This window comes from Pseudomaricurvus alcaniphilus (assembly GCF_011440395.1).
Lineage (GTDB): Bacteria > Pseudomonadota > Gammaproteobacteria > Pseudomonadales > Cellvibrionaceae > Pseudomaricurvus > Pseudomaricurvus alcaniphilus.
The window spans coordinates 403700-461370 of the sequence record NZ_JAAOIX010000002.1; the positions used below are offsets into that span (position 1 = coordinate 403700).

The window sequence follows — 57671 nt, forward strand, 5'->3', positions numbered from 1 at the left end:
TATTGAATATGTGCCGTATAAGATTGACACTATTGCCATGAGCAAGATGAATGGCCAAGTCTTTTCTGAGAAAAGCTCAAGTTTTACGACAAGCCTTTTCAATTTTGGGGCTTCCTGAATTCGAGGAGCAATGCTATTCAGAAGGATGATTATTACAAAAACTAGAAATACAATTGACCCAAGACCCCATAGCTCCTCTTCATTTGGTGAGCAACCCTGTAAAAGAAAGCATGAGCAAAATAAGAGACCGGTGGCGTATTCGTTTCTATTTTTCTTCATCTAAGAGATATCTTAATTTTCGTTTCAATTCTCTGACCCAAGCATATCTGTTTGGCAAAAATGGAATTGCTAGAACAACTATCACCAAGACCAGAACGAACAAAATCGCTGCAGTGCCTTCTTTTGTGACGAAAAATGTAACTAAACCGCCAAGAACGCCGATGGCGGCGGCAGCACCAATTATCCAAAGTATTCCGATGGGTACAACAGGCAGGGGCATATTCAACCTCCATGGGTGATTTCAATTATATAGCAGCTTAGCGTTTATTCGGCTTGCATCATCAGGACGTATAAGCGTCTGTTGATCTGAGTCGCTTGTCGGTAACTGCATTTATTAAGGGGATTGTTTTGGACAATGCAGGGGAACCAGGTTCGTTCACGGTCAAAGTCGTCCTTTTATCATCCTGTATCTGCTCACGCTTTCCTGTTCCCCCTGTGGCAGTATCGGCTGGTTCATTGTATCTAAGCGCATTTCACGGAAATTGTCCACGGTGGTTTCGCAGCTCGCCTCGGATTGGAAAGCCACATGCTCGGGACACACATGCTCAAGGACAGGCACGCCCCAGCCATACCAACGCATGAATTCTAGCATTTCCCTGCCGCTTTTTGGTTAAGCTCCGCGAAAAATGGCTTGAAAAACCATCAAGGAGCGTAGTTTTATTAATCCTCTCATTACCGCCCAGAACCAAAGTCTATGACTCGACCAAGAAAGCAGCTTGTATCACCTGTGGATACACCTTACTACCACTGCGTGTCCCGCTGTGTAAGGCGAGCATATCTCTGTGGTAGAGATGCGGTCACCGGCCAGTGCTACGAGCACCGTAGGCAGTGGATTGAAAACCGAATTCGCTTATTGAGCTCCTTGTTTGCCATCGACATCTGCAGCTATGCGGTTTTGAGTAATCACTACCATGTAGTAGTCAAGCTCGGCAGTTCTGAGGACTGGTCGGAACAGGATGTGATAAATCGCTGGCTGACGCTGTATAAAGGCCCCCTGCTGATTCAACGCCATCACCAAGGCGAAGCTCTGACACCTGCAGAAAGAGATACCGTTTCGAGCATTATCGAAATCTGGCGCCAGCGTTTGCAGAGTTTGAGTTGGTTCATGAAGTTGTTAAATGAACCAATCGCAAGGATGGCCAATGCCGAGGATAACTGCACCGGGCACTTTTGGGAATCCCGCTTTAAATCCCAGGCGCTGCTCACCGAAGAGGCCCTGATTTCCTGCATGGCCTATGTGGATCTTAATCCCATTCGGGCCGGTATGGCCAGAACTCCGGAATCCTCCGATCACACCAGCATCAAGGAGCGCATCCAACCCGCCTTTAGCTTGGCGGAGGCAATCAAGGATCAGAACCTGGCCACTGAGCTCAACCTTCCCATTAAACCACTCCTATACTTCGAAGATACGGTTAAACCTGAAATACAAAAAGGTATTCCTTTCTCGTTAAGCGATTATCTGCAACTGGTCGACTGGACCGGTCGAGCGATTCGGAATGATAAAACAGGCTTTATTCCAAACGGACTACCACCGATTCTTACCCGGCTGAATATTCCCATAGAGCAATGGCTGATCAACAGTCAGCATTTTGAAAAGATCGTGCACCGACGATTTCGGAAATCCGCCTGATTGGATTCTTGCAATGCTCTTTCCCTGATTTCGTGTATCTGAAATTCAGGATATGGCGTAATAATTTATGTTAATTGCTTTTAGCTTAATCACCCAACACCCATAACTCCGCAGTCTATTTTGTAATTCAGCTTTTTAAGGGCCATCGTTGTTCGGTGCCTGTCCTTGTTATTTTAACCCAACACCCATAACTCCGCAGTCTATTTTGTAATTCAGCTTTTTAAGGGCCATCGTTGTTCGGTGCCTGTCCTTGTTATTTTACTGCTATTTAATTAGGCTCTGCGAAAAATGGCTTGAAAAACCATCAAGGAGCGTAGTTTTATTAATCCTCTCATTGCCGCCCAGAACCAAAGTCTATGACTCGACCAAGAAAGCAGCTTGTATCACCTGTGGATACACCTTACTACCACTGCGTGTCCCGCTGTGTAAGGCGGGCGTATCTCTGTGGTAGAGATACGGTCACCGGCCAGTGCTTCGAACACCGAAGGCAGTGGATTGAAAACCGAATTCGCTTATTGAGCTCCTTGTTTGCCATCGACATCTGCAGCTATGCGGTTTTGAGTAATCACTACCATGTAGTCGTCAAGCTCGGCAGTTCTGAGGACTGGTCGGAACAGGACGTGATGGATCGCTGGCTGACACTGTATAAAGGCCCCCTGCTGATTCAACGTCATCACCAAGGCGAAGCTCTGACACCCGCAGAAAGAGATACCGTTTCGAGCGTTATCGAAATCTGGCGCCAGCGTTTGCAGAGTTTGAGCTGGTTCATGAAGCTGTTAAATGAACCCATCGCAAGGATCGCCAATGCCGAGGACAACTGCACCGGGCACTTTTGGGAATCCCGCTTTAAATCCCAGGCACTGCTCACCGAAGAGGCCCTGATTTCCTGCATGGCTTATGTGGATCTTAATCCCATTCGGGCCGGTATGGCCAGAACTCCGGAGTCTTCCGATCACACCAGCGTCAAGGAGCGCATCCAACCCGCCTTTAACCTGGCGGAGGCAATCAAGGATCAGAACCTGACCGCCAAATTCAACCTTCCCATTAAACCACTCCTGGGCTTCGAAGATACAGTTAAGCCTGAACCACAAACAGAAATCCCCTACTCGTTAAGCGACTATCTGCAACTGGTCGACTGGACCGGTCGAGCGATTCGGGATGATAAAACAGGCTTTATTCCAAACAGACTTCCACCGATTCTCGCCCGGCTGAATATTCCCATAGAGCAATGGCTGGTCAATAGTCAGTATTTTGAAAAGATCGTGCACCGACAATTTCGGAAATCCGCCTGATTTGATTCTTGCTATGCTCTTTCCCTGATTTGCTGTATCTGAAATTCAGTATTTGGCGTAATAATTTATGCAAATTGATTTCAGCTTAATCATCCAACACCCATAACTCCGTAGCCCATCTTGCAAATCAGCCTTTTAAGGGTCGTGGTTGTTCGGTGCCTGTCCTTGTTATTTCCTTGTTATTTAGCGAGAGCAAGACGGACATAACGCCAATGTCAGCCGCGCGCCTTTCTGTGTCGGCTGCACAGTTTTGTTAGCTTAAATACTCTTTTAAAAATACCTGCACTTGAACCACAGATGTAGCTCGGATCAAGTTCATCTATTTTTTCTATAATGCGATTCTCCGCAGCTTTTGAATGAAGAGACGACTGCCCGCTGTAGTACTCTCCCAACGTGAAGACGGTGAGTGTAAGCGCTGTTCCCACTTCGAACGCTACCACGATTCTAGTGAATCCGCCCTCGGCAACAATGTTAGAATCTCCTAGCGTAGCCATCACAACAATTGAATAGTACAAGCTGTTTAAGTATGTGTGAATTAAGTCTTGAAAGTAGGTGAAACAGCCATCAAGTGTATATATCTGATACTGCTCAATCGGTCCGATTTCCCGCAAGCCTGAGATCATCTTCTCGCCTGGATCTATGATCCCTATATAGAAGTATCCGCTAGCACATGTGGTAGCCAGAGTGATGACCAAAAACTTTAGCTCATGCATCGACGATTTCGGCTTACCCAAAACCGAGACGATGCTCATAAGAAGCTTCCCAATATAGCCGTACAGAGCTAACACTAGGACAACCAGCAGATATGCGGCTAGTGAGGTATTTTCCGTGTAGGGGGATATGAAGCCAATACAGATTACGCACCCAGTAAAAAACAGGTTCTTTGCGTAAATCCTACGTAGTTCATCCATAGCAATCCTGAGCTAACATTTATATCTGCGCTGCCAAGTCACAGATTTCCAATATACCGACGATATCACCAGAATGATGCAAGTAACTAAAAAATCAGCCCTCCCACCAATACTGTCGATTATTCAATTGACAGGCTTCAATCTGCAGTCACAAATCATCACCCCGTCCATACGACTTACGCAGGTTTTGCAGGAGCAAAAACCTGCCCTGGGGTTGCCGTCTTTAGGAACTGGTCTACTTTGTCAAAAGCCTTGTCCAGGGTTTTAATGGTTTGCTTCGAGCGCCTGATGCGATCTTCATTGTCAGGGTTGGCCTTATTGATCCTCCTGTGTTCTTTCAGGCAATAACGGATCTGGCGTTTTAACTTGTCGCGCTTTTGGCCCAACTCCTTCAGTGTGCCGGACCACTCCTTGGCAGCATTGGAGGACATCTTACATCGGGGCGGACATCCGTCATCGATAGCGAAGAGCACCTTGCCGAATAAGCCCTGTTGATCGTACACCAGCAGAATCCGTTCGAACAATTCTTCAATGGCTTTTGGATAGCTGCTGACAAAACTGGCTATGATTGTGAAGTGAGGTACGGTATCGCAAGACAGCGCCTTAAAGATAATATTGCTCTCACAGCACCACTCAATCTCACGGCTTGATGTAATCCCTCTGGAATAGGCGAACAGGACAATCTTAAGAAGAATGGCCGGATCGTACGCGGGGCGACCGGTATCGTCGTTCTGGTAGTGAGGGTAGAAAATGGAGAGGTCGAGCTTCTTGTCTATCAGGTGGTGTATTGCGTGTTCGAAAGTGCCAGGCTGCAACTGATCTTCATAATTGATGACAACCATGGAGGTTTGGCTGTAGTCGTAGGGCTTGAACTTTGGCATTGCACAGCTCCTTATGCGATGGCCCTATTCTAACAAAAATTACCTGATTACAGAGGTTTTTCTACAGCCTCAACGCCCCAAAGCAGCGGCGCGCGGTACGCCCGTCCAGTCACGAAGTGTCGTTACTGCTTTGACTTGTTAGCACTTGTCGAGACTAACAAACCTAAGGACATCAGAGTGATGAAAAAATACATCTTTCATGTTTTTCTTAATCTCTTTTTCATACAGATCACAGTTGAATATGATTATATCTGCCTCCTTAATGATAGGCGCCTCCTTTAACGCTAACCTGTCCGCAAGGGTTACGATTAAGTCATTAACCACGAAGTCATATTCATCTTTTGATGTTTCAGAATCAGTGATTGAAATTATTCTTAATTCGTACAACATTTAATTCTCCGGTGTCCAATGAGCGACGAGCTGCTTTACTTCCGCAAGCATAGTTTCCATATCTCGGGCCTGTAAAGATTCATTTCGGCCTCCTTTTTTGTAAAACCTACATCTATCAATTGCGTCGTAACAACTCTTTACTTCTACACCAAGCAAGGGTATCAGCGATTGTAGCTCAGAAATACTTAGTTGGTTGAGCTCTCGTCTAAGTGATTCGATATTAAGATGGCCAACCCTGCGGTACCGAATTCTTTCAAAAAAATCTCTAGCATTTGCAATGTTTTTTGATGCTGTGCGCTTATTTCCCTGCCAATATTTTTTTTGAATATGTTTTTTCTTTACCACGAATTTTTGCCCGTCCGGCGCCCTGGTAATTATTTCTCCAGGGTTTCTTCTGCACCAAGCTATAGCTTCTTCCCAAGTCTCGAATACTTGTGATTTATCACCAGCTTCTAAATAATCTTCCGAAAACCCAGATTCGCTCATAAAATTGGGCAAACCAACTTCATCATGACCACCCATATGCTCATTGATATAATCCCAGTCACTTCCGTCTCTGCTCATAGATGGACCTCAGTTTGTAGTGCAAACGTCCCGCGCAGGGCCGAAGGCCCGGAGTGAACTTGACCTACTTGTTAGCTGCTTTGTGGCTCGACCAGGTTGAATTCATAATAATGGACCTCATCGTCAGCATCTTCCTTCATGTGGATTAGCCAGAAACCATCGAACCCGACAAGACGAACGGTGTGGCAGTTCAACAGAGCGACAATCTTGGCGCGCCAATCAGGAAATGCGTTTTCATAGTACTTGTAGCTGCTTTGACAGCCCAGAGGGTTGTCTGCGTGAAGCATTGCGCCGCACTTTTTATAAACCTTGATGAAGTCTTTTTTATTAAGAAACCCCTCTTTCAAATCTTCTTGCTCTGTTTTGACTACGGGATTGTTGGAGGGAGCCTCTTTGATCGGGTTTGGGTAAAACTTGGGGTTCACCCTTTCAAGGTCTCTTAGAAGGAGTTCGGCATTCCAGTGCCGTTGAAAGTTCTTATGCACCCTTGCATATTCCTTCTTATTCGCGACCAAAGAAGCCATTGCGATTAGCTCTAGGATCTTCCTGAACTGAAGGCATAGGGACTCTATAGTGGTCGGCTGATAGAGGGCATGACCCTTGCGAGACAGAAAAAAGTCGACGACCTCCATTCGGCGCTTAATTTCGCGCATTACTAGAGAATATTGGTAGATTGGCGGGCGTTTCATTTATGCAGCTAACTCAGCGCTCACCGGCTTGTCCGGTGCAACGCCTTGTTAGAAATCACCACCTCTGAATCCTCGCTGGATTTCTCTTGCTTCTTAATTACCGATGCCATCATTTTTACAGCTGTGGATCTTACGTAATCGGCCTTGCCTTGCTTTTTAAATTCTCCTTTCTCACTCATCAATATCTTTCTCATGCGGCTTTTCCTCCTTTTTCACGATACTGCTTTAATGAATGTAGGTAGAGCTCTAGCTCAACGCGATCAGCGATTTCATCTAATATCTTTTCACATGCGCGACACTCTTCTTCATCGTACGGCGCACACACATTTTGGCCAAATACTGCAATAGTAAAAATATAGACGTATTCTTGACTATTGACAGTAATTCTGACAGGTTTACAAAAGATTGATCCTACTCCGGCTTTCGAGGACCTATCTGACTGAAAAAATACACCCTCTTTAATGCCCTTCCGAATATCAGGTATGAAAATGCTGTCACCACTTTCAAAACAATAAGACGCAGTTGATTTTCCAGCCATAAGATCTCGTGCTTTGGTATGTTGTTTTTGGGTGTCACACTTTAATTCATACCACCATTTATTAGTTGTTATGTCACCCTGTATAATCGTGATACCGATATTTTTTGGATCTATGGCTAGACCGTTAATTAGAAAACTTTTTGTGCCATCGAGTACGTGCTCTAGTTGATCTTTGGGTTGAGTAATCAACCTAAATACATCACTGTTTGGCTTCAAGTGCTTTGCTTTATTGAAAAATCGATCTCTTTTCTTTTTAACTAATGTGTTAAAGAAAAGCAGCATGGCTTCCATCAGTTTAGCGTATTGCTTGTCAATCTCGCCTTTGGCTGCTTCTGATATAGCCTTCAAAAATAAGACCAATATAGTAAATGTTGCAAATACGGAAAATATTAATTCATGAAGGCCTTTCTTTTCGCTTATCCACGCCCAATCATCTCCCCATATATCAAGGGTTCCGTAATAAAGACCTATCAGAGGTGGTATAAATATACCCAAAAAATGGTGATTGAGAGCTTTTACAACTCGATTGTTCACGAACACCGTATATAAAAACTTCTTCAAATTTGGCTCCTATGCCACTTCTGATTTCTAACAGCTCGAACAGCTCGCTTATGAGGCCCGCGGCCTCAATAGCCCGAACTCCATTAAGCCGGCCAGAAGCCCTGAATATTTGCACCAAAAACTCAACCAAAGGAAATTATACAAACAAAAGACCACCTCTCCGTGGCTCATCAAAGCAACAGATACCCCAATGACGATGCCACACCGGCACCACTATTTCCCCCAACCCCGGAATTAAACTCTAATCCCCTTCCCAAGGCAACATTCCGTCACCACAAACGCCACCACAAACCACCCTGTCACTCCTGCCCCACCCTAACCACAACCGTACCCGCCAACTTGTCATGCCAGCCCTGCTTGCGCTTGTCGAAGGCCACCCAAAAGATGCCGAGCAACAGGGGAATGGTAGAAACGTAATATCCAAAGTACCGCCCAACAAACTGCCCGTTGCTGGGCCTGGCGCCGGTATCCGCATCTACAATACGCAGCTTCAAAATCATCTTGCCGGGCGTCGCCGACTTGTACACCCAGAACAGAATGACCACCGCCGCCGGCACTATATAGTTCAGCATCAAATCCCAGAAGCCAAAGAACATCGATTCATCCACCCAGTAGTCCTGGCCGTAGATCATCGACAGGGCTGGCACTACCACCAGCAGCATCAACAGCGTATCGATCAACGCCGCCCCTGTTCGCACCCAAAAGCCTGCGTATTCCATGTTGTTCATAAAAACTCCTTGCCGTTGCTGCTTACCTTATAGCCGGTTTTTGCCACCGCCACCAGCGCCGCGAAGTGGCTGCGGATTGAGTTGGCCGGAGGCCGGCCACAGCCACACTTCACCCCAAGTCAAACCACCTCTAGTTGACGTTAACGTAAACGTCAGTTAAAGTTGACTCAAATATAGCCAACCGGCGCCCCTAATAAATGCCCGAGAGTCACGCCCCATGAGCAAGACATTCACTATCTCCGAGCTGGCCAAGGAGTTCGCGGTCACCACCCGCACCATTCGCCACTACGAAGAGATCGGCCTGCTGAGCCCCCGGCGCAGCGGCCAGAACCGCATCTACAGTGCCGCCGACCGCACCCGCCTGAAGCTGATCCTGCGCGGCAAGCGCCTGGGCTTCACCCTGGAGGAGAGCCGCGCCATCGTCGAGATGTACGACCCGGAGCACGGCAACGTGGAGCAGTTGCAGCGCCTGCTGGACCGCATCCACGCCCAGCGGGCCAAGCTGAAAGCGCAACTGGACGATATCCGCAAATTAATGCGCGACCTCGATGAAGCCGAACAGGGCTGCCTTGAGGCGCTCGACAAAGCCAAAGCCAGTACCGATTGATCCGCCCCCTAATCTGACTACTTACAATAAACAGCAGGAGATACCCCCGATGAGCCTGAGCTACGCATCCCTCAACTTTAACCTCGGCGAAGACATGGACATGCTGCGCGACTCCGTGCGCCAGTTTGCCGAGGCGGAAATCGCCCCCCGCGCCGCCGAGATCGACAAGAACAACGAGTTCCCCATGGACCTGTGGCGCAAGTTTGGCGACATGGGCCTGCTGGGTGTCACCGTGGACGAGCAGTACGGCGGCAGCGCCATGGGTTACCTGGCCCACGTGATTGCCATGGAAGAGATCTCCCGCGCCTCCGCCTCGGTGGGCCTGTCGTACGGCGCCCACTCCAACCTGTGCGTCAACCAGATCTTCAAGAACGGCAACGATGCCCAGCGCGCCAAGTACCTGCCCAAGCTGTGCTCCGGTGAACACGTGGGTGCGCTGGCCATGTCCGAGCCCAACGCCGGCTCCGATGTGGTGAGCATGAAGTTGCGCGCCGACAAGCAGGGCGACCACTACGTGCTCAACGGCAACAAGATGTGGATCACCAACGGCCCCGACGCCCACACCTACGTGATCTACGCCAAGACCGACGTCAAGGGCGGCTCCAAGGGCATCACTGCGTTTATCGTGGAGCGGGACTTCCCCGGTTTCAGCCGCCAGCAGAAGCTCGACAAGCTGGGCATGCGCGGCTCCAACACCTGCGAACTGGTGTTCCAGGACTGCAAGGTACCGGCGGAAAACATCCTCGGCGGTGAAGGCCGCGGCGTGGCGGTATTGATGTCCGGCCTCGACTTTGAGCGCACCGTGCTCTCCGGCGGCCCGGTGGGCATTATGCAGAGCTGCCTCGATATCGTGATCCCCTACATTCACGATCGCCAGCAGTTCGGCAAGTCCATCGGCGAGTTCCAGCTGGTGCAGGGCAAGGTGGCGGATATGTACACCGGCCTCAACGCCAGCCGCGCTTACCTCTACGCAGTGGCCGCCGCCTGCGACCGCGGCGAGGAGTCGCGCAAGGACGCCGCCGCAGTGATTCTCTACACCGCCGAGCTGGCCACCAAGATGGCGCTGGATGCGATCCAGTTGCTGGGCGGCAACGGCTATATCAACGAGTTCCCCACCGGGCGCCTGCTGCGCGATGCCAAGCTCTATGAGATCGGCGCCGGCACGTCGGAGATCCGCCGCATGCTGATCGGCCGCGAACTGTTTAACGCCACCGCCTAACGACTGGCCCCGACCCGATTTTGGAGAACAACTTATGGCGATTTTGAAATCTTCGCTCAACCCGCGCTCGGCCGAGTTCGAAGCCAACAGCGCGCGCTTACAACAGATGGTCGATGACCTCAACGACAAGGTTGCCGGCATTCGCGCCGGTGGCGGTGCCGCCGCCTGTGAGCGCCACACCGCGCGCGGCAAGCTGCTGCCCCGGGAGCGCATCAACCAGCTGCTCGACCCGGGCTCGCCGTTTTTGGAGCTGTCGCAACTGGCGGCGCTGGACGTCTACGACGATCACGTGCCCGCCGCCGGCATTATCACCGGCATCGGTCGCGTTAACGGCCAGGAGTGCATGGTGGTGGCCAACGACGCCACGGTCAAAGGCGGCAGCTACTTCCCGCTGACGGTGAAAAAGCACCTGCGCGCCCAGCGCATCGCCGAAGAAAACCACCTGCCCTGTGTCTACCTGGTGGACTCCGGCGGCGCCAACCTGCCGCGCCAGGACGAAGTATTCCCCGATCGCGAGCACTTCGGCCGCATCTTTTTCAACCAGGCCAATATGTCGGCCCGCAATATTCCCCAGATCGCGGTGGTGATGGGTTCCTGTACCGCCGGCGGCGCCTATGTGCCGGCCATGGCGGATGAGTCCATTATCGTGCGCAACCAGGGCACCATCTTTCTCGGCGGCCCACCGCTGGTGAAGGCGGCCACCGGTGAGGTGGTGACCGCGGAAGAACTGGGCGGTGCCGATGTGCACTGTCGCCAGTCCGGTGTGGCCGATCACTACGCCCTCAACGACCAGCACGCTTTGCAGCTGGCACGCCAGTCGGTGGCCAACCTCAACCGCCGCAAGCCCATGTCGGTCACCCTCGGCGACGGCGCACCGCCGCTGTACGACGCCCGCGAACTGTACGGTGTGATTCCCACCGATTCAAAGCAGCCCTACGACGTGCACGACATCATCGCCCGGGTGGTGGACGGCTCCGAATTCGATGAGTTCAAGGCCCTGTTTGGCACTACCCTGGTGTGCGGCTTCGCCCACATTCACGGCTACCCGGTGGGCATTGTCGCCAACAACGGCATCCTGTTTGGCGAGTCGGCCCAGAAGGGCGCGCACTTTATCGAGCTCTGCGCCCAGCGCAAGATTCCGCTGGTGTTCCTGCAGAACATCACCGGCTTTATGGTGGGCCGCAAATACGAAGCCGAGGGCATCGCCCGCCACGGCGCCAAGATGGTCACCGCGGTGGCCTGCGCCCAGGTGCCAAAACTGACCGTGGTTATCGGCGGCTCCTTTGGCGCCGGCAACTACGGCATGTGCGGCCGCGCCTACGACCCGCGCTTTATGTTTATGTGGCCCAACGCCCGCATTTCAGTGATGGGTGGCGAGCAGGCCGCCGGGGTGCTGGTGCAGGTGAAGAAAGACCAGCTGGAAAAACAGGGCGCGACGCTCTCCGCCGCCGACGAGGCCGCCATTCGCGACCCGATCATGACCAAGTACGAAGAGGAGGGGCACCCCTACTACGCCTCGGCCCGGCTCTGGGACGACGGCGTGATCGACCCCGCCGATACCCGCGACGTGCTCGGCCTGTCTCTCTCCGCCTGCCTGAACCGGGAAATCGACGATACCCGGTTCGGCGTGTTCCGCATGTAAAGGACCACTGCCATGACCACTCACAGTGTAACCACAGCCTTCGAGGCCAACGGCATTGCCCGGGTCACCCTCAACAACCCGGAGCGCCACAACGCCTTCGACGACCGCATCATCGCCGAGCTCAGCGCCGCCTTCACCGCGGTGTCGGGCCAGCCCGGCGTGCGGGTGATGGTATTAGGCTCCAACGGTAAAAGCTTTTCCGCCGGTGCCGACCTCGGCTGGATGCAGCGTATGGCTGACTACAGCCACGCCGAGAACAAGCGCGACGCCGGCTTGATGGCGGCCATGTTCCAGCAACTGCAGGCCCTGCCCATGCCCACCATTGCCCGGGTGCAGGGTGCGGCCTTCGGCGGCGCGGTGGGCCTGGTGAGCTGCTGCGATATGGCGGTGGCCAGTGATCGCGCCAGTTTCAGTCTGTCGGAAGTGCGCATCGGCCTGATCCCGGCCACCATTTCCCCCTACGTGATCCAGGCCATCGGCGCCCGGGCCGCCAGTCGCTACTTCACCACCGCCGAGCGCTTTTCCGCCGAGCGGGCGCGGGAACTGGGGCTCGTCAGTGAAGTGGTAACGGCGGAACAACTGGATGTGAAGGTCGACGAACTGGTCAAGGCGCTGCTGCACAACAGCCCCGCCGCCGTGCGCGCCGCCAAGCAACTGGTAACCGACATCGCCGGGCGCCCCGTGGATGAGCAGTTGATCGCCGACACCAGCGAGCGCATCGCCAGCATCCGCACCTCCGCGGAAGGCCAGGAAGGGCTGCGCGCGTTTTTGGAAAAGCGCCCGCCGGGCTGGTTGGGCGAAGGCGAATAACTATTTAGTGTCCGTCCAAAAATAATCCTTATTGTCATCCCCGCGCAGGCGGGGATCCAGTAAGTCCGGGACACCGGAATGACAGTAAATTAGCAGTTTCGTAATTGCCAAATGGACGCTACAGAGAACAACGAAAGCACAGCAACAACAGAACAGCACCGAATAACAACCGAAGAGCATCTGCCTTATGTTTAGCAAAATCCTGATAGCCAATCGCGGCGAAATCGCTTGCCGGGTCATTAAAACTGCACAGCGCATGGGCGTTCGCACCGTGGCCGTGTTTTCCGACGCCGACCGCGACGCCCTGCACGTGCAGATGGCGGACGAGGCCATCCACATCGGCCCGGCGCCGGCGCGGGAATCCTACCTGCGCACCGACAAAATCATGGCCGCCGCCCTCGCCAGCGGCGCCCAGGCCATTCACCCCGGTTACGGTTTTCTCTCAGAAAACGCCGGCTTTAGTCGCCTCTGTGAAGAGAACGGCATCGCCTTTATCGGCCCCCCCGCCTCCGCCATCGAGGCCATGGGTTCCAAGTCGGCGGCGAAGCAGATTATGGAAGAGGCCGGCGTGCCGCTGGTACCCGGCTACCACGGCGACGACCAGGATACCGAGCTGCTGCGCCAGGCGGCCCAGCGCATCGGCTACCCGGTGCTGTTGAAAGCGGCGGCCGGCGGCGGCGGCAAGGGCATGCGCCAGGTGTGGGAGCCCTCCGAGTTTGACGCCGCCCTGGCCGCGGCCAAGCGCGAGGCCATGTCCAGCTTTAACGACGACATCATGCTGGTGGAGAAGTACCTGACCCGGCCCCGCCACGTGGAGATCCAGGTGTTTTGCGACAGTCACGGCAACGGTGTCTACCTGTTCGAGCGAGATTGCTCGCTGCAGCGCCGGCACCAGAAGGTGGTGGAGGAAGCCCCCGCCCCCGGCCTGCCCGACGAAATTCGGGAAGCCATGGGCAAGGCCGCCCTGCGCGCCGCCCAGGCCATCGATTACGTCGGCGCCGGTACGGTGGAGTTCCTGTTCGACGAGGACGGCTCTTTCTACTTTATGGAGATGAACACCCGCCTGCAGGTGGAGCACCCGGTTACCGAAATGATCACCCGCCAGGACCTGGTGGAGTGGCAGCTGCGGGTCGCCTACGGTGAAACCCTGCCGCTGCAGCAGGCCGATTTGCGCATCCACGGCCACGCCCTGGAAGTGCGCATCTACGCCGAAGACCCGAACAACGATTTCCTCCCCGCCACCGGCACCCTGCGCTACCTGCAGCCGCCGGGGGAGAGCCAGCACGTGCGAGTGGACACCGGCGTGCAGCAGGGCGACGAGGTCAGCATCTACTACGACCCCATGATCGCCAAGCTGATCGTCTGGGACGAGAACCGCTACCGCGCCCTCAATCGCCTCGCCGATGCCCTCACCAACTACCACATCAGCGGTGTCACCACCAACCTGGAGCTGCTCTACAACATCGCCGCCAGCGACGCCTTCCGCAGCGCCGAGCTGGACACCGGCTTTATCGAGAAGAACCGGGAGGTGCTGTTCCCGGCCGCGTCTGCCGACAAGAGCCGGCACCTGCCCGCCATCGCCCTCTACCTGATGCTGCGCCAGCAGCAACAGGCCCGCGCCGCCAGCAACCCGGACGACCCGCTGTCGCCCTGGAACCGCGCCAACAGCTGGCGCCTGAACGAGCCCCACGGCCAGTCGCTGGAGATCAATATCGAGGGCGAGGCCTTTGAGGTACGCTGCGAAGAACAGCGCCAGGGGGATCATAGCTACAGCGTGCGCTTCGGCGAGCAGCAATCCCGTGCTACAGGAGAGTTGCAAGGCAATGTGCTCAATGCCACCATTGACGGTCACCGCCAGCGTTACACCGTAGTGCCCCACGACAGCAGCTTTACCCTGTTTACCGGCCGTGAAGCCCTGCATTTCGAGCCGGTGGTGGCCAACTTCGATACCGAAGACAGCGGCTCCGCCGGCAACCTCACCGCGCCCATGAACGGCACGCTGGTGGAATTGTCGGTGCAACCCGGCCAGACCGTGAAAAAGGGTGATACCCTGCTGATCATGGAAGCCATGAAAATGGAGTACCGTATCAAGGCCCCGGCCGACGGCGCAGTGAGCGAGTTTTTCTACGCCGCCGGTGACCTGATCGACGGCGGTGCCGAGCTGCTGGTGTTCAAGGCGGCGGAATAAATCAGTAATAAGTGAGCAAATCTATGACCAACCAAACGGAATCCATGCCGCGCCAGGTGCGCGTTGTGGAGGTGGGCCCGCGGGACGGCCTGCAAAATGAGAAGCAGGCCATCAGCACCGAGCTGAAACTGGAGCTGATCCAGCGGCTAGGCGACTCGGGCCTGCGCTATATCGAGGCCGGCAGCTTCGTCAACCCCAAGTGGGTGCCGCAGATGGCCGGCAGCGAAGAGGTGTTCCAACGGCTGCAGCGCCAGCCCGGGGTTACCTATGCCGCCCTGACCCCGAACCTGAAAGGCTTCGAGCGCGCACTCAGCGCCGGCGTCGAAGAGGTGGCGGTGTTCGCCGCGGCGTCGGAGGGCTTCAGCCAGAAAAACATCAACTGCAGCATCGCCGAGAGCATCCAGCGCTTTGAGCCGCTGATGCTGGCCGCCAAGGACGCCGGCATTGCCGTGCGCGGCTACGTCTCCTGCGTGGTGGGTTGCCCCTACGACGGCGAGATCGACCCGGCGGTGGTGCGCGATGTCAGCGCCGAGCTGCTGCAGATGGGTTGCTACGAAGTCTCCCTCGGCGACACCATCGGCGTCGGCACCCCGCGCTCTATCACCACCATGCTCGACGCCGTGGCCAGCAAAGTGCCGGTGGACAAGCTCGGCATTCACTGCCACGACACCTACGGCATGGCCATCGCCAACATCTACGCCGCCCTGCAAATGGGGGTCGCCTCGGTGGACAGCTCGGTGGCCGGCCTCGGCGGCTGCCCTTACGCCAAGGGCGCCTCGGGCAACGTCGCCACCGAAGACGTGGTCTACCTGCTCAACGGTCTCGGCATCGAGCACGGGGTGGATCTCGACCAGCTGGTGGCCACCGGCCAGTTTATCAGCGCTGCCCTGCAGCGAGCCAATGGCTCGCGGGTTGGGTTGGCGTGTGCGGCGGCTAAATAGCCGGGCGATGGCGCAGCCTTGTTCAGTTCACATCCATAATCCTGTATGAGTGTGAACTATTCAGGCGGCACAAGCTTATGCACCAGTTAACGCTTCTGAAATATATCAGCCCATCGACGTCAAGAGCCACACTGCTGCTTGAAGTCATCAATAGCGGCCAATGACACGGTGGCGGTGTCGGTGAGCTGAGCCATACTGTCGTTGAGCTCGCTTAGTTCACTCGCTCGGGCACAGGCTTCGATATGGGAGAGCAGTGCGTTCAGGCGCAGACAGCCTATTGAGCCTGCCGTGCTGCGGATAGAGTGAGCCGTATTCGCCACACTCCCCAATTCGCTGGCTCCGTGGGCTCTATGAATTTCTTTAATCCCCTGCTGAATTTCATCTTGAAAGAGCCCTGTTACTTTCAAAAACGCACTGGTACCAATGTCTTCGATTAGTTGTTCAGCGGCTGTTCTGTCCATAACTGGCAGTTCTTGCTGGGCGTCTTGCGCCGTATCGCCCGGTATTGCCTGAACTATAGACCGATCACCTTTATCAGCGGTGGCTTCCTGCCCGCAAAGCCAACGTTCAAGCTGCTCATCTAGCAGCTCTGGGTCAATCGGCTTCGTAATGACCGCGTTCATTCCGCTGTCGATGAATCGCTGACGATAGTCGTCACCCGCATGGGCTGTCATTGCTATGATCGGCAATTGAGCTGGACTGTGCCACTGCCGCAATATTGTCGTGGCGTTAACCCCATCCATAACCGGCATGGAGACATCCATGAAAATAATATCGTATGTATGAGAGGTCGCCATCTCAATAACTTGCTGGCCGTTATCCGCCACATCCACTTTGAGCCCACGCCGCTCAAGCAGTAATTTACTTAAGTATTGATTGGTTTTGTTGTCCTCGGCCAGTAAAACGCGCCCGCTAAAGCTTGGCGCAGCAACCTGGTCATTTATGCCGGGGAACTCCAGATCCTGGGGATCTACTTCGGTTACGGGTATGTGCAAAGAGAACTGTGCACCCTGGCCGGGCGAAGATTCGAAGCCTATAGTACCGCCCATGATCTCGACCAGCTTGCGAGAAATACTTAGCCCCAACCCTGTACCGCTTTCCTCGTCCCCCTGGTTGCCGCTATAAGTCAGGAAGGGCTCAAATATTTTATCGTGAAGGTTTTCAGGTATTCCCCTACCACTGTCATGGACACAAATTGTCAAAAGGTCATTCACCTGGGAGAGGTTGATCTCAATGCGGCCATTTTTCGTAAACTTAATCGAGTTGCTGAGCAGATTGATCAGAACCTGGCGGACTTTAGATTCATCGGCACTTACGTATTTGCTGACGCTGTCGTCTATGCTAACGACGAGGTCATTGCCCCTATCGCGAGCTCGCGCTTCAACTATGCGCAACGTGGCGTCTAGCATCTGGCGCAGATCAAAAGGTGCCACAGTGTTCTCAAAGCCTCCCGCCTGCAGCTTGGAATAGTCGAGCACATGGTCAACCACAAGCTTGAGATTTTCAGCAGACTCCCGGGAAATTTTAATCATCCTGGCAACCGGCTCCTCCAACAATCGAAAGTCGATTAATTCCAAAGCCGTAATCACCCCGCTCAAAGGGGTGCGCATTTCATGACTCATGATGGCAAAAAAATCGGCCTGGGCCTGACTCGCCGCTTCGGCCTTTTCCTTCGCTGTTTTCAGCTCCTCTGCGAGCTGTTGTAAATCCTTAAGGTTCTGGCTCTCGGTAGAAAGCAGTATTAATTGATCGAGCTGAGGATCCCAGGATTTGAAGTCGCTCATCATCAGAGTTGTGTTTGATTGGTTAGCATTCATCCAGGAAAGCCAGGGCGAACCCACAAACATCATTGTCGTCTGCTGTGGATCAGTCACAACAAACTGCCCGCGCACGGCAAAATTTCCCGCTTTGGTTACCAGTAGCACCATGCTGCCAAGCGATTTTTTAATACTGCCAAAAGTGTCAATTTTATTGGGACGAATTACGTCAAACAGTTCGGTGAAATCTGCCTGCCAGCCTGGGGTTGAGCAGAGCTGCGATTCAGCCAGGTACTTGGCTAATACCGCACTGGGGGCCCTGACTTTTAGATCGACATCAAGGCTGAAGTAAACCGACGCCAATTGATCAATTAGTGCTGTGACACAGTCAGCCGTTGTTTCATTCATAAATATTGTCTGTATTGGGAGTATTAATCAATTTATAGTGAAGTAAATAATACTGCTTTCGCCCTCTGGTACAGCCACTTTTTGTACTGGCTCAATATCAATAGTCGAACCGAAACGTTGTGCAAGCCCCTTTACCACACCAATAACAAACGGTGTTAGACCTTGCCGCTTGCTTTCATAGTGCAACGCAACTCTGTTGTCTTCGTGACTCACCTCAAAATGCGGCGGCGTATAGCCAATAAAAGTAGAGGTTATCCGGTCATGCAGATCATTGGTATGCTGCAAAAATTCCAGCAGGTTTGTTCCCGTGCTGTCCAACAGAACACCGTAGGCATTGGGAGCAACCACAGTCGACCAGTAAACACCAAAAGCTTCGAGACAGTCTTCTGCAGGCGTTTTGAGGACTTCAGACGTAGCACCTACCAGAGCGTATGTAACCTGGTCGTCATACCGCTGCATGCTGACAAAAGAATCCAGGTCAACGCCGGAAGTAGAGAGGATCTGCTGCCATAGCTCCTGCCCATGGTGATCGATGACCATAGATTTAAGTGACTTGTTGATTAAACCATACATAGTGTCTGCCTCCTCCTGTTGTGGGTTACCTTAGGTTCTCAGTCCGGTTTGATTCAATGATGCTTTACTTGCACGAATGCCAGCCTGGAAGTAACGCTTTCATACATTTGATGCCTATGAAATTTCACCGGACTCCCAGGACTTGAGTTTTCGGTATATAGTCGAAGCACTAACTCCCAAGTGGGCAGCCGCCAGGGGAATGTTACCCTCACAGGCACTGATTGCACTTTCTATAGCCTCGCGCTCAACAATATTCAAAGGCCGTATTTCATCTTTTGACATCACCGAAGCCGGATTTTCTGCGCTCGAGCTTGTTGTGCTTGCAGAGGCCTTTTTCTGCGGGCGGACGGAGTTTTCGCCAAACCCGACCGGCAGCATTGAGAGGTCGATGCTCTCTCCATCGTGAATAACAACCATATTTTCCACGACATTTTGCAGCTCTCTAATATTCCCAGGCCAATCATAATTGAGGAGAAGCTGTTCAACCTCAGGGGAAAACCCGGTAAATGCCTTGCCATTAGCGACAGATTTTTCATGAAGGATATGCCGAGCCAGAAGCACAATATCTCTACCTCGCTCCCTGAGCGGAGGCAGCTGTACTGGAATTACGTTTAGACGATAGTAGAGATCTTCTCGAAATCGTCCCTCGCCAACCTCCTCTGCAGGATGACGGTTAGTTGCGCAAATAATTCGTACATCACTCTGCAGGACCGTGCTGCTGCCAACCCGGGTGAAGGTTCCGGTTTGCAAGAATCGCAGCAATTTGGCCTGCAGGCTCAATTCCATTTCACATATTTCATCGAGAAAAAGAGTTCCTCCATTTGCCACCTCAACCGCCCCCTTTCGATCAGCGAGCGCACCGCTAAAAGCTCCTTTGATATGACCAAAGAATTCAGACTCGAAGAGCTCTGGGGGAATGGCCGCACAATTAATGGCGATAAATGGCCCCTCACTCCTGGCACCGGCCTCGTGCAACGCTATGGCACAAACTTCTTTGCCGGTACCACTTTCACCGGTCACGAACACACTGGCTTTACTGCAGGCAGCACTCTCAAGTAACCTGAAAACAGTCTGCATTGAAAGTGCGTCGCCAATAAAGTTCTTCTTTATTGCCGTAGTTTTTGTAGCCTCTGCGTTTTCAGGAACCACGACCATTGATTTCTGCTTCAGTGCGCTGGCGACTGAAGTCAGCATTCGCTCTGAAGAAAACGGCTTTTCAATAAAGTCAAATCCACCGTGACGCATTGCATCAACCGCAATTTCTATAGAGCTATTGGATGTTATAAGTACAACTGGAGCTGGCTCCCTTTGTCGATTCACGAACTGGAGTACATCCAGCCCACTGATGTCTGGCAAGCACACATCTTGAACAATAGCGTCCGGCATCCCGCTTTTGATGGCGACCAGCGCGGAGTGACCATCGGTAAAATGCTGTGTCCTGTAGCCGGCAGCCTCTAATTGGCTGCAGTAGAGTGCGCCGCTTGACAGACTATCTTCTACCACAAAAATCAACGGGCTTTTACTGGATTCTGACATGTATGTTTCCTGTAGTGCTCATGGAGACAGTAGGCTTTGATGGACAGACCGGGCACTTCCGCAATACCTGCGTACCTGGATGGAATCTAACAAGCTCATCTGGCACACCATTCAATTCAGGCAATATTGCCAGCCATCACCGATTTCGCATTTTCAAAACCTTTTGATAATGCATCGCAAGTTTTAGGCCGCCCCAATAACTTTTATTATTCTCTTTAAAATCAATTGGATACAGCACCATTGGCCTGCATACCAAACCACCACCGAGTAAATTCGCATTTTGCAAATCATTTTGCAAGCCGACTTGCAATGAATTTAGATCCATGTCAGTAAGCGCCCACCTTCTTACTTTGCCAGCCGACTACAATGCCTACTATTGCCAGCCGCAATTAACTTATTCTAGCTCAGGATAAACTCTTTGCAGGCTTTTCCAGGGTGGCGCGTAAACCCCTTTTGGCCTCCAGATTGGCCTCCCCAACTGTGTAAACCTTTGATCTGGCGGCTAATTATTCTGGTACAGGTAAATCTGGAAACAGTGGGACAAATGGCACCCTAATCTTCCGGGGAGCTGATTTCGCTCTACAACGACATGCTCCCCCATGCCTCCACTGACTAGAGCTCGTTATTTGTACGTTGATTTTGCGACCAAAGCTGCAAGTTACGCTCGAAGCTTTCCGGCTTGCCTAACAGATAGCCCTGGCCAATTTCACAGCCCAGCTGATTCAGGATTTGTAACTGCGTGTCATCCTCTATTCCCTCGGCCACAATATGAAGGCCCAGGCGTTGCGCCATTGCGATAATGGCACTGCACAGGGTGAAATCATCATTACTCTCGGAAATCCCATCCACAAAACTTCTGTCAATCTTTAAACCATCGACTTTAAACTTTCGCAGCAGGCTGAGGGATGCGAAGCCGGTTCCAAAATCATCCACCCAAATCTGCACCCCCTCTTGCTGAAAAACGTCAAACACTCGAGATACTGTTTGTGGGTTCTTGATAAGAGCCGTTTCAGTCAACTCCAGCTTTACCCGGTTTGGCGGAATATCAAGCCTGGAGATTAATGACATGACCCGTTCAAAGATATTACTCTCCACAATCTGCACTGGCGACACATTGAGCGACATGGAGATATTGTGAAAACCGTATTGATGAAATCTTTTTAGATCGAGCAACGAGGTTTGAAAGATCCAGTCGCCCAGGGGCACAATGCGTCCGGACTTCTCGGCATGGGGAATAAAATCTTCAGGAGAAATAAAGCCAAATTGCGGGGATTGACACCGCACCAATGCTTCGAAGCCCAACAGTCTACTCGTCTGCATTGAAAACAGCGGTTGATACACCATACTGAAATGCTGATGCTCGATGGCATCGTCAATGATGGCGGCAAGACCGTCCCATTTATTTTTTTCATCATCATTAACCATTGAAGGCGGCTGTACGGGTGTCGATATGTCGTGCATGATCAGGCTCCAAAATGGACGGTTGTTAGTACTTAATTAGCAACAAACAAGCCAATAAAACACGTCCTTTAAAATGAAGACTCACACCCATTATTACTGCCGAATTTCAACTTCAGTTAAAATTTTTAAATCATTTCCCTAAAATTTTGCAGGATGCAAACCAATTTGCATGTCATGACAACATACTGCCAGGGCGCTGTTAACTAGAGACTTTTTCCCAACGCTGAATCATGTCGAGCAAGTCTGCTTTTCGAACCGGCTTGGCGAGGTAATCATTCATGCCTGCTTGCAGAAATTTTTCTCTATCACCCGCCATTGCGTTGGCAGTGAAAGCAATAATGGGCGTACTGCTGTTGTTTGAATGAGGCGCCCTGATTTTACGAGCTGCTGCGACTCCGTCCAGATTAGGCATGGAGATATCCATTAAGATTACATCATAGTGCTTGATCATGGCAGCGGCTACCGCTTCGACGCCGTCGCTGGCAATATCAATCTCATAATTATGAGCATCTAGCATTGAAGTAATGACCAGTTGATTGGTTTTTACATCGTCAACCAATAGTACACAACATGGACGTTGGTCACTGTGGCGATATTCGCCAGCGCTCGCTATTCGGTTTTTTACTCCTTCGCCTGGCCGACTATCAACTACCAATGGCAAACAGACTTGAACAGTAGTACCCCTGCCTGGCTCGCTGTCCAGATAGATTTTTCCTTGCATTGCCGTGACCAGCTTCCTGCAAATAGACAGCCCCAGACCGATACCACCATGACAATTGTTAGCCTCAGGTTCATTTCGGGTAAAAGGATCGAATACTGTTTCAATATGTTCTTCGGGTATACCAATCCCAGTGTCAGAAATTCTGAAAATTACGTTCATTTGGCTATCGGATACAGATTCAAAACCAGTGTAGATTTCTACACTCCCTGTATCTGTAAATTTAATGGCATTATCGAGTGTGTTGAGTAAAATCTGCCGGATACGATCCTGATCACCCAGTAGATTGTCTGGCATCCCGGGCATTACTGTAACCTTAAGCAAAAGATCTTTTTCTCTTACTTTACTAGTCATCTGGCTGGCTATCGACCTGACCAGGTCCTCAATGTTTAAAGGACTTAAGGTAAGTGCTACGTTCTCAGCTTCTATCATGCTGATGTCGAGTATGTCATTCAAAAGCAGCAACAGATGACTAGCGGAGTCTTTGGCAGTTTTTATGTAATATTGTTGTCTGTCATTAAGCTTCTGGTCCTCCTGCAGTACTTCAAGCAAGCCGAGCACACTATTTAAAGGAGTTCGGACTTCATGGCTAACGTTGGCCAAAAACCGGGTCTTGGTCCGATTGGCCTGCTCGGCTGATTCTTTGGCATCACACAGGGCTTTTTCACTGGCTTTAAGGTCGCTAATGTCAGTGTGTAGGCAGACCGTACCACCGTCTCGCATAGCCCGTTGGACCACTCTCAGCCAGCGGCCATCCTCGAGTTTTATATCCTCGCTCGGCGCCGGCGTTCTGCCTGAACACGGGGGGTGAACGTGAGCTTCCGTCATCAACTCGCACTGGTCATAATTTTCACTTAGCAATTGGCGCGCCGCGCCAGATTGAATCGCCTTTTTGACAAATGGGTATAGCTTGACAAGATTATCGTTGTAAATTGACAACCTCTTATCGGCATCAAAGATCATAAAGCCCTCGGGCAGGGCTTCTATTGCATCCCGAAATCGGCGCTCACTGCGAATCCGGGCGGCAGTATTTTTATCGAGTGTCAGGCGCAGTTTCCTCGGCAATCGCAATAGGTAGTAAATCAGCGCAGAAATAAGAGCGGCCATTAACGCATAAAGCTCATAGCGCCAGAGGTACCCCGACCAGTTATTTTTCCAGCCTTCGAGCGAAACGAATGAGACCTGCCAGCCTATCGCCATAATAATGGAAAACACTATCGCCGCGCAGAGCAGCGATACATCGCGTCGCCCCATACAGCTCGGGTATCCCTTTGTCCATCGCCACAACCCACGGGTAATCGTGGATTTTCCCAAGGCCATTTCCGCACTGCGCTGGCGGATATGGGCCTCCACTATTTGGCCGGCATCGTGAAGGTCTACCTTATTCTGGTGGGTAAAAAGACGGGGGCAGGTATCGATAATGCACAGCGTGCCGATGCGGTAGCCATTTTCTGTATGCAGGGGATAGCCGGCATAGAAGCGAATCTTCGGATCCGAAATCACCAGTGGATTATCGGCAAAGCGTTCATCCTTGAGGGTATCTTCAACAACAAATACCTCCTCCTGGTGAATGGCGTGGCCACAAAAGGATAGCGAGCGGTCGGTTTCACAAACCTCGAGCCCCTGTTTGGATTTAAACCACTGGCGCTCGCTATCCACAAGACTAATTAATGCGATTGGAACACTGAAATGGGATTTTATATAGCGCGTTATTGCGTCGAAACGCTCCTCGCTATCGGTGTCTAGCAGCTTGAGAGAAAATAGCTCCGCCAGTCGCTCTTTTTCGTCAATAGTGGGTTTGGCACTGTGCATGAGGAGTCCTGCCGACAGAATAAAACAATGTTAACAAAGCTACTCCAAGCAATTGCCATTCCACCCCTATCTCATTGAAATATAGCCATTATTTCCGGATATCCGGCTCTGGTGCAAACTAATGACGAAAATGCCTTGCAAATTGCAAGGCATTTTGATGCGTGCAATATTTTCCAGGGTTACCTCTCAGCCTCTGGTGCAGTGGATATCCACTGCTCATCTCCACCGACTGCCGTGGGCAAATTTACCTGGAAGGGTGGCTGGAAATCCTCGAGGGCGTTTTTCTCCGGATCGTTGATGTCCGGAACAGACTCCGCGCGAACAAGACCGGCACCCTGGCACGCCAGGCCGCCATTCAGGGGGTCCACTTTAGCTTCAGTGCCGGTGGGGCAACACTGGCCTTCAGCGAGGCCAAGAAGCGCACCGGCATCATAATAGCCCGCCGGACAGGCGCATTTGTCGCGTCCGTTTTTTTCGACAATACCACAGGCATCCGGGCCAACCTGGGGGCAAGTGGTAGAGCCTGAATTTGCACTCGATGGGCAGAAACGTGGCGACTCGCCAACGGGAAGCGGCAGGACAAACGGCGATTCGCAGGGTTCACCGAAGACCACTTTCTGGGAGACATAACGAGAACCAGTGACCGCAGTCAGCGTATTGACAGGGCAGATTTCTGTGGTTTGTCGGTACAGGTAACCTTTAATTCTGTCCGGAGAAGCGCCGATGGCATAATTAGGCGCTCCTTGCAAAGCGTGAAAGTAGCTCACAGCGCCTGTATCCACGGAAGCAATATCTACCCCACGGTTATCGAAAACTTCGGAGCTGGTGGGCTTGATACAGGGATCACCCTGACAGTTTAATTGGGTATAGTAAATCGGCTCACGGCTGGTAAAGCGGTCATCGCGAACCCCGATCAGGGCGCGCAAGGCGCGCGAATCACCATTGCTATCCGCCGCCAGTGTCCGGTCAATATAAAACAAGAGCGGCGCTTCGTGCTCATCCAGGCCGACCATAGGCCCGAGCACCCGGTTATTACTGTCAGCGATGACTACGCTACGGTCCTGGTGCTTGAATTTGTACTTAATGAGCGCATCCCTGATCGCTATAATCCCTGCGAAGCTGCCGATAACCAGGATAGTAGTAATCAATATGAGTTCTATGGTCAGTACAAAACCCCGCTGTCGGTGCAAGCTGACCCCGGACTTTGGGTAGTATTTGAAATCTGGTTTCATAATCCGACCTTATAGTAATAAAACGTTCTGCAGAGGCAACCCGGCATCTAGAAAATGTCGCCTAATAGCTCTAACACATTGAGAATTTGAATGCCTGCCGGGAACAGTACCAGCATTAAAAACATTGGAAAACAAGTCAACAATACGGGCAGCATCGTCTCCATGGTCTTGCGATTAATCCGCGCGGTGTCCTGTTGCTTCCTTTGCATTCGAAGTATCTTAGCCTGGGACTGAAGAGCGTCGATCATCGGTGTGCCCATCTCCAGCCCGACATTAACTACCGTCGCCAGCCGGTGCACCGACTCTACACCGGTGCGCTGCGCCAGCCGGGTAAAGGCCAATTGCCTGGCTCGCCCCGCATCCAGCTCCCGAGAGATCAACGCCACCTCTTCTGCGAGTGGATTGGCTTGGTGGAGGCCATATTGGGCGGCCTTGCGAAAAGCCTGGTTAAGGCTGAAGCCGGAATTGAGATTAACGATCATCAAGCCGAGAAAAAACTCCAGCGACGAACTGATTTGTTGGCGACGCTTCTTGCGCTGCCACAGCAACCACAAGTCACAAGCAAAAAAAGCCGGTATCGCACTGAGCGGGTAGAGGTATAGCGGCACAGCCCGCGGCGACACCTCCAACAGTAGAACACCAACCAGTACCACACTGGCGCATTTTATCGCCCAGTAAAGCATTACCGTATCCCCCGGCGATAGACCGCACTGGCGCACCAGGTTATGGGGATAGCAACGTGGCCCGGGAATATCCGGATTAGGTCGATCAATTAATTTGTCTACGCTGACAGTAGCGGCCCGATTGGAGTATAGCAGCAGTATTAATACCCCCGTAATCACCAGAATCGCCAACAGCACTATATCAAGCCAGAATGATGAGATCACAATTCACTCCTGAGGATCTTGCGCAACCACAAAACCCCGACAATTTGCAGTACCACTGCAGTCCCTAAATATGTGATGCCATGGGGATGATTCAGCAGGGAATCAAACCAGCTCGGGCTTTGCCACAAAAGCAAGGGGATGAGCAAATAGGGCAACAAACCGGAGAAAATAGCGGCGTAGCGGGCGCCAGACAGTTGCCCCACCACTACCGCACGCTGGCGAATACGTTCGTGCATCAATTGCGATACTGATGCCAGCATGGCGGCATAATTGCTGCCTGACTGATAATGGGCAATGAGTGACTGGGCAAATAGCCGCGTGCCTTCAGAATTGTAACGTGTAAGCATACGGCTCACAGATTGATCCGCGCTTAGGCCAAGTTTCAATCGTGACGCCACTTCCCCCAGCTCCGCTTTTAACGGCTCGGAAGTTGATTGAGCCGCGACTTCGATTGCCTGACGGGGTGGAAACCCGGCGACCAGGGAAGCGCGAATTGTATTGAGGCATTCCGCCAGACCTGTTTCCACCCGTCGAATTCGCCAGCTGGCAAGGTCGCCAATAGTAACAAAGGCAATAACAAGAACTGCGAAGGCCGCGATTACAGCGAGCGCGAAGTACTCCGGCAACAAAGTCAGGAACAGAGATATAACAAATAGCGCCAACATCAAGGTGCATGCGATTATCAGAGATAACGGCAATTGTATTCCGAGAGTACGAAGCCAGCCTTGCAGCGCAACTCCTTCTGATTGACTTTCCCGGTACTGCTGGCCCCCACCCGGTGGCGGCTCCACATCAACCCTGCGTAACTGGATCCAGCGACGAAGAAAATATCCCGTCGCCAGAATGCCCACCGCAAGTGCAAATACTTCCAGCAGTTTCACCGGGAATTTCCTTGCAACAACTCATTGAAAGCTGCCACCGCGAACCCCTTGGATTGGAGTATTTCTGCCAGCACACTCTGATTGCCATTGGCGACATGTTGACCGCGAATTACTCCCTCATCGCTTTGGCCCTGGTTTTCAAAGTGAAAGAGCTCACGAACGCTGTAATTATCGTCACCCGGCAATAGCTCACTGATACTGACCACCCGCCGGCTGCCATCACGGAAGCGCATGACTTGCACAATGAGCTGAACCGAGGCCGCGATCATTTGTCTTACAACAGTCAGGTTAAGGCCGTTATCTCCCATTAACGCCAACGTTTCCAGGCGACTGAGAACATCGTGGGGAGAGTTGGCATGGACCGTGGTCAGGCTGCCGTCGTGACCGATATTCATGGCCTGCAACATTTCCAGCACTTCCTCTCCCCTTACTTCACCGACGATAATGCGATCGGCGCGCATTCTCAAAGCCGTTCGCACCAGGTCACGCAGGCTGATATTGCCATTGCCATCGCTGTTCGCCGGTCTGGCTTCGAGTGGGATGACATGGGGATGCTGGAGCTTCAGTTCCGCTGTCTCCTCTACCGTAACTATGCGCTCACCGGTAGGGATAAAGCCGGAAATGGCGTTGAGCAGGCTGGTTTTTCCGGCTCCGGCACTACCGGCAATTACAGTATTAATACCGGCATTGATTGCTATTTGCAGAAAACGCAGCATGTCATCACTGATAAAACCGGAATCCACGAGATTTGTTGCTGTCATTCGTTCTGAATGAAAGCGTCGAATCGATACTACAATACCCTTGGCGCACAGCGGCGGTATAACCGCATGCAGGCGACTGCCATCCTCAAGGCGAGTATCAATTGTGGGCTGCCTGGCGTCCAGATGGCGTCCCTGCATAGAGACGATTCGATCGAGAAAGCGACGCAGGTGGTCTTCATCATCAAAGTACAGCTCCGTGCGGGTGAGTGAACCATTACGCTCAACCCAGATTTCTTCAGCGCCATTAATCAGAATATCTGTGACGGCTGGATCAATCATCAACTGGGAAATAGGACCGAGACCATTGAGCTCTTCATATACATCATTCTTAAGCTGCTCTATTTGCTTGTTTGAAAGGTTAGCCCGACGATTACTCTCCAGGCCACTTATTATTTCCTCCAGCCGGCGCCTTACAAATGCACGATCTTTAAGCAATTCAACACTTTCATCTTCCATGCTATCAATAATTCTGTTGTGCAGATAACTGCGAAGCTGCTTGATGTAATCAGTATCACAATCGTTTGCTAAACTGATGTCATGGGTTCGTTCGTAACGACTTAGAGTATACATAACAGTTTTCACCTCACAATTTCAGTTAGAGTCCAATACGTACCTTGCTACGCTGCAGACCTGAGACAACCTCTACTTCCCGGTAGGTTTTTTCCGGATCGACATTAATTTTTTTTCCCATGGCGATGTCATGGGCGCTGTGGAGGATCAAGGACACCTTATCTTTCGCTCCAATACTGGCGAGAGGAAACACGTCGGCGGGTCGCACTGCCATCACCAACGAAGGATGGCCAGGGCTTATCTCCCGCTCACTGCTGTTCGGTTGCAGCAGGCTCATAACCCCCTTATCTTTTTCTACCAAATTGCCCTTCTCAGGATTGATAATACCAATCAACTGTATGTCCCTTGCTACGGTACGTACAACCCGATTACCGCGCACAACGACATCGAGGCGATCACCGGTACTTAGCTTGGAAAAAGGCATGCCACCATGAACATTTGGTAACGTATACAGTACCCGGCCCGCCGGTATCGCATGAGACAAGGATGTCTGCGCCGGTAGCTTTATATCTTGCTGACGAACGAGGTCACCAGACCTTTTTCCGATCTTGAGCTCCCTGCCGAGCAATTGACGGGGGTTCTGAATGCTGGTTTCGGTAAGGTCTTTATCAATCCGCACCTGTTCCAGGCTATCGCGAGTAATAATGGATCCCTGGGGCAAGTTGGCGCTCATCACCCACGCCGGTGTCGTAGTAATGCGTTCAAACTGTCGAAATCCAAGAATCGAGGTAACCATGCTTGAAGCGATAAACAGAGCGATGGCCCCTGTTACACTACCTGTCATTCTACGTTTCATAATTCACCTCGGTTACTATAAAGATCGACTTTTTTCGCCCCCGACTACCACCTCAATAGTGGTGGCAGCCAGGAGTGCGACACGGCTTAAGGAGCAGTCTGATTGCCTGCGGCAGTCAAGTCTGCGCCGACGCCGTTATTGACCGATACGCCCTCATTCGCAGGTGAAGCCGTGAAGGTAAAGCCAGCGCCATCGCCTGCGCCTGTGTCAATGGCATCCTCAAACGAAGAGCCTGTAACTTCTGCGGTAAGTTCAGCATTACGCAAGCCGTCGAAAGAATAGCTCTGGTTAAGGGAACCAATGGCCTCTGCTACATCTTCCATTTCTGCGGTGACAGCATCACGCATAGTCACCAGGCCAACAGTCATCCCTATGACCATAACCGTGGTCAGCAGAACCAGTTCAGAGGTCATCACAAACCCTCCCTGCTTCTTCCTGGCAGGATGAATAGTGTTGGCGGAATCAATTTTCTGGATAGTTTTCATGTTGTTTACCTTTTAGTCATGGTTGATTAAATGATCGGTTCGGGCTCACTGTTGGTCGCCGTTCCGATTGCCGCCAGGGAAATGAATACTGCTTTCATCATCTGGCAATTGTTTAGAGTCAACGGTGAAGTACATTTTTTGCTGTCTCTGTACCCTGTATTGCGAACCCCATACCAACATGCTCACCTCATGCGCGAAATTAAAAAAAATCAATAAAAAACAATGAGATACAAGATTCTTCGGGGCAATCAGTTATTTTGTGAGCTGCGTCACATTGTTGTTGGAGTTACGATTCTTCAGAATCATTTGCAAAATACAACGCATATTCAATAACGAACGCCGGGCACCACAGCACTGAGATAAAGGCCCACCTGGCACAGGTATATTTGCTGCAACTCGAGATTCAAGGATGGAATAAACAGAAAAACGGCGCCACATAGTCATGGCGCCGTTTGGAACGATAATTACAGCAGTGAGTAACGAGCAAAATTATTTTCGCGCGTCTAGCCGCTTTTTGCCGCCGACAGCAGTGTCAGGTTTATCTGCTTGATCTGCTGGAACGCGAGTTGCACTCTTCCTGCTCACTGAGCATTAGCAGCCTCGAAATCGCTTGACGATGACTCGGCTCCGTATGCAGTACTTCGGTGAAATGCAAACAGGCCTGTGCATATTGGTTTTTGGCCTCGTGAATCAGTCCGAGATGGTAGTGTGTGCGCCAGGGGGGAGCGCCCAACCGGTCCGCTGACTCGATGGCCAGCAGCGACCGGTCGTAGCGGCCTTCAAGATAATAGATCGCTGCTTGTACTTCATACAGCGCCGGGTAATCCGGGGCCAGCTTTAGCTGGCGCTCAACTGTTGCTCGCGCGAGTGTGAAATTGCCCTCCGCCAGCGCCAGTCGACTGCGCAAAACAGCAGCTTCCGGTGCGATAATCGGCATCGCGAGGACCTGGTCCAAAGCGAACTGGCTGTCCAGTCGCCGTCCCAACTGAAACTGCACCAGCGCGGTGGTTGTCAGAATGGTCGGATCGCCAGGAAATTCGAGGGCCAAACCTTCCAGTTCTCGCACTAACCTGCGACAGTCCAACAGATGGTTGTTGTGGCGGTGGCACTCGACCCCATGATCAAGGTCAACCTTGTACTCATCCAGCAACTGGTTCAGGCGCAAGTCCGGGTCAAAACTCTGTTGCTTGCCAGCCAGGGATGTGCAGCCCTGTATCAGGGTAAGTCCAACAACAATCAGTGCAGGCAGTACTTTTTTCACTATTTTAATCATTCGATATTCCTCGCTATCTGTAGTCAGTATTTAACCGGCGGAGTTCAGTACTCTGCGCAAAATCTCCGACCCCAACGGAAACTGCCATAACTCCACTTCGTGGCGCGGTTCACGTACGATCGTCGGTGTGACAATGATGATCAGTTCTCGCTCTGAGTCCGCCGCTGAAGTGGCCTCGGCCAAACTACCCAACAAAGGCAGCTGACTGACTCCCGGGACAAAATCGTGACTGTCGCTAATATCCCGGCTGACCAGCCCGCCGATAATCAGCGGTTGACCATCGCGCAGGCGAGTAGAGGTATTGAGGCTGCGGACATTAAATGCCGAGGTATTGAGCGCGGCACCGGTACTACCCGCGATATCCTGGGTGAGGAGCGTGTCGGGCATTGAGATCACGGGGTTCAGATCAAGCGTAATACGGTCCTTCTCATCCACTAGGGCCCGCACTGCCAACTGAACACCAAACGCTTTAAATTCAGTACCGCTGAAGACCCCGGCGGTATTGGTGCCGATTTGATCATCATTGGCGATGCCAGTGGGTGCAAATGCTGTGGGCACAGGCACTTCACCGCCCGCACGAAAGACTGCAGACTCTCCCGCCAATACCGTCAAGTTGGGACGCGAAAGCGTGCGGGATATCCCCTCCTCTTCCAGCAGGGAGAAAAGCAAATCAAAAGCGATATCGCGACTACCAAGCTGAAAGTTATTGACCAAAGTGCCACCGAGTACCTGTAAAGCATTTTCAACCTGACTGGCACTAGCGGCCTGGGAAGAGGCCCCGGCGAGACCAAAATTGCCGCCGCCACTGTCGTAGCCGTTACTAATCAGGGAAAAGTCCGGCCGCCATTGCTTGAGTTGACGGCGATTCACTTCATACATTTGCACAGCTACCCGAACCTGAGGCAGATCGCGAACCTCGATGGTCGACAGAATCCGGCCGCCAGCAACGGATAACATTTTCGCTCGACCGACATTGGACAGCAGGTTATTACCCGCCAGACCACTGCCGAATGTACCCGCCGGGTTGGATCCAAAACCAGAGGACCGCGCGGCTGTGCCGGTCCTGGCCCCATTTACCAGTCCTCCGGATTCGTTGGCAATTGTGGTAATGGTGTCAACCCCGGACAACTCGGTATAATTTCCAGTAAACAGTCTGGATGCCAGATTTAGTACCCTGACCAGATCTACCTGGGTTTCGACAAAGCCACCTAGCAACAAAGTGTCAACTTCATCTCGGGGTGTATCGCCTTGCTGAATGCGAGTTACAGTTACTGCCGCCCCCCCGAGACGATCAACGGCGTTCTTGACCTTTTCAGTGATGTCCAGCGGCAGCTCTTCAACTTGAATCAGGTTAATAATCGCTGCCTTGGCCACGTTACGACGAGGCTTCTGGTCATTGCTTCCAGGTAAGCGAAAACGAGCATCGACCCTACCCTGCTGCCCGGAGGTAGACTGCAGCAGCACATCCGTAGCACTCGGTTGGTAATCCCGCCCGGCATCCAGGTAATGACGTGCAGCGGATTCAGCAGCGTTGCGGAACTCAATCGTGGGCACACGTCCACGGAGAACCAGAGCGGCCCTGTCAGGGGCCAGCGTCAGGCGAATACCCGGATGGATGTCTCCGAGAGCCGAGTGCAGCACGCTGAGATCCTCAATCACACTGAACAAAAACGTCTCTGATGTCTCGTCGGTATACCACACCATAATACTGGTGCGACCGACTTTTTTGGCCAGAGCTAACAATTCATTGCTGCCGAGTATTTCTACCTGAAGGGTTTCTTTTTGACCGACAGCCACTCGCTCCAGAGGCTTGGAAAATACCATGCGTGAATGGGTCCACTGCACCAACTCACGAATGTTGCGGGACTTACTGCCATCGGCTGTTTCCACGAACTTGAGGCCGTTGCTCCCTGACGTTGCCGGCTGTGTTGAAAATACGCCGCATACGATCAGCAAGAAGATCAATATTTGCTTCATGATAGCTCTCCGCCATTTTTTAGTTTTCGGTGCTGAATAAAACAGCCCGGAATTAAAGGAGGTAGAGCAGGATGCGAGCCAACTTGAAACGACTGCTTTTGAAACTCAAAAACACCATATTATTCAGTTGGTTACAGAAACCATAGAGACTATCACTAGCGAGTATTACGAGATTAGAACAATTCGGTTTATTATGATTCGCAAATTGCCACGCGGATTGCGGCTTGCAACAGTGAACATCACTTATGCTTTTTCTGTAGTTGCGCGCGCGCTTCTGACAGGCGAACTATTTTTCCCAAAAGACCGCCAATTTCCATTCCACAATCAAGAAATTTTGCCAGCATATTGTAAAGCTCCTGTCGGCAAATCGGCTTGGATAAATAGTCGTTCATACCAGCCTTTATAAAACGTTCCCTATCACCATAAATAGCATCTGCTGTTACTGCTACCACTGGAACCTGACTGAAATGTTTACTGAGACTGCGAATATGTCGAGTAGTTGTAATTCCGTCCATAACCGGCATTTGGATATCCATTAACACCAGGTCGATTCGCTCTTCTTCGAGAATATTCAATGCTTCAAAGCCATGTTGGGCGACGCGGACACCACAACCTCTAGCTTCAAGGAAATGGCGAATAACCATTTGGTTTTGTTGGTTATCCTCGACGACCAGGACTACCTTATCCGCATAGTGCGCTTTGGTTCCAGACAAGTACTTCACCTGCTGGGGTAACGACTGGCCCTGGTCAATCCTGTTCGATCCGCTGGCTATTCCCAAAGACTGTACAAAAGCTGATATCTTGAATGGCCCTGATAGAGAGATGTCGCTCACATCATCGGCCCTGTTAGCAGAAGCTTCCTGTAACAAAGGGTTAACCGAAATGAGTGTCGGGCTTTTCGCCTCGACCACCCCGGGTGCACGCTGAAACTGGTCAACCATATCCGGGCTTGTGATAATGACAGTGCTGTACGCAGATATCCTGGAAGCTGTTAAATCTGTGGCCTGCTCAAAGCATTGATGGGGAATTTTATAGCGCTGCAGCAGATGGATTACTGCGGAATTAATCGCAGAATTACATCCAACAATTGCAAACGGGCTGCGCTTAACGGTATCTGCGGGTAGATTATTGTCTATAGTGGGGTCGCAGCGCAGGGGAAAAATCACCGTAAACTCACTCCCCTTTCCCGGCTCGGACACTAGTTCGATACTGCCCCTAGCTGCTTGGCAGATCTGGTGACAGATTGCGAGACCCAGGCCGCTGCCGCCGTACTTTCTCGTAGTAGAAACATCTGACTGGACAAATGGTTGAAATATGTTTTGCTGTTTTTCAAGTGGAATACCGATACCGGTATCCTTGACCCTAACGATCAGCTCGCAGTCATCGTTTCCCGATGCACGGCTATCCACAATCACAACAACCTGTCCCTGGGAAGTAAATTTAACAGCGTTGGCCAGTAAATTGGTCAGCACTTGACGCAACCTGGGCTTGTCGCCGATCAACGTCATAGGGACATTGGGCCTCACATCCAGAATCAATTGCAGCCCTTTTTGCAAAGCCTCACGCGCCACCATATCTATGGCGTCTTCGAGGCAGCTGGACAGGTCGAAGTGCTTATTTTCCAGATTTAGAAGTCCTGATTCAAAGCGGGAAAACGTCAGCACATCATCCAGAATGGTCAACAGCGCACTGCTACTGGTTTTAATTAACGACGCATAACGGCTCTGCTCACTGGAAAGCCTTGTATCTCCGAGAATTTCGGAAGAGCCGATGATTGCATTCAATGGAGTACGGATTTCATGGCTGATATTGGCCAAAAATCTGCTTTTTGCTTCTGCCAATGATTCAGCCTGGTTCTTCGCCATCTGCAGCGCGCGCGCCGACTCAACCCGCTCGTCGATATCCACCAGGGTGACCGCTATGGAAGTTAATGTCCCCTGTTGCCCACTTTCTATGGGAGTCATGGTCATTTCAACCCAGGAGTCACTGCTATTCTTCTTTCGTATTTGAATATCAGTTCTTGTATTGGTGCGCTTACCTGCTCGGTAGGCGGCTATCGCATGATTTATTAGATCTTTATATAGCTCACCGACGTAATTCGCGATTGGCTTATTGAGGCAGCCCTCCGGATCGAGACCTGTTAAACTTTGCCAGGCATGATTGATAAATGTCATTTCTCCATTAGGACGCAGCTGCAGAACCACTTCTTTTATATTGTCGACGACAGAGCGGTAATTAAATTCACTTTTTGCCGCTGCCTCCTCTGCTATTATTCTCTGGGTAATATCGGTTTCGACGGCGATAAAATGGCTTATGCGTCCGTCATCATCTAGAACTGGCGAAGCATCAATCGCCACCCAGTAGAGCTCGCCACTGCGCCGATAATTGGCAATCTCCACAGTAAATTCTTTGCCCTCTTTGATAGCCCTGGACATTTTTCTAATTGTTTCCGGATCTGTGGCGGGCCCCTGCAAGAACTCCCCGGGAGTCATACCTGTGACTTCCTGCAACTTATAGCCGGATTGCTCTTCGAAACTGCTATTCACCCACTCTATTCTTCCTTCGCGATCTGCAATGATAACCAGATTGTTGGTGTGTCTGGCCACTAGTGAGAGCTGACGAGAGTAGTGCTCCTGCTTACGAAGGCGTTCCTCCATGTTTTTATGCTGCTGAATATCAAAAAAAGAACCAATAAAGCCTTTTCCATCTGTGTCCGTTTCGACCAGGCGCAACTCAAACCAGCGCGGTGGCCCCTCACTGGGAACCAGCTGCAATTCGGCCTGGTTCACATCTTTACAGCCCAGGCGTGACAGATAATCACTGAAAACCCTGTCATCCTTTTCCGTTGCAAGGAATTCAGTCAACCTCGATTCCAGCAGCACCTTATCCTGGTATCCCAGCTGGCGCTTCCAGGCGGGATTGACATACGTCAGGTTAAAATTCTGGTCACACTCAAAAATACATTCGTCAAGCAATGACAACAGTTTTGAGTGACGCTTTTGATTGTACGACAGCTTTTCTACCAGCGCGTAGTTGATCTGGGTTTGCAGCTCGTCGCTTTTAGGATTGCTGGACAAACAGTAATACTCCCAATCAGGATTCGCTTATCAGTGCCTTTGACGAAGATACATGGGCATAGAGCGGAAAGACCTCTTCGCAATAAAAGATCTGCTCAAAAGGCGTACGACTGGAGGTGCAATCTTCGAGAATGGTAACTTGAAAACCAAGATCCACCGCGGAGCGAGCTGTAGAATCAATACAAATCGAGGTTACCGTACCGGCGAAAACAATTTCCTTAATCCCTGAATCCTTGAGGATATTTTCCAGGTTGGTGCTAAAGAATGCATTGAGCCCTCTCTTGCCCGGGACCATTTTCACTATATCGGAGAAGGCATCAAGCTGCTCAATAATTTGTGCACCATAGGTGTTTTCTTTAAATGCACCAACTTCCTTAATAGTTTTCAATATCCCAATAGGCTCTTTCAGCTCACTATAATCTTCGGTAAAGTGAATCGGGGTATTTACCACCAACCCGAACTCCCTCCCGGCTTTGCGCAACAATTCCAGGGTGTTTTCCAACACACCGGTAATACGGGACGACTCTTCGATGACATTGTAGAGAATACCATCAGGAGAAAAGTAGTCGTTTTGGAAGCCGATCAATACCAGAGCTTTTTCATTTATTTGATTCATAGTTTGCTACTCGAGATAGGGCGCGGATTACGATGTGTGGTACTGGCGCCAGGTAAATAGAAATGATTCCAGGGAACTTTTTTTAATCGGCTTCTCAATATGTTGGGTAATACCGGCGTCGAAAAGTTTTTCGATGGCGTCCTGACCATTAACACCCGTCAGGGATATTTTATCAGTGTGTGAGTTTATTGATCCGGGCTGGCTTATCCGGTTTGCGACTTCGCTGCCGTTCATATGAGGCATGCGTTCATCCAGGAAGATCAGGTCGAAGCGCTTGCTTTCAGCAATGGCCAAAGCCTGCTCACCGTCATCGGCGCAAACAACCTGGCAACCCAGTCTCTCCAACATTACCTGAGTTGTAATTTGACTTGGCTTGCTATCATCTGCCAACAAGACCATTAATTTTCTTTGAAAACCGTTCAGCAAACAGATTAAATCGCTGTCAAAATAAGGCCAGAACAGAGGAATACCACTTTGAAGTGTGGCTGCTTTTATTTGATCAATATCGTATAGGCAAATTGATCGTCTCTCTCTGCCGCTCTGTCGGGCATAGTTAGCGATTTCCGGGTTTAGCCGGCAATCAAAAAAGAAAAATGTTGGCTCAGTTCTCGCTGCAACATCGTCGGCAGCCGTCTGTAACCTATCAAACAAGTTCAAGCGTTTTGCTAATGTTGACAATTCATAGACGAGACTGCTGTCATTAGTGATGGGTGTTAGGGATTGTGAGTCCAGGATTATTGGCGGTAGAGGGTTGCTCAATACGCAACAGTCATCCCAATCAAACGCGATTGACGACGAACTATATTCGTCAGGCGTCACCGCGATCATTAGTTTACTTTCCGCAATAGAGATTGTTACCTCTACAACTGAAGTTGCGCGACCGACGGCTGTCACAATCAGGGGCAAAAGGCCGCTGACAATGTCAGTGGGTAGGCACGAAATAGCCAACCTGGAATATCCGGTTCTATTCGTCAGCAATAATGGCAACTTCGATCCGGACTGCTTCCAGTGACCCGCCGCTATCAATTGAATAATTTCGAGCACATTGACCATAAGTATTCTTAACTTCCAGTTTGAGTACAACCACAAGCAAATAAAATTCATAATCCTTTAGCAAAATATGCGCCAGCCACTCCAACGAATAACTCGTTTTAAATCAATAACTTATATTTATCTCTAGGCCTGACCAGATCGACAGACTGGTCCCCTGCCAAATTGCTTTTCATTTTGCATTGCAAAATGCAAGTCGCAACTAACTGCCACCTCACCAAGAGCGCTATACAGGTAAAAATGCCAGCCACTCACTGCTTTTTCCTGCCATAAACACAGATAGCAAGCGGGACGCAGTATTCATCGGTGGGCCTACTTCTAGGTGGCTGCGACCTGACCTGACTACGATTTGCCCCGACAACAAGCCCCGACCACAAGAGTGCCGCGTATTAACGCGGCATAAAGGCCACGCTTGCCAGGTTTTCCAGCGACGCAGGTTTATCGATGTGATAACCCTGGGCGTAATCAACGCCCAGGGTTTGCAAGTGGTCAAGAATGTCCTGGGATTCAACAAACTCGGCGATTGTCTTGAGGCCCATTTCGTGGCCAATGGTGTTGATTGCCTGCACCATTACGCTGTCGACGCTGTTATTGTGAATGTCCTTGATAAACGAGCCGTCGATTTTCAGGTAGTCCACCGGCAGGGTCTTGAGGTAACCGAACGACGACAGGCCTGCGCCGAAATCGTCGAGGGCAAATTTACAGCCTTTGTTTTTCAGTGCGCGAAAAAACTTGCGCGCCGATTCCAGGTTACTGATTGCGGCCGTCTCGGTTATTTCGAAGCACACCTTGTTGCCGGGCACCTTGTAGCGATCAAAAAAGCCCATGATTTCCCGCAGACAGGTGTCATCGCTGATTGATGGGCCGGAAATGTTGAGCGCGCACAAATAGAAATCATCGCCCGCTCGCGCGGCGTTATCCCCGATCCAGGCGAGGGCATTCTTCAGCACCCAAAGGTCGATCTCCTGGATCAGGTTGTAGCGTTCCGCCGCCGGTATAAAGGCACCCGGCGGGATAATGCTGCCGTCGTCATCGATCATGCGCACGAACATCTCAATATGCTTGAGCTGGCCTTGAGCAGGGTCAACCGGGACGATGGACTGGTAAAACAGGCGAAATTTATCGAAGTCCAGGGCATGGCGTATCTTCGATACCCATTGGATCTGGCCGCGGCGTATCGCCATCTCCTTGTCGTCGGGTTCGTACAGGTTGACCCGGTTCCTGCCCTGGTCCTTGGCGGCGTAACAGGCCGAGTCTGCCAGGCTGAGCAGCTTCGGCAGGTTGGGTGAGTGGGCGTTGATCTGCACCAGGCCGATACTGACGCCAATCGCGAAGTGGCGACCCTGCCAGGGAAAACGAAATTGCTGGATTGCCTGTCGAATATTCTCGCCGATTTCGAGTGCTTTTTGTTGCGGGCAGTTGTGCAGCAGTATGCCAAATTCGTCGCCGCCGAGACGCGCAATGGTATCCCCCGAGCGCAGCTGTTCCGCGATCACCGTGGCCACCTGGCGCAACAACTCGTCGCCGGCCACGTGGCCACAGGAGTCATTGACCAGCTTGAACTGGTCCAGGTCCAGGTAACCGAGGATATGTTGCTGTTCTTTACCTTGCTGCAAGGACTTGGCATTTTCAATCAGGTTGGCGGCAATCTTCTCAAACCCGGTGCGGTTAAACAGCCCGGTCAAGGCGTCGTGGGTGGCCTGGTGGGACAGCTGCTTTTGCATGTTCCGCGTCGAGCTGACATCGTGGAACACAATAATGCAGCCAAATACGTGGCCCTTGCGATTCTTGATGGGCGCGGCGGTATGGGTAATGGCGTGGTCGTCGCCGTTGCGGTTGAACAAGACGGTATTATCCGCTTCGACACGAATTGTTTGCCCGGACAGGGCCTTGCGCAACATCACCGCGCTGGTCACCGAGGTGGGAAGTAGCAGCTGAAAAACATCGACACAGGGCTGTCCAGTCGCCTGCTCCTGGGTCCAGCCGGTGAGTTGCTCGGCGGCACTGTTGAGATAAACAACTCGCCCGGATTGGTCAGTGGTAATCACGCCGTCTGCGATGGAAGACAGGGTTACCAGCGCCTGTTCTTTTTCGCGGTACAGTTGCTCCTCCACACGCCGTTTTTCGTGGATATCGCGGCACAAAGCGGTGTATTGAGTGGTGCCGTTAATCAGGCCTTTGGTGAGTGTCACTTCCATATAAAACGGGTCTGACTGAAAACGCTTGCCCAGGATCTCCCGGGGCTGGTTCAGTGGAATCTGGTTGATAGCGATCGCATCCGTATCGGTAATATTGACCAATTTTGTCACGGATTGCCCGATCGCATTGTGGGCGGGGAGGCCGAAAATGACTTCCGCCCCCGGGTTGAAACTGGTCAGCAATCCGTCTTCGCCAAAGGTCACAATGGCGTCGCGAATGTCGTGCACTATGGCGCGGGTTTGGTTGACGGCATCGGCCAGGGCGTTCATGACACGGTTGTAACCGGCGGCGATTTGGCCCACCTCGGTAAAGGGTTCGACCGGCACGCGGTGGTCCAGGTCGACGGTTTGTTGTTGCACATCCATCGAGCGCAGCAAGTCGATCAAGTCGGTGCGGGCGCCGTGCTCCGAGACATTCAGGCCGTCTTGTTCATCTTCCGCACTTACCCGCAATGGACTGATGCGATTGATGATGGATATTCCGGCCAGTGCCACCAGGAACGACCACAATCCTATGCTGATAATGCCCTGCAACTGCACCTGCAGTTGCTCGAGCGTTGAAAGCCCGGTGCCAAGTACGGCAGGATCGCCAAAGATTGCCACTGCCAGCGTGCCCCAGATTCCAGCCCCAAGGTGCACCGGCACAGCACCGATGGCGTCATCCAGCTGATGCTTCAGCATCCAGGAATCTACCGCGACCATCACCAAAGCGCCCACGGCTCCAATCAGAACGGCCTCGCCGGAGCTTACCGCGTGGCAGTTGGCCGTGATGGCCACCAGGCCGGCAAGGCACCCGTTGAGCGGCACGAACCATTCGTTGCCGGGTATGTTCTTCTTGTAGCGCAAGAGCAGGTAGGCCGCTATGGCGCCACTTACCGCCGCCAGTATGGTATTCAGGATAATGCCTGGCACCTGGGAGTTCAGGGCCAGTGTGCTGCCGCCGTTAAAGCCGATCCAACCGACCACGAAAAACAGAACCCCGAGACAGGCGAGTGGCGCGTTGCTGGCGGGGATAGCTTGCAGCTCGCCGTCGACGAAACGCCCCTGCCTCGCCCCCACCACCAGCACCGCCGCCAGGGCGACCCAGCCACCGACACTGTGCACCACCGTTGACCCGGCGAAGTCGACGAAGCCCCTTGCGCTCAACCAGCCCTGCTGCTCAAGTATCAGCCCACCCCAGGCCCAATGCCCGGAAAAGGGGTAGATAAGGGTCACCGTCAGCACACAAATTAACAAGTAACCGCTAAACCTGACGCGCTCGGCAACGGCGCCGGAAACGATGGTGACGGCGGTGGTGCAAAACATGGCCTGGAACAGGAAAAATGCCGCAGTCCAGGCATCGCCCTGGCCTAGGTCGGGAGCAAAGAAGTCCGTACCAATCAGGCCCTGGAAGGAGCCGCCAAACATCAGGCCAAACCCCAGCAACCAGAAAAGAAAGACCGCAACGGCGAAATCTGCCGCGTTTTTCATGGCGACATTGATGGCATTTTTGGATCGGGTAACCCCGGACTCCAGGCACAAGAAACCGGCCTGCATCAGGAAAACCAGCACCCCGCATAACGTAATCCAGAGAATATCGAGGAGAATACCGTGTGTTTGCATCAAATCAGCCCGTGCCAGCGTAACCACTAAATAATGAGAATAGCAGTTGGGGCGAGTCTTGCTTTGACGGGAGCAATATTACCCTGCCAGGCACCGGGGGCCGGATAAGCAACCGCAAACCGGGCGTCTTGGTCAGGCGGCTAAAAAACCATGCAGCGCCTTGAGCATGATCGGCCAGGCCGGTTCGTGATTGAGGATCAGGTGGTTGCTGCTCGGCAGTGGCAGGAAGCGCGCATTGGGGATGTCCGCGGCCAGTTTCTTGCCCTGCTTGATGGGAATAAACGGGTCGCTCTGCGGGTGCATGACCAGGGTCGGGGTGCGCACTTGACCGGTGTAGGCGCTGATATCGACGCTGCCCATAAATTCCTGCACCCGCACGGCGTTTTCCGGCGAGCTGGAACAGCGCTGTAATTCATTGAGGGAATGCAGGTGCTCCTGGGTGGCATCGGGAATCAACAGGGTGGAAAACAGCTGGCGATAGGCCGGGGTAGCCTTGCCCCACCCCTTGCGTGTCATATGGGCAAACGTATCCGCCACCCGGTCCAGGGTCGCGCTGCGATTGCGCCAACCCCGCTCGAGACCACTGAGCAGCACCATGCGCTCGACCCGCTCCGGGTGGCGAGCCGCGTAGACGGTGGCGATGGCGGCGCCCTGGCAGATGCCAAAGAGCCTAAAGTGCGGCAGGTCGGCGGCGTCAACCACGGCTTCGAGATCGGCCACATAGGAATCCAGTGAGGTGTCGTCCACATCCCAATCCGACAACCCCATACCGCGCTGGTCGTAGCGCAGCAGGCGGTATTTTTGCGTCAGCTCGTCGATTAACGGCCGCCACACCGGGCTCTGGGCACTCTCCTGCAAGTGGGTCAGCCAGTTGCCGGTCATGACCAATACCGGCTTCGAATTGCCCAGCTCGGCAAAGGCGATGTTGACGCCATCAAAGGACTTGCAGTAGCGCACCTCCTGCACCAACTCAGGGTAATCGCCATGGCCGCGGGGCTGGGACAACACCAGTCTTTGTGCGCCGGGCAACTCTTCACCGGCCAGCAGGCAGCGCTGCAGGTTTTGCAATTCCGCGCTCGGCTGCAAACCCAGCTCGCTGTGCAACAATTCAGCGCAGGCAGCGTATTGGCGCAGCGCCTCATTGCGGCGGCCCTGCATGGCGTAATACAGCATTAAGGCGCGGTGGCCCGCCTCCGCCAGCGCGTCCACTTCCACCAGTGACTCGGCGATGGGGATGCCACGCTCAACATCCCCGGCCTGCAGATAGTGGTCACAGAGCCGGATCAGGGCACTGACCGCCAGGTCGCGCAGGCGGCGGCGCTCGATAATGGCCCAATCCTCGAACTCGTTGTCGCGCAGGGAAAAACCGGCGAGGAAATCGCCGCGGTAGAGGTCAGTAACCCGGGACTGTTCGTCGATGGAGTCGGCAACGGCAACCTGTTGCAGTTGCACCGCATCCACCTCGACCCGCGCCGGGTCCAGCGCGATCTGGCTGCCGCTGGCCCGCAAGATGGCGTTGTCCTCGCCCAGCAGCTTGCGCAGTTCCGACAGCGTCTGGCGCAGGCTGGCACGGCCCTGCTCCTCGGCGCTGCGGCTCCAGAGGGTGGCGGCGACCTGTTCGCGGGTGCGATGCATATGCGGCGCCATGGCCAGCAGCACCAGCAGGGCGAGGGCCTTGCGGGAAGAGAATTCAATGGCGCGGCCATCTGTCCACTGGCATTCACAGCCGCCCAGCAATTGCACACGAATGTTCATCCCTACCACCTCCTGCCATAAGCACCGGCGTGTAACCCCATGCTATGCCTTTTGCTGCGCAATGACAGCTCCCGCTGATCGCTTTTTACGTTTTTTTCACGCTCCCCACAGTGGCTTTTCACGCCCTGCTGACACCCGCAATGGCATCCTGACCACAGCTCAACCGGAGGACTAATCATGAACACTCACACACAACATCATTTCCAGCCCCATCGTTTCCAGACCCGCCCCTTTGTCGCCAGCCTGATTCTGTGGGCGAGCACCGCCACTACCGCCCTGGCCGGCGGCGACTTCCGCAGCGAAGACGACGCCTACGAGGCCTGTCGCGAACGGATCAAGCACGAATGGACTCAACCAGGGTTGCACAGCTTCGAACGCCACTACGCGCGCAACCCGCGCCAGGCCAGGGAAGACTATGTGTTCTGGATCAATTCCAGGGTGCACGACCTGGATACTGGTGAAGTACAGCAGCTGCGCAGTCGCTGCCAGTCCGGGGGTTTTGGACTGGTCGCGGATCTGCAGACTGAGCCGGGCCGCTGGTCGTTCTAAAGCGGTCTGGGATTGGCGCCGGGCAAGGTTTGCCAGAACGACATGATGGATACAACAGCGGCGTATTAAATCGATAGCCGTGGCGTCGCAAAGTAAAAGAGCAGTGATGCAATCGTCACTGCTCTTTCTGTTTTCATCCCCGCACTTATTGTCAGCCCCGCGCCGGCATTGCAGCGGCGTGCTCTGCAGGGTTAAGCTGGATCAAACCCATCCCATCAACCACCCGATAAAAACAGAGAACGCCTATGATCACCATGGCACAGTTAACGGAATTATTAGGCTGGGCAGCTGTAATCAATATTGCTTATCTTCTTTTGGCGACCCTGGTTGTTGTGTGTATGAAAGGCACAATAACGTCGATTCACAGCAAACTGTTTGCGCTGGACGAAAAGGAGTTGAGCTCCAGCTATTTTGATTTTCTCGGCTCTTACAAAGTGATGACGCTGGTTTTTATGGTCGCGCCTTATCTCGCCCTAAAAATTATGGGCCACTAGCGACAAGTAACTAGCCGCTGGCTCCGGACACATAGGCCGCGGTCAACGCGTGGCCCGGGGTTTCAAACAATTGCTGGCACTGGCCGAACTCGATCAGTTTACCCACTCGCTCTTTCATCCAGAAAAACGCGGCGTAATTGGCGACCCGGCGCGCCTGGGCCAAATTGTGGGTGACGATGACGACGGTGTAGCGGCCGCGCAGGCGCTGGATCAGTTCTTCCACCACCGCCGCGGCAATGGGGTCGAGGGCACTGCAGGGTTCGTCCATCAGCAGGATTTCCGGTTCCAGTACCAGCGCGCGGGCGATGCACAGCCGCTGTTGCTGGCCGCCGGACAGGGACAGCGCCGAGGCCTGCAGCCGATCGGCCACCTCGTCCCAGAGGCCGACATCGCGCAGGGCGGTTTCGATCTTGTGGGCGCGCAGTTGCTTGTCGCGCACGCCGTGCTCTTTTAACGGCAGTTCCAGGTTGCGCTGGATCGACAGGGGAAACGGGTTGGGTTTCTGAAAGATCATGCCGATGCGACGGCGCAGCGTCAGCACATCCACAGGAGCACCGAGTAATTCCTGGCCGTCGAACAACACCTGGCCGCTGAGGCGGGCAGCGGGGGCCAGTTCGATCAGCTTGTTCAGGCTGGAGAGAAAACTGGTTTTGCCACACCCGGAAGGCCCGATCAGGGCGGTGATGCAACCCTGGAAAATATCCAGCGAGACATTATCCAGTACCGACTGTTGGCCGTAGGCCACCGACAGGTTGCGCACCTGCAGGTGCGGCACTGGCTCACAGCAGGGTGTGCCTTCGCGGATTTCCCCCAGCGTGTAGGGGCCGCTATTTACAAGGGTTTTATCACTTTCGGCTTTCATGAGTTGAGAATCCTCCGGCTAAGCCAGCGCTCCGCCAGCCATTGGGCGAGCGTGTTCAGTACCACAATTAAACCAATCAGGATCAGCGCCGAGGCGTAGGCGGCGCCATCGCCACCACTGACGTTCATGGACAGATCGTAAATATGCACCGCCAGCGCGCGGCCGGAATCCAGCAGCGAGCCCGGCATGCGGTCGACGTAACCACTGGTAAAAATCAGCGCCGCGGTTTCCGCTGTAGCGCGGCCAATGCCGAGAATCAACCCGGCGACAATGGCCGGCGCCGCCGCCGGTAACAGTATGTGCCAGATGGCACTCGTGCGGCTCATGCCCAGCGCCAAGGCACCGCGGCGCCAGTCGTTGTTCACCATGCTCAAACCCGCTTCACAGGTGCGAATAAACACCGGCAGGATCATGCAGGCCAGGGTCAAACCACCGGCCAGCAGGGAAAAGCCCAGGCCCAGGTAGAGGCTAAAAAAGGCGTTGCCAAACAGGCCGTAGACAATGGACGGCACCCCGGCCAACACATCGAGGGTCAGGCGAATGCTGTTGGCAAAGCGACCACCGCGGCGGGTAAATTCCGCCAGCCACACCGCCACTGCCAGCCCCAGCGGTACCGCCGCGGCCAGTGCCACCAGCAGAATCAGCAGGGTGGAAACCAGGATCGGGCCGATACCGCCGCGGCGCCCGGCGTCCTCCGGGGCGGCCACGATAAACTCCCAGGACAGGTGGGAGAGCCCCATCACCAGCACATCGCCCAGCACCCACAACAGCATCGCCACCACCAGCGCCGCCGCGCCCCAGACCAGCAGGGTAAAAAGCCGCTCAGCTATTGTTCCGGCAGCCGTGCTTGCATCCTCCAAACCCCGCTTCGCCATTACCCGCTCATTCATACACAGAACCCCGCGGCGCGCGCTGCACAACCCGCGCCGCCAGCCAGGCCAGCAGCAACACCAGCAGGGTCAGCAGCAGGCCGGAGGCGAACAGGCCGGCGCGATGCAGGTCGGTGGCGTAGGCCATTTCCAGGGCGATATTGGCGGTCAGGGCCCGCACCGGGGCAAACAGACTGCTCGGGTTTTGCACCACGTTGCCAGCCACCATCAGCACCGCCATGGTTTCCCCCAGGGCGCGAACGGCGGCCAGCAGCGCACCGCTGACAATCCCGGCCCGGGCCGCCGGAATGGCCACCCGCAGGATCTGGCCTTTGCGGCTGATGCCCAGGGCCGCCGCCCCCGCCAGCAAGTCCGCCGGCAGCGCCGCCAGCGCCGCGGCACTGGTCAGGGCCACGGTGGGCAAAATCATCAGCGCCAGCACCAGGATCGCGGCCAGCAAGCTGGCGCCGGGCGGTTGCCAGCTGGCAATCAGTGGCACCAGTTGGGTCAGGCCCCAGAGCCCGAATACCACCGAGGGAATCCCGGCCAACAGGTTGAGTAGCAGGCGATAGCCAGCGGCCAGCTTCGGCGGCGCGTAGAAACGCACAAACACGGCACTGGCCAGGCCCAGCGGAAGGGCCAGCACTATGGCCCCCAGGGTCACGGCCAGTGAGGCCCACACCATGGGCGCAATGCCGAACTGGCCCTCCAGCGGATACCAGCCGGAGTCGCGGATAAACGCCCGCCAGCCACCGCTGCCCAGCAGCGGCCAGGCCTCCAACAACAGGAAGCCGAGAATCAGCACCAATAACAAGGCACAGCCGCCGGCCAGCAGCGCCAACAGGCGGGCCAGGTTGCGGTCGGTGCGCGCCGCCCCCCCGTTAAGGTGCGACGAAGAATTGTGCGCTGATAAGGTCACGGACTGACTCGGATTGGGCAAAGGCGATAAATTGCTGCGCCAGTGGCGACGACTGCCCCACCACCACCAGGTTTAACTGGCGCGCCAGCGGGAATTCGCCGCGAGCGACATTGGCGACACTGGCACTGTGGCCGGCCATGGGCAGCAGTCGCAGCGCCGTACCCCGCTGTTCCTCGTATTCGGCGCTGCCGATCGAAACGTAGCCAATGGCACCGGGATTACCGGCGACAGTCTTGATGCCCTGCTGGTTGTCGCCGATGATCACCTGGGCCCGGATCTGGCTGTTCTTAAGGCCAAAATACTGCAGAAACAGTTCCAGGGTAGAACGGCCCTCGGCCTTGTTGACCACCGTGATGGGCCGGTCCGCGCCACCCACTTCGCGCCAGTTGCGAATCTGGCCGCGATAGATAGCGACAATCTGCTGGTCGGTGAGGGCCGCCACGCTATTGCTGCGATGCACAATAATGCCGATGCCGTCCATGGCGATGGTGTAGGCGGTCAGGTCGCCCTCCGTCGCTTGCAGGGCCCGGGATACCATGCCGATATCCGCCAGTCCGCGGCGCGCGTCGAGGATACCGCGGGAGGAGCCCCCGGTTTGCACATCGATGCGCACCCCCGGGTGCTGTTGCTCATAGCGTTTGGCCATCTCCAGCGCCAGCGGTGCCACGGTGCTGGAGCCGGTCAACACCAGTCGCTGCGACGCCGCCCACAGTGACTGGCTGGCCAGCAGTAGCAGCAGGCCCAGCAGGGCGACGGCGGCTCGGCAAAGCCCGGCGCGCGCCGTTGCATTCTTGTCCGAGTATGTCTTGCCCAGACATTTTTTCTGCAGGCGCCCTGGCCCAGGCACACAAGTAAAAACCATCATATTCACGCCTCGATTATTTTGCCCATGGGCGGCAGTGCTTATGGCTGACTGGCATTGCAAAATCGGATCTGGCCCGATTTAACACTGGCCCGCTCTAGCAACACGGCGCTTCATCGCCAGACGACTCCCCGGCGCCAAACGGAATGCTGGAACCACAGCCCTCGAACAGCCCGTAGTGGGTGCTGAAATCACCGATAAAGTCAAAGTGCTCGCCCAAGCGGGTGTCTTTGAGCATGCGCCAGGTGTTGCCGCAGACGGGGAATACGCGCCCGGTCTCAATAGCGTGATGGGCGTCGAGATCAAAGCGATGGGGATGGTTGGGGATGGTGCCGCGGTAGATCACCGCCTGGCCGTAGTCCTCACAGGCGGTTTCCAGGTCATCGAGCTTGAACAGCCGGTAGGTGGCGGAATAGAAGCCGATATTGCCGGCCCGGGCGCGCAACTCGGGGTCGGTAATGGCCAGCGGCCGGTCTTCCACCAGCCGTGGGTCGGCGAAGCCACTGGCGTGGGCCAGGCGCAGGAAATCGTTCCAGTAGAGCGCCCCGCCCAGGCATTCACCATAGAGGATGGAGTCCTCGCGCACCGCCGCCGGTACTCGCCGATCGGCGTAGACGTCGGAGAAAAACAGTTCGCCGCCGGGCTTCAACAGGCGCTCCACCCCGCGCAACACAGCCTCCTTGTCCGGTGACAGATTGACCACGCAGTTTGAGACAATCACATCAAAGCTGCCCGGTTCCAGATCCAGTTCATCCAGCTTTTCGATATAACCCTTGAGCAGACGCACATTGGCGAAGCCAAATTTGTCCTCATGCCAGGCCTGGTGTTGCCGGGCCACGGCCAGTTGCTCGTCGGTCATATCCACCCCCACCACTTCGCCGCTGGCCCCCACCAGTTGCGCCAGGGCGTAGACATCGCGGCCGGAGCCGCAACCCAGGTCCAGCACCCGGCAGCCTTCCAGCAGCGGCGGGCACACCAGGCCGCAGCCGTAGTAGCGGCTCAGCACTTCGGGGTGGATATTGGCCAGCAGCGGTTTTAACCAGGCGGGCATGGCGCTGATGTCGCAGCAGGCGGTGGTTTTCAGGTCGGCCGAACTCTGCAGCTGTTTGCCGTAGTAGTCCTGCACCTGGGCGTGGTCTTTTTGCGGTGCGTCTTTTTCAGGTGTTGCGGTTTGATCAAGTGTGGATCCACATTTTTGGTCTTGCATTGCAGTTATCCCATTGAGTTTGCGGTCAGGTTTGAGTAAAAAATTAATATCTCAAGTACGTTTGGCACCTATTTTTGGCAGTAATCCCCGCGCAGGCGGGGATCCATGCTGAACGCCCAAGCGCTCTAGTTTTTTGCATTTAACTTCCAATCGTAATTGAGGAAATCAATATCGAGCTTGCCGGCCTGGAGTTTGGCGGTGGCCGCCGGTGGCAACTCCAGCGCGTCGGCGTAACGCAATAAAAAGTCGGCCAGGCGCTGGTAGCCCTGCCAGCCCTTCTCGAAATCCTCCCGGTACCATTTAAAAATGGAGGAGAGCTCCAGGATGTCGCCGCGCAGGCGATTGCGGCTGCGATCGGCAAGGAAGTTGCGGGTCTGCTCCTGCAGTTGCTGCTCCAGGCGGCTGCCGACATAGGCCTCGGCGCGCAGGGCCGGGCAACCGATACTGGCGCAGTTGACGGCAAAGTGTATGCGCGGCTCGCGGTAGCGGTCGGAGTCGCGAATCAGCTTGTGCTCGATATCGTCCAGGGAGCGGGTTGCACCCAACAGGGGTATAAAGGCCTTGCGCCAGGGCGAGCGGAAAAAACTGCCCAGCTTCTTGATGGACTCGATATCGGGCCAACCGCTGAGGATCAATTCCACCGTCCAGGCGTTGTAGGCGTTGATTAAAAACGCCAATTGCTCTGCCGCCGGCCACTGCTCGAAGCTGGCCGGCGTTACCGCGGACAGCGACTCGAGATAATCCTGCAGCTGGCCGCGATCAGCCTGCATGCCGTTGTAATCCACCCAGGTGGCACGTCCCTGCGTCGCGGTGGTGACATGCTGGCGCAACAAGCCGTCCCAGAGTTGGTGGTCGAATTCCTCAGCCTGTGCCGTCACCGCGGCCAGACAACTCAGTAGTAGCGCTATCAGTAGTCTGTGCACGGGCAGTTCCCCTTCTCCAAGTGTGATATTTTTCCACCCAGGCCAGCAGCTTTTCCGGGGCGTGGGCGCGCTTCCACTCGCCGGCGGCGTACTTGTTGGCCTCGGCCCAGGTGGGGTAGGTGTGAATGGTGCCGAGTATCTTGTTGAGGCCGATGCCCTGCTTCATGGCCAGCACAAACTCGGCCAGCAGGTCGGCGGCGTGTTCGCCGACGATGGTGACCCCGAGGATGCGGTCCTTACCCGGCGCGGTCAGTACTTTGACAAAGCCGTGGGCGGCACCGTCGGCGATGGCACGGTCCAGGTCATCAATGCCGTAGCGGGTCACCTCGACTTCGATATTTTGCTCGCGGGCATCCTGCTCGTTGAGGCCCACCCGCGCCACTTCCGGCTCGATAAAGGTGGCCCAGGGAATCACCCGATAATCGGCCTTGAACTTCTTGAAGGTGCCAAACAGGGCGTTGACCGCGGCGTACCAGGCCTGGTGGGCGGCGGTGTGGGTAAACTGGTAGGGGCCAGCCACATCACCGGCGGCGTAGATGTTCGGGTACAGGGTCTCCAAGTAGTCGTTGGTGGTGACCGTGCGGCTGGTTTCAATGCCCAACTCTTCCAGGCCGTAACCCTTGAGGCGCGCCACCCGGCCCACCGCGCAGATCAGCTGGTCGAAGGCGATGCGCTGTTCCTCACCGTTATGTTCCACCACAATGCACTTCTCTGCATCGCCAACCCCCTCGCAACGCAAAGCCTTGTGGCCGACCAGCACCCGCACCCCGTCCCGCTCCAGCGCCGCCTGGGCCACCGCCGAGACGTCTTCGTCTTCGCGAATCATGATGCGCGGCAGCATTTCGATCTGGGTGACCTCGGAGCCGAGCCGGGCAAAACTTTGCGCCAGCTCACAGCCGATGGGGCCACCGCCGAGCACGACCAGTCGTTTGGGGGCCTCGTCCAGTTGCGCAAACTTGTCCCAGAGGTCGTCACTGGTGACGTAGCCCACCTCGTCGATACCGGGCAGCGGCGGCACAAAGGGCTGCGCCCCGGCGGCAATCACCACACTGCGGGTGGTGAGACGCTGCTTGCCACCGTCGTTGAGATCGATTTCTACGGTCCAGGGGTCAACCAACCGAGCGTAACCCTGCAGCACCTCCACCCCCAGCCCGGTGTAGCGCTCGATGCTGTCGTGGGGCTCAATGGCCCGAATAACATCGTGCACTCTGGCCATGACCTTGCGGAAGGAAAACTTCGGTTGGGCAGCTTCCAGGCCGTAGTGTTCGGCATTGCGCATCTGTTGGGCCAGTTTCGCACTTTTAATCAGAGCCTTGCTCGGCACACAGCCATAGTTGAGGCAGTCGCCACCCATCTTGTGGGCTTCCACCAGCGTCACTTTCGCCTTCACCGCAGCGGCGATATAAGACGCCACCAGGCCACCCGCGCCGGCGCCGATAACGATCAGGTTGCGATCAAAGCTGGCCGGCTTCTGCCAGCGGGCATAGACCCGGCGCGCCTTGACCACGGCAATGATTTTTTTTGCCAGCAGTGGAAAGATGCCCAGCAGAACAAACGACAGGAGCAGCGCCGGCGAGAGAATGCCGGCCAGGCTGTCCAGTTGCGCCAACTGGGTACCGGCGTTGACGTACACCAGGGTACCGGCCAGCATTCCTACTTGGCTGACCCAATAAAAAGTGGCCGCGCGCATGGGGGTCAGGCCCATCAGCAAGTTGATCAGGAAAAACGGGAACACCGGCACCAGGCGCAGGGTGAACAGGTAGAAGGCGCCATCCCGGCGCACCCCTTCATTGATCGCCTTGAGGCGGTCACCGAAGCGAGTCTGCACGGCGTCATGCAGCAGGTAGCGCGATACCAGAAACGCCGCGGTGGCACCGATGCTGCTGGCAAAGGACGCAATCAGTGTGCCCCAGGCAAGGCCGAACAGTGCCCCGGCCACCAGGGTCAGCAGCGCCGCGCCCGGCAGGGACAGGGCGGTAACCAGAATATAGAGCAGGAAAAACACCCCGCCCACCAGCAGCGGGTTAGCGGCACGGCGCTGTTCAAAGTCACCGAGACCAGCCTTGATACCCTCGAAGGTCAGCAACTGGTGCACGTCAAAATAGAAAAAGCTCAACACCAGTGCGGCGATGGCACCGAGCAGTAGAATCCGCTTCATAATGTGTTCCCCGGCGCTGCGCGCCCTGTCTCATAGCATGCTCCGTGCGGTGAATAAATACTTTCGCAGTGCATAGATTGATAGTGCATCGATTGATAGTGCATGGATTGGCAGCAAATAGGTCCGGGCTGACTTAACTCAAATTGAAGCGCGCGACCATGACTGCGCCGGCAATGATTGCGCACGAACATCAAAGCGCACCGCCGCAGCTGCTGCCCTGCCCGGCCGTACAGCCAAAGCAGTGATCCGCCACCTTGATCGCCTTGCCCTCCACGTCCTGCGCCAGCAGGTCGCGCAGGTGCGGGCGCCCCTCTCCGGCCAGTTTCAGATCCAACTGTTGGTTGAAGTCGCAGTCATAGAGGTTGCCGAGCCAATCGACACTGACCAGCGACCGGCACATCACCTGCTCCAGGTTGGCGTCGCTGAAATTGTCATGCAGCAGCTGCATATAGTCGTGAAACTGACCCTTGGAAATCAGGGTGGAGCCAAAGCGCTTGATGGGCATATTGGCGAGAGCAAACAGCTGGTTGAACTCGATGCCGAAATGCTGGCGCAGTTCGCGCTTGTAATCCGCCTCCAGTCCCTCCTGCGCCGGTGGCAGGGACGGCCCCTGGGGGTTGTAAACCAGGTTCAACACCAGGTCACTGCCCGGCATGCCGTAGCCCAGGCTATTGAGCTTTTGCAGGGCAGCAATGCTCTTGTCGAACACCCCGTCGCCGCGCTGCTGGTCAACATTGGCCATGGAGTAGCACGGCAGCGAGGCCACCACTTCCACCTTGTGCGCCGCCAGGAATTCCGCCAGGCCCTCCTGCCCGGGCTCGAACAGGATGGTGAGGTTACAGCGGTCTATGACCTGCACCCCGGCGGCGCTGGCCGCACTGACCAGCTCGCGAAAATTCTCGTGCAGCTCCGGTGCGCCACCGGTAAGATCGAGCTTGCCAATATTGCGCGCTTGCAACACTGGCACAATCAGCTCCAGCGTCTCCCGATCCATCATCTCCGTGCGATTGGGGCCGGCATTGACGTGGCAGTGCAGGCAGCGCTGATTGCAGCGATAGCCCAGGTTGACCTGCAGGGTGTCCGTGCTGCGCCGGCCAATGGCGGGGAATTCGGTGATTTCCAGTAGGGGCAGGGTGGCGTGCATTCAGTACTCCAATTCTAATGTGCTTACTCGATAGATGTGGCAATTGCCGCTTTGTTACAGTTGCGACAAAAGTTATTGCAGCTGGTGCCCCAGAAGCGGCGATGACTATTGGTTAATGACAGACGTGATTAGTTCACATTGGTTCACATCCATATACGCTGCCCTATGTCATTCCCGCACAGCTTGCGGATGGACTTCGAGATGGACACTAATTAGACCCAACGTCAATTAATCTGCAATACTGCCCGTCATCACGGCATTAAGGAACCATGGATTCGTGGATAACGACCAACTTGAATTACTGCGCAACGGTGACCAGGCCCTGTTCGCACAATTGGTGCGCGATCATCATCGCGCCCTTATCGCCCTCGTCACCCCCATCGTCGGTAGCAGTGAAGCCGAGGAAGTCGTGCAAAACGCCTGGGTCAAGGCCCATGGAGCCATCGCCAGCTTCCAGGGCCGGGCCAATATCCGCACCTGGCTCGGCCGCATCGCCATCAACGAGGCGAAAATGCAGCTGCGCGCGCGCAAAAAAGAATTGCTGTTTGCCGACCTCAGCCCGGACCAGGCTCACAGCGATCCCCTGGCCGACAATTTCCGCCCCGGCGGCCAATGGCAACAGCCCCCCGCCAACTGGCATTGCGATTCCCCCGACGCCTTGCTGATGGAGGCGGACCTGGCCGATTGCCTCGCGCGCCTGCTGACCGGTATGCCGGCGAACCAGCGCGCCGTGCTGGAGATGCGTGACAGCAGCGAATTGCCGTTTGATGAAATCTGTAACACTTTGGCCGTTTCTGCATCCAATGCCCGAGTGCTGCTGCACCGGGCGCGGGCCGAGCTATTCAAGCTGGTAAATCACTATCAGGAGACAGGGGAATGCTAATGCAGGAGGCACAGCAATGTTAAAATGCCGCGACCTGGTCGCTGAAGCCGACCTGCTGCTGGCCGGCGAACTGAGCTGGCAGCGACGCCTGGCGATTCGCGTCCATTTGCTGATGTGCCGCCACTGCCGACGCTTTATGCGCCAGTTCAAACTGCTGCTCAGCGCCATTCCCGCCATGCACAAACCCGCCAGTGAGGCCGAGGTGGAGCAGGTCATGCAGCACATTCAGCAACAGGGGGGCAAGCCCCTTGACCAACGCCCGCGCGGGGAATAGATTAGTAGAGATCTGAACGGCGCACCTGCTCGCCGCCAGCACGACCAAATCACTGCATCCAAGACCAACCCACCAACCAGTCAAGGAAGCTGTCATGTCACTACGTATCAACGATCAAGCCCCCAACTTCAAGGCACAAACCACCCAGGGAGAAATCGACTTTCACCAGTGGATCGGCGACGGTTGGGCGGTACTCTTCTCCCACCCGAAAGATTTCACCCCGGTGTGCACCACCGAGCTCGGCTATATGGCCCGTATCCAGCCGGAATTCGACAAGCGCAACACTAAAATTATCGGCTTGAGTATCGATCCGCTGGACGACCACAAACGCTGGCTGAAAGATGTTGAAGAGGTGGGCGGCGCCAAGATCACCTACCCGGTGATTGCCGACACCGACCTCAAGATCGCCAAGCTCTACAATATGTTCGCCGCCGACGAAACCGGCACGGCCGAGGGCCGCACGGCCATGACCAACGCCACGGTGCGCTCGGTATTTGTGATCGGTCCGGACAAGAACATCAAGCTGATGCTGACCTACCCCATGACCACCGGTCGCAACTTCGATGAGATCTTGCGGGTCATCGATTCCATGCAGTTGACCGCCAAACACCAGGTGGCGACCCCGGTAAACTGGCAAGACGGTGAGGATGTGATCATCGTGCCCTCGGTCAGCAACGAAGACGCGGCGAAAAAATACCCGGATGGCTGGGAAACCGTGAAACCCTACCTGCGCAAGGTGAAACAGCCTAAGTAGTTCGCAGATGAATATATTGCCGCACCCCGGCAGGGCGACGCGCGGCAATTGATGGCTTGTACGCTTGTGCAAGCCTCCTGCCGGCAATCGGCAGGGCCCCAATGCGGTTTGACCTCGTTCAAACAAACCCGCTACAATCCGCGCCCTGCATCAGGTGCCTGCTCGACTTTTCCTCGCCCGAAAAGTCTGGAGCAGGTTAAACGGGAAGTGTGGTGCGTCATGGCAACAGCTCGATAGCTCGCGGCCGCCAATGACCAAGCCACCGCTGCCCCCGCAACGGTAACAGAGTGTGTGCAAACCACCCTGGAGCCCGAAACCGGCCTGTTGATCAACCCCCCGGGTTTGATCGCCCCAATGCAGAGTAGCAACGATGAAGCGGAGGGCTTTGTCGGTGGTCAATTGCCGGTTCTGTTCAGGCGCTCGCCACTCATACCCCTCCCTCAATCCTTGTGTTAACCAATCAGATTGAGGACCAAAAAAATGTTGAATTCAAACAGCCCGGCGCGCGCGCCGCGAGCAACCCTGCAGCGCCTGCTGCAACACACCGGCCTGGCCCTAAGCCTGAGTGCCGCCCTGCCCGCTGCTGCCAGCTCCCAATATCAGGAAGTCGTGGTCACCGGCACTCGCACCCCGGTGGCACTGGCCGACTCACTGGCCTCGGTGGCAGTGGTTTCCCGCGCCCGCCTGGAACAGTTGCAAGCCACCGCGCTGACCGATGTTCTGAGCCAGGCCACCAGCCTCGACATCAGCAACAGCGGCGGTGCCGGCTCCCAGACCAGCCTCTATACCCGCGGCACCGCCAACGGCCACACCCTGATTCTGGTGGACGGCCAGCGCATCAGCAGTGCCACTTTGGGCAGCGCCAACGTGCAGTTTCTCAACCCGGACCAGATTGAACGCATCGAGATCGTGCGCGGCTCCCGCTCCAGCCTCTACGGCAGCGATGCCATTGGCGGCGTGGTGCAGATATTCACCCGCGACGGCTCCGCCAGCAGCGGCAGCTATATCAGCGCCGGGGCCGGCAGCCACAACCTCAACAAACTCGCCGCCGGCACCAGCGGCAAGCAGGACAGCCTGCGCTACGGCCTGCACGTCTCACGCCTGCAGACCGATGGCTTCGACAACCTGATCGATGACAACGGCAACAACAGCGATGACGACGGCTACCGCAACCGCTCGGTTAACGCCAGCGTTGGCTATGAGTTTGCCAGCGGTGCCGACATCGCCCTGCGCTACCTGGAAAGCCACAACCGCAACGAATACGACAGTGCCTTTTCCCCCGCCACCGAGCCCTACAGCATCAGCCGTATCCAGAACATCAACCTGCAGGGCAGCCTGCCAATCACCGACTTCTGGACCAGCAGCCTGTCGCTGGGGACAGCCCGGGATGACAGTGACGACAAGGACCGCGTCAGCGGCCTCAATACCGGTGATTTCCGCACCACCCGGGAGCAGCTGTTCTGGCAAAACGACCTCACCCTGGCCGAGGGCCACACCCTGACCCTGGGCTATGACTACTTCGAGGATGAAGTTGAGGCCAGCACCAACTACGCCGAGTCCAGCCGTGACAACGAGGCGCTCTTTGTGCAGTACCAGGGGCAAGTGGCCCGCCTGGATATGCTGGCCGGCTACCGCAAGGACGACAACGAGGCCTTTGGCACCCATGAAACCGCCAACGCCGCCCTCGGCCTGACGCTCAGCGAGCAATACCGCCTGGTGCTGGGCTGGTCAGAAGGCTTTAAAGCCCCGACTTTTAACGATATGTACTGGCCCGCTGGCCCCTTCAGCGCCGGCAACCCCGACCTCGAACCGGAGCAGTCGAAAAACCTCGAACTGTCCCTGCAGGGCAACCACGCGCAACTGGACTGGGCCCTGACCTGGTTCCGCAACGACGTCAAAAACCTGATTGACTGGGCTCCGGGTCCGGATTTCGTCTGGCGCCCCTACAACGTCAGCAAGGCCGAGATCAAAGGCGCAGAGCTTACCTTGGGCGCCAACCTGTGGGACTGGCAGTGGAATCTGGGCTACACCTACGTCGAACCCCTCGACGCCGCCAGCGACAACATGCTGATCAAACGCAGCCGCAACAACCTCAACCTCAGCGCCGACCGTGACTTCGGTGCCCTCAGCCTCGGTATTTCAGTCAAAGCCCAGGACCAGCGCTACAGCAACAGCGACAACAGCCAGCGCCTGGGCGGTTACGCCACCGCCGCCGTACGCCTGGGCTATCGCCTCAGCAGCAACCTGGAAGCCAACCTGAAGCTGCAAAACCTGCTGGACCAGGACTATCGTCTCAACCGCGGCTACAACCAGGACGGCTTTAACTGGCTGGCCAGTGTTACCTATCGGTTGTAGTTCAATAGGCTGTAGTTCAATAGGCTGTAGTTCATTAGGCTGTAGCGAAATAGGCCGCAGTGAAATACCCCGGCAGTGGAATTTCAATGCCGGACCAAGGAACCTGCCACATGACTGACACTC

At 54.5% G+C, this 57671-nt stretch carries 51 protein-coding genes, 1 pseudogene and 1 riboswitch (1 of these 53 cut by a window edge); of the genes and pseudogenes, 16 read left to right on the plus strand and 36 right to left on the minus strand.

Annotated elements, in window-relative coordinates; translation table 11 throughout:
• Positions 1-265: 265 nt before the first annotated feature.
• Positions 266-499 carry a hypothetical protein gene (locus G8764_RS07850; RefSeq protein ID WP_166163860.1) on the minus strand — a complete coding sequence of 78 codons (234 nt, stop codon included), beginning with the start codon at positions 497-499 and terminating at the stop codon, positions 266-268.
• A gap of 642 nt (positions 500-1141) precedes the next feature.
• Between G8764_RS07850 and G8764_RS07855 the strand changes: the two genes are divergently transcribed.
• Together G8764_RS07855 and G8764_RS07860 are read left to right on the plus strand one after the other, a co-directional pair.
• The gene (locus tag G8764_RS07855) at positions 1142-1909 is read left to right on the plus strand and encodes a transposase (protein WP_243748654.1); all 768 of its coding nucleotides are present in this window, start codon (positions 1142-1144) and stop codon (positions 1907-1909) included.
• 515 nt (positions 1910-2424) lie between these two features.
• Complete coding sequence (locus G8764_RS07860) at positions 2425-3201, plus strand: transposase (protein WP_243748655.1); 777 nt, start codon at positions 2425-2427, stop codon at positions 3199-3201.
• A 215-nt stretch (positions 3202-3416) separates the two neighbouring features.
• Here the strand turns inward: G8764_RS07860 and G8764_RS07865 are convergent, their stop codons facing one another.
• From G8764_RS07865 to G8764_RS07900, 8 genes and pseudogenes are all read right to left on the minus strand, one after another.
• A complete protein-coding gene (locus G8764_RS07865; RefSeq protein WP_166163866.1) occupies positions 3417-4112 on the minus strand; it encodes an ion channel in 696 nt (231 codons plus the stop codon).
• Positions 4113-4321: 209 nt separating this feature from the next.
• A pseudogene (locus G8764_RS07870) lies at positions 4322-4993 on the minus strand (transposase); the annotation flags it as partial.
• A 138-nt stretch (positions 4994-5131) separates the two neighbouring features.
• A complete protein-coding gene (locus tag G8764_RS07875) occupies positions 5132-5383 on the minus strand; it encodes a hypothetical protein (RefSeq protein ID WP_166163868.1) in 252 nt (83 codons plus the stop codon).
• Positions 5384-5947: a hypothetical protein gene (locus G8764_RS07880; RefSeq protein WP_166163870.1), complete on the minus strand. Its 564-nt coding sequence runs from the start codon at positions 5945-5947 to the stop codon at positions 5384-5386.
• A gap of 71 nt (positions 5948-6018) precedes the next feature.
• Positions 6019-6471: a hypothetical protein gene (locus G8764_RS07885; RefSeq protein ID WP_207951753.1), complete on the minus strand. Its 453-nt coding sequence runs from the start codon at positions 6469-6471 to the stop codon at positions 6019-6021.
• Between the two features lie 185 nt (positions 6472-6656).
• Entirely contained in the window at positions 6657-6830 is a 174-nt protein-coding gene (locus G8764_RS07890; protein ID WP_166163874.1) for a hypothetical protein, read from the minus strand.
• Positions 6827-7735, minus strand: coding sequence for a hypothetical protein (locus G8764_RS07895; protein ID WP_166163876.1), 909 nt, complete (start codon positions 7733-7735; stop codon positions 6827-6829). Before G8764_RS07895 ends, G8764_RS07890 begins: the two co-directional genes overlap by 4 nt.
• A 299-nt stretch (positions 7736-8034) precedes the next feature.
• Positions 8035-8463 (minus strand): RDD family protein, encoded by a 429-nt coding sequence (locus G8764_RS07900; protein ID WP_166163878.1) that lies wholly within the window; start codon positions 8461-8463, stop codon positions 8035-8037.
• 217 nt (positions 8464-8680) lie between these two features.
• Between G8764_RS07900 and G8764_RS07905 the strand changes: the two genes are divergently transcribed.
• The 6 genes from G8764_RS07905 to G8764_RS07930 all read left to right on the plus strand — a co-directional run bounded on the left by G8764_RS07905 (position 8681) and on the right by G8764_RS07930 (position 15870).
• Positions 8681-9070, plus strand: coding sequence for a MerR family transcriptional regulator (locus G8764_RS07905; protein WP_166163880.1), 390 nt, complete (start codon positions 8681-8683; stop codon positions 9068-9070).
• 49 nt (positions 9071-9119) lie between these two features.
• Positions 9120-10289, plus strand: a complete 1170-nt coding sequence (locus G8764_RS07910; protein ID WP_166163882.1) for an isovaleryl-CoA dehydrogenase — start codon at positions 9120-9122, stop codon at positions 10287-10289.
• 34 nt (positions 10290-10323) lie between these two features.
• The gene (locus G8764_RS07915) at positions 10324-11931 is read left to right on the plus strand and encodes a carboxyl transferase domain-containing protein (RefSeq protein WP_166163884.1); all 1608 of its coding nucleotides are present in this window, start codon (positions 10324-10326) and stop codon (positions 11929-11931) included.
• A 12-nt stretch (positions 11932-11943) separates the two neighbouring features.
• Positions 11944-12741 carry an enoyl-CoA hydratase/isomerase family protein gene (locus G8764_RS07920; protein ID WP_166163886.1) on the plus strand — a complete coding sequence of 266 codons (798 nt, stop codon included), beginning with the start codon at positions 11944-11946 and terminating at the stop codon, positions 12739-12741.
• Positions 12742-12928: 187 nt separating this feature from the next.
• Positions 12929-14929: an acetyl-CoA carboxylase biotin carboxylase subunit gene (locus G8764_RS07925; RefSeq protein ID WP_166163888.1), complete on the plus strand. Its 2001-nt coding sequence runs from the start codon at positions 12929-12931 to the stop codon at positions 14927-14929.
• 23 nt (positions 14930-14952) lie between these two features.
• Complete coding sequence (locus G8764_RS07930; RefSeq protein WP_166163890.1) at positions 14953-15870, plus strand: hydroxymethylglutaryl-CoA lyase; 918 nt, start codon at positions 14953-14955, stop codon at positions 15868-15870.
• 119 nt (positions 15871-15989) lie between these two features.
• On the opposite strand, the gene G8764_RS07935 is transcribed toward G8764_RS07930, so the two are convergent.
• From G8764_RS07935 to G8764_RS07965, 7 genes are all read right to left on the minus strand, one after another.
• Entirely contained in the window at positions 15990-18035 is a 2046-nt protein-coding gene (locus G8764_RS07935) for an ATP-binding protein (protein WP_166163892.1), read from the minus strand.
• A gap of 27 nt (positions 18036-18062) precedes the next feature.
• Positions 18063-18608 carry a heme NO-binding domain-containing protein gene (locus G8764_RS07940; RefSeq protein ID WP_166163894.1) on the minus strand — a complete coding sequence of 182 codons (546 nt, stop codon included), beginning with the start codon at positions 18606-18608 and terminating at the stop codon, positions 18063-18065.
• 114 nt (positions 18609-18722) lie between these two features.
• Positions 18723-20144 (minus strand): sigma-54-dependent transcriptional regulator, encoded by a 1422-nt coding sequence (locus G8764_RS07945; RefSeq protein ID WP_166163896.1) that lies wholly within the window; start codon positions 20142-20144, stop codon positions 18723-18725.
• 136 nt (positions 20145-20280) lie between these two features.
• Positions 20281-20469 (minus strand): hypothetical protein, encoded by a 189-nt coding sequence (locus tag G8764_RS07950; RefSeq protein WP_166163898.1) that lies wholly within the window; start codon positions 20467-20469, stop codon positions 20281-20283.
• Positions 20470-20756: 287 nt separating this feature from the next.
• A complete protein-coding gene (locus G8764_RS07955; RefSeq protein WP_207951754.1) occupies positions 20757-21605 on the minus strand; it encodes a putative bifunctional diguanylate cyclase/phosphodiesterase in 849 nt (282 codons plus the stop codon).
• Positions 21606-21804: 199 nt separating this feature from the next.
• Entirely contained in the window at positions 21805-24135 is a 2331-nt protein-coding gene (locus tag G8764_RS07960; protein WP_166163900.1) for an ATP-binding protein, read from the minus strand.
• A gap of 179 nt (positions 24136-24314) precedes the next feature.
• The gene (locus G8764_RS07965; protein WP_243748656.1) at positions 24315-25148 is read right to left on the minus strand and encodes a hypothetical protein; all 834 of its coding nucleotides are present in this window, start codon (positions 25146-25148) and stop codon (positions 24315-24317) included.
• Between G8764_RS07965 and G8764_RS22475 the strand changes: the two genes are divergently transcribed.
• Positions 25128-25382, plus strand: a complete 255-nt coding sequence (locus tag G8764_RS22475; RefSeq protein WP_243748657.1) for a hypothetical protein — start codon at positions 25128-25130, stop codon at positions 25380-25382. The two genes, G8764_RS07965 and G8764_RS22475, sit on opposite strands and share 21 nt — an antisense overlap.
• 32 nt (positions 25383-25414) lie before the next feature.
• On the opposite strand, the gene G8764_RS22920 is transcribed toward G8764_RS22475, so the two are convergent.
• The 12 genes from G8764_RS22920 to G8764_RS08025 all read right to left on the minus strand — a co-directional run bounded on the left by G8764_RS22920 (position 25415) and on the right by G8764_RS08025 (position 43295).
• The gene (locus G8764_RS22920) at positions 25415-26254 is read right to left on the minus strand and encodes a type II secretion system F family protein (protein WP_166163904.1); all 840 of its coding nucleotides are present in this window, start codon (positions 26252-26254) and stop codon (positions 25415-25417) included.
• Positions 26251-27135, minus strand: a complete 885-nt coding sequence (locus tag G8764_RS07975; RefSeq protein ID WP_166163906.1) for a type II secretion system F family protein — start codon at positions 27133-27135, stop codon at positions 26251-26253. Before G8764_RS07975 ends, G8764_RS22920 begins: the two co-directional genes overlap by 4 nt.
• On the minus strand, positions 27132-28466 hold the full coding sequence (locus tag G8764_RS07980; RefSeq protein ID WP_166163908.1) for a TadA family conjugal transfer-associated ATPase: 1335 nt from the start codon (positions 28464-28466) through the stop codon (positions 27132-27134). The genes G8764_RS07975 and G8764_RS07980 overlap by 4 nt, the downstream gene beginning before the upstream one ends.
• Positions 28467-28491: 25 nt before the next feature.
• Positions 28492-29262 carry an SAF domain-containing protein gene (locus G8764_RS07985; RefSeq protein WP_166163910.1) on the minus strand — a complete coding sequence of 257 codons (771 nt, stop codon included), beginning with the start codon at positions 29260-29262 and terminating at the stop codon, positions 28492-28494.
• Between the two features lie 86 nt (positions 29263-29348).
• A complete protein-coding gene (locus G8764_RS07990; RefSeq protein WP_166163912.1) occupies positions 29349-29747 on the minus strand; it encodes a hypothetical protein in 399 nt (132 codons plus the stop codon).
• Between the two features lie 538 nt (positions 29748-30285).
• Positions 30286-31020: a tetratricopeptide repeat protein gene (locus tag G8764_RS07995; RefSeq protein ID WP_166163914.1), complete on the minus strand. Its 735-nt coding sequence runs from the start codon at positions 31018-31020 to the stop codon at positions 30286-30288.
• 30 nt (positions 31021-31050) lie between these two features.
• Positions 31051-32985, minus strand: a complete 1935-nt coding sequence (locus G8764_RS08000; RefSeq protein WP_207951755.1) for a pilus assembly protein N-terminal domain-containing protein — start codon at positions 32983-32985, stop codon at positions 31051-31053.
• Between the two features lie 251 nt (positions 32986-33236).
• Positions 33237-36074 (minus strand): PAS domain S-box protein, encoded by a 2838-nt coding sequence (locus G8764_RS08005; protein WP_166163918.1) that lies wholly within the window; start codon positions 36072-36074, stop codon positions 33237-33239.
• Positions 36075-36090: 16 nt separating this feature from the next.
• Positions 36091-36690, minus strand: coding sequence for a cysteine hydrolase family protein (locus G8764_RS08010; RefSeq protein WP_166163920.1), 600 nt, complete (start codon positions 36688-36690; stop codon positions 36091-36093).
• A 27-nt stretch (positions 36691-36717) separates the two neighbouring features.
• A complete protein-coding gene (locus tag G8764_RS08015; protein ID WP_166163922.1) occupies positions 36718-37743 on the minus strand; it encodes a response regulator in 1026 nt (341 codons plus the stop codon).
• A 386-nt stretch (positions 37744-38129) separates the two neighbouring features.
• Positions 38130-41540 (minus strand): ammonium transporter, encoded by a 3411-nt coding sequence (gene amt, locus G8764_RS08020; protein ID WP_166163924.1) that lies wholly within the window; start codon positions 41538-41540, stop codon positions 38130-38132.
• A 132-nt stretch (positions 41541-41672) separates the two neighbouring features.
• The gene (locus G8764_RS08025; protein WP_166163926.1) at positions 41673-43295 is read right to left on the minus strand and encodes a bifunctional AfsR/SARP family transcriptional regulator/alpha/beta hydrolase; all 1623 of its coding nucleotides are present in this window, start codon (positions 43293-43295) and stop codon (positions 41673-41675) included.
• A 177-nt stretch (positions 43296-43472) separates the two neighbouring features.
• Here G8764_RS08025 and G8764_RS08030 point away from each other — a divergent pair, with 177 nt between their 5' ends.
• Together G8764_RS08030 and G8764_RS08035 are read left to right on the plus strand one after the other, a co-directional pair.
• Positions 43473-43844 carry a hypothetical protein gene (locus tag G8764_RS08030; protein WP_166163928.1) on the plus strand — a complete coding sequence of 124 codons (372 nt, stop codon included), beginning with the start codon at positions 43473-43475 and terminating at the stop codon, positions 43842-43844.
• A 245-nt stretch (positions 43845-44089) separates the two neighbouring features.
• Positions 44090-44338: a DUF6868 family protein gene (locus tag G8764_RS08035; protein WP_166163930.1), complete on the plus strand. Its 249-nt coding sequence runs from the start codon at positions 44090-44092 to the stop codon at positions 44336-44338.
• 10 nt (positions 44339-44348) lie between these two features.
• On the opposite strand, the gene G8764_RS08040 is transcribed toward G8764_RS08035, so the two are convergent.
• The 8 genes from G8764_RS08040 to arsS all read right to left on the minus strand — a co-directional run bounded on the left by G8764_RS08040 (position 44349) and on the right by arsS (position 53282).
• Positions 44349-45200 carry a phosphate ABC transporter ATP-binding protein gene (locus G8764_RS08040; protein WP_166163932.1) on the minus strand — a complete coding sequence of 284 codons (852 nt, stop codon included), beginning with the start codon at positions 45198-45200 and terminating at the stop codon, positions 44349-44351.
• The gene (gene pstA, locus G8764_RS08045) at positions 45197-46090 is read right to left on the minus strand and encodes a phosphate ABC transporter permease PstA (protein ID WP_243748658.1); all 894 of its coding nucleotides are present in this window, start codon (positions 46088-46090) and stop codon (positions 45197-45199) included. The genes G8764_RS08040 and pstA overlap by 4 nt, the downstream gene beginning before the upstream one ends.
• Positions 46083-46988, minus strand: a complete 906-nt coding sequence (gene pstC, locus G8764_RS08050; protein ID WP_341806334.1) for a phosphate ABC transporter permease subunit PstC — start codon at positions 46986-46988, stop codon at positions 46083-46085. Before pstC ends, pstA begins: the two co-directional genes overlap by 8 nt.
• Positions 46951-47853, minus strand: coding sequence for a phosphate ABC transporter substrate-binding protein (locus G8764_RS08055; RefSeq protein WP_243748659.1), 903 nt, complete (start codon positions 47851-47853; stop codon positions 46951-46953). Before G8764_RS08055 ends, pstC begins: the two co-directional genes overlap by 38 nt.
• A 94-nt stretch (positions 47854-47947) precedes the next feature.
• Entirely contained in the window at positions 47948-49057 is a 1110-nt protein-coding gene (locus G8764_RS08060; protein ID WP_166163934.1) for a methyltransferase domain-containing protein, read from the minus strand.
• 125 nt (positions 49058-49182) lie between these two features.
• Positions 49183-49980 carry a DUF547 domain-containing protein gene (locus tag G8764_RS08065; protein WP_166163936.1) on the minus strand — a complete coding sequence of 266 codons (798 nt, stop codon included), beginning with the start codon at positions 49978-49980 and terminating at the stop codon, positions 49183-49185.
• Positions 49919-52138 (minus strand): FAD-dependent oxidoreductase, encoded by a 2220-nt coding sequence (locus G8764_RS08070; RefSeq protein ID WP_166163938.1) that lies wholly within the window; start codon positions 52136-52138, stop codon positions 49919-49921. The genes G8764_RS08065 and G8764_RS08070 overlap by 62 nt, the downstream gene beginning before the upstream one ends.
• 190 nt (positions 52139-52328) lie before the next feature.
• Positions 52329-53282, minus strand: coding sequence for an arsenosugar biosynthesis radical SAM (seleno)protein ArsS (gene arsS, locus G8764_RS08075; RefSeq protein WP_166163940.1), 954 nt, complete (start codon positions 53280-53282; stop codon positions 52329-52331).
• Positions 53283-53559: 277 nt separating this feature from the next.
• On the opposite strand from arsS, the gene G8764_RS08080 reads away from it, so the two are divergent.
• From G8764_RS08080 to G8764_RS08100, 5 genes are all read left to right on the plus strand, one after another.
• Entirely contained in the window at positions 53560-54165 is a 606-nt protein-coding gene (locus tag G8764_RS08080) for a sigma-70 family RNA polymerase sigma factor (RefSeq protein ID WP_166163942.1), read from the plus strand.
• Positions 54166-54181: 16 nt separating this feature from the next.
• Positions 54182-54439 carry a zf-HC2 domain-containing protein gene (locus G8764_RS08085; RefSeq protein ID WP_166163944.1) on the plus strand — a complete coding sequence of 86 codons (258 nt, stop codon included), beginning with the start codon at positions 54182-54184 and terminating at the stop codon, positions 54437-54439.
• A gap of 94 nt (positions 54440-54533) precedes the next feature.
• Positions 54534-55193 (plus strand): peroxiredoxin, encoded by a 660-nt coding sequence (locus G8764_RS08090; protein WP_166163946.1) that lies wholly within the window; start codon positions 54534-54536, stop codon positions 55191-55193.
• A 135-nt stretch (positions 55194-55328) separates the two neighbouring features.
• Positions 55329-55532: riboswitch (cobalamin riboswitch) on the plus strand.
• A 141-nt stretch (positions 55533-55673) separates the two neighbouring features.
• On the plus strand, positions 55674-57548 hold the full coding sequence (locus tag G8764_RS08095; RefSeq protein WP_166163948.1) for a TonB-dependent receptor domain-containing protein: 1875 nt from the start codon (positions 55674-55676) through the stop codon (positions 57546-57548).
• Positions 57549-57658: 110 nt separating this feature from the next.
• Positions 57659-57671 carry the beginning of a cobyrinic acid a,c-diamide synthase CobB gene (locus G8764_RS08100; protein ID WP_166163950.1) on the plus strand. 1295 nt of this gene lie beyond the right edge of the window, so the window shows 13 of its 1308 coding nt (coding positions 1-13); its start codon is at positions 57659-57661; its stop codon lies beyond the right edge, outside the window.

Coding starts and splice junctions, on each gene's coding strand:
- G8764_RS07960 (WP_166163900.1), bottom strand. CDS start 24,135: ATGCACAGTGCCAAACCCACTATTGACGAAAAAGAGCGACTGGCGGAG.
- G8764_RS08070 (WP_166163938.1), bottom strand. CDS start 52,138: ATGAAGCGGATTCTACTGCTCGGTGCCATCGCCGCACTGGTGTTGAGC.
- G8764_RS07880 (WP_166163870.1), bottom strand. CDS start 5,947: ATGAGCAGAGACGGAAGTGACTGGGATTATATCAATGAGCATATGGGT.
- G8764_RS07945 (WP_166163896.1), bottom strand. CDS start 20,144: ATGTCAGAATCCAGTAAAAGCCCGTTGATTTTTGTGGTAGAAGATAGT.
- G8764_RS07990 (WP_166163912.1), bottom strand. CDS start 29,747: ATGAAAACTATCCAGAAAATTGATTCCGCCAACACTATTCATCCTGCC.
- G8764_RS07920 (WP_166163886.1), top strand. CDS start 11,944: ATGACCACTCACAGTGTAACCACAGCCTTCGAGGCCAACGGCATTGCC.
- G8764_RS07950 (WP_166163898.1), bottom strand. CDS start 20,469: ATGGATCTAAATTCATTGCAAGTCGGCTTGCAAAATGATTTGCAAAAT.
- pstA (WP_243748658.1), bottom strand. CDS start 46,090: ATGAATGAGCGGGTAATGGCGAAGCGGGGTTTGGAGGATGCAAGCACG.
- G8764_RS07890 (WP_166163874.1), bottom strand. CDS start 6,830: ATGAGAAAGATATTGATGAGTGAGAAAGGAGAATTTAAAAAGCAAGGC.
- G8764_RS08010 (WP_166163920.1), bottom strand. CDS start 36,690: ATGAATCAAATAAATGAAAAAGCTCTGGTATTGATCGGCTTCCAAAAC.
- G8764_RS07875 (WP_166163868.1), bottom strand. CDS start 5,383: ATGTTGTACGAATTAAGAATAATTTCAATCACTGATTCTGAAACATCA.
- G8764_RS07925 (WP_166163888.1), top strand. CDS start 12,929: ATGTTTAGCAAAATCCTGATAGCCAATCGCGGCGAAATCGCTTGCCGG.
- G8764_RS07865 (WP_166163866.1), bottom strand. CDS start 4,112: ATGGATGAACTACGTAGGATTTACGCAAAGAACCTGTTTTTTACTGGG.
- G8764_RS07965 (WP_243748656.1), bottom strand. CDS start 25,148: ATGGTCGGCCTGGATGAGCACGAAGCGCCGCTCTTGTTTTATATTGAC.
- G8764_RS08025 (WP_166163926.1), bottom strand. CDS start 43,295: ATGAACATTCGTGTGCAATTGCTGGGCGGCTGTGAATGCCAGTGGACA.
- G8764_RS08015 (WP_166163922.1), bottom strand. CDS start 37,743: ATGGTCAATGTGCTCGAAATTATTCAATTGATAGCGGCGGGTCACTGG.
- G8764_RS08095 (WP_166163948.1), top strand. CDS start 55,674: ATGTTGAATTCAAACAGCCCGGCGCGCGCGCCGCGAGCAACCCTGCAG.
- arsS (WP_166163940.1), bottom strand. CDS start 53,282: ATGCACGCCACCCTGCCCCTACTGGAAATCACCGAATTCCCCGCCATT.
- G8764_RS07915 (WP_166163884.1), top strand. CDS start 10,324: ATGGCGATTTTGAAATCTTCGCTCAACCCGCGCTCGGCCGAGTTCGAA.
- G8764_RS07985 (WP_166163910.1), bottom strand. CDS start 29,262: ATGAAACGTAGAATGACAGGTAGTGTAACAGGGGCCATCGCTCTGTTT.
- G8764_RS08030 (WP_166163928.1), top strand. CDS start 43,473: ATGAACACTCACACACAACATCATTTCCAGCCCCATCGTTTCCAGACC.
- G8764_RS08090 (WP_166163946.1), top strand. CDS start 54,534: ATGTCACTACGTATCAACGATCAAGCCCCCAACTTCAAGGCACAAACC.
- G8764_RS07885 (WP_207951753.1), bottom strand. CDS start 6,471: ATGGCTTCTTTGGTCGCGAATAAGAAGGAATATGCAAGGGTGCATAAG.
- G8764_RS08085 (WP_166163944.1), top strand. CDS start 54,182: ATGTTAAAATGCCGCGACCTGGTCGCTGAAGCCGACCTGCTGCTGGCC.
- G8764_RS08035 (WP_166163930.1), top strand. CDS start 44,090: ATGATCACCATGGCACAGTTAACGGAATTATTAGGCTGGGCAGCTGTA.
- G8764_RS08060 (WP_166163934.1), bottom strand. CDS start 49,057: ATGCAAGACCAAAAATGTGGATCCACACTTGATCAAACCGCAACACCT.
- G8764_RS08040 (WP_166163932.1), bottom strand. CDS start 45,200: ATGAAAGCCGAAAGTGATAAAACCCTTGTAAATAGCGGCCCCTACACG.
- G8764_RS07850 (WP_166163860.1), bottom strand. CDS start 499: ATGCCCCTGCCTGTTGTACCCATCGGAATACTTTGGATAATTGGTGCT.
- G8764_RS07955 (WP_207951754.1), bottom strand. CDS start 21,605: ATGCACGACATATCGACACCCGTACAGCCGCCTTCAATGGTTAATGAT.
- G8764_RS07935 (WP_166163892.1), bottom strand. CDS start 18,035: ATGAATGAAACAACGGCTGACTGTGTCACAGCACTAATTGATCAATTG.
- G8764_RS07930 (WP_166163890.1), top strand. CDS start 14,953: ATGACCAACCAAACGGAATCCATGCCGCGCCAGGTGCGCGTTGTGGAG.
- G8764_RS07980 (WP_166163908.1), bottom strand. CDS start 28,466: ATGTATACTCTAAGTCGTTACGAACGAACCCATGACATCAGTTTAGCA.
- G8764_RS07995 (WP_166163914.1), bottom strand. CDS start 31,020: ATGATTAAAATAGTGAAAAAAGTACTGCCTGCACTGATTGTTGTTGGA.
- G8764_RS08055 (WP_243748659.1), bottom strand. CDS start 47,853: ATGATGGTTTTTACTTGTGTGCCTGGGCCAGGGCGCCTGCAGAAAAAA.
- G8764_RS07900 (WP_166163878.1), bottom strand. CDS start 8,463: ATGAACAACATGGAATACGCAGGCTTTTGGGTGCGAACAGGGGCGGCG.
- amt (WP_166163924.1), bottom strand. CDS start 41,540: ATGCAAACACACGGTATTCTCCTCGATATTCTCTGGATTACGTTATGC.
- G8764_RS07905 (WP_166163880.1), top strand. CDS start 8,681: ATGAGCAAGACATTCACTATCTCCGAGCTGGCCAAGGAGTTCGCGGTC.
- G8764_RS07940 (WP_166163894.1), bottom strand. CDS start 18,608: ATGTATGGTTTAATCAACAAGTCACTTAAATCTATGGTCATCGATCAC.
- G8764_RS07910 (WP_166163882.1), top strand. CDS start 9,120: ATGAGCCTGAGCTACGCATCCCTCAACTTTAACCTCGGCGAAGACATG.